Origin of the sequence: Curtobacterium sp. JUb34 (assembly GCF_003755065.1) — a bacterium.
GTDB lineage: Bacteria > Actinomycetota > Actinomycetes > Actinomycetales > Microbacteriaceae > Curtobacterium.
The window spans coordinates 61,430-118,216 of the sequence record NZ_RJVH01000001.1 but is presented as its reverse complement, the minus strand read 5'-3'; the positions used below and the strand labels follow the sequence as shown (position 1 = coordinate 118,216).

54 protein-coding genes (2 of these 54 only partly in view) are annotated in these 56,787 nt (G+C 72.0%); 30 read left to right on the top strand and 24 right to left on the bottom strand.

The annotated features are described in order from the left end of the window. The 3 genes in view from EDF63_RS00545 to EDF63_RS00535 are tightly spaced (at most 45 nt apart) and all read right to left on the bottom strand, a layout consistent with a single transcriptional unit that may run on beyond the window. A protein-coding gene (locus EDF63_RS00545; protein WP_123310252.1) for a PadR family transcriptional regulator crosses the window boundary here: on the bottom strand, nt 1-505 show its 5' portion. The gene continues 77 nt to the left of window position 1, outside the view; only the first 505 of its 582 coding nucleotides appear in the window; the start codon lies at nt 503-505; its stop codon lies beyond the left edge, outside the window. After that, nucleotides 502-1,476 carry a DUF4097 family beta strand repeat-containing protein gene (locus EDF63_RS00540; protein WP_123310250.1) on the bottom strand — a complete coding sequence of 325 codons (975 nt, stop codon included), beginning with the start codon at nt 1,474-1,476 and terminating at the stop codon, nt 502-504. The genes EDF63_RS00545 and EDF63_RS00540 overlap by 4 nt, the downstream gene beginning before the upstream one ends. A 45-nt stretch (nt 1,477-1,521) precedes the next feature. Next, on the bottom strand, nt 1,522-2,172 hold the full coding sequence (locus EDF63_RS00535) for a YitT family protein (protein ID WP_123310248.1): 651 nt from the start codon (nt 2,170-2,172) through the stop codon (nt 1,522-1,524). Between the two features lie 61 nt (nt 2,173-2,233). Between EDF63_RS00535 and EDF63_RS00530 the strand changes: the two genes are divergently transcribed. The 3 genes from EDF63_RS00530 (at nt 2,234) to EDF63_RS00520 (ending at nt 7,864) form a co-directional block, all read left to right on the top strand. Next, nucleotides 2,234-3,685 (top strand): PLP-dependent aminotransferase family protein, encoded by a 1,452-nt coding sequence (locus EDF63_RS00530; protein WP_123310246.1) that lies wholly within the window; start codon nt 2,234-2,236, stop codon nt 3,683-3,685. Between the two features lie 92 nt (nt 3,686-3,777). Next, nucleotides 3,778-4,461 carry a DUF6518 family protein gene (locus tag EDF63_RS00525; RefSeq protein ID WP_148061677.1) on the top strand — a complete coding sequence of 228 codons (684 nt, stop codon included), beginning with the start codon at nt 3,778-3,780 and terminating at the stop codon, nt 4,459-4,461. 52 nt (nt 4,462-4,513) lie between these two features. Next, complete coding sequence (locus EDF63_RS00520; RefSeq protein WP_260232904.1) at nt 4,514-7,864, top strand: efflux RND transporter permease subunit; 3,351 nt, start codon at nt 4,514-4,516, stop codon at nt 7,862-7,864. A gap of 12 nt (nt 7,865-7,876) precedes the next feature. Here the strand turns inward: EDF63_RS00520 and EDF63_RS00515 are convergent, their stop codons facing one another. Both EDF63_RS00515 and EDF63_RS00510 read right to left on the bottom strand, forming a co-directional pair. Continuing rightward, complete coding sequence (locus EDF63_RS00515) at nt 7,877-8,215, bottom strand: hypothetical protein (protein ID WP_123310242.1); 339 nt, start codon at nt 8,213-8,215, stop codon at nt 7,877-7,879. 275 nt (nt 8,216-8,490) lie between these two features. Then, entirely contained in the window at nt 8,491-9,501 is a 1,011-nt protein-coding gene (locus tag EDF63_RS00510) for an alpha/beta hydrolase (protein ID WP_123310240.1), read from the bottom strand. A 124-nt stretch (nt 9,502-9,625) separates the two neighbouring features. Between EDF63_RS00510 and EDF63_RS00505 the strand changes: the two genes are divergently transcribed. Together EDF63_RS00505 and EDF63_RS00500 are read left to right on the top strand one after the other, a co-directional pair. Next, nucleotides 9,626-10,480, top strand: coding sequence for a PPK2 family polyphosphate kinase (locus EDF63_RS00505; protein ID WP_258373280.1), 855 nt, complete (start codon nt 9,626-9,628; stop codon nt 10,478-10,480). A 268-nt stretch (nt 10,481-10,748) separates the two neighbouring features. Further along, nucleotides 10,749-12,692, top strand: a complete 1,944-nt coding sequence (locus EDF63_RS00500) for a DEAD/DEAH box helicase (protein WP_123310238.1) — start codon at nt 10,749-10,751, stop codon at nt 12,690-12,692. Nucleotides 12,693-12,843: 151 nt separating this feature from the next. On the opposite strand, the gene EDF63_RS00495 is transcribed toward EDF63_RS00500, so the two are convergent. Next, nucleotides 12,844-13,353, bottom strand: coding sequence for a mycothiol transferase (locus tag EDF63_RS00495; protein WP_123310236.1), 510 nt, complete (start codon nt 13,351-13,353; stop codon nt 12,844-12,846). A 48-nt stretch (nt 13,354-13,401) separates the two neighbouring features. Further along, nucleotides 13,402-13,944, bottom strand: coding sequence for a MarR family winged helix-turn-helix transcriptional regulator (locus EDF63_RS00490; RefSeq protein WP_123310234.1), 543 nt, complete (start codon nt 13,942-13,944; stop codon nt 13,402-13,404). 203 nt (nt 13,945-14,147) lie between these two features. Between EDF63_RS00490 and EDF63_RS00485 the strand changes: the two genes are divergently transcribed. The 4 genes from EDF63_RS00485 to EDF63_RS00470 all read left to right on the top strand — a co-directional run bounded on the left by EDF63_RS00485 (nt 14,148) and on the right by EDF63_RS00470 (nt 20,259). Continuing rightward, on the top strand, nt 14,148-14,753 hold the full coding sequence (locus EDF63_RS00485; RefSeq protein WP_123310232.1) for a hypothetical protein: 606 nt from the start codon (nt 14,148-14,150) through the stop codon (nt 14,751-14,753). 92 nt (nt 14,754-14,845) lie between these two features. Continuing rightward, complete coding sequence (locus tag EDF63_RS00480; protein ID WP_123310230.1) at nt 14,846-16,042, top strand: signal peptidase I; 1,197 nt, start codon at nt 14,846-14,848, stop codon at nt 16,040-16,042. Nucleotides 16,043-16,120: 78 nt separating this feature from the next. Continuing rightward, nucleotides 16,121-17,284, top strand: coding sequence for an exonuclease SbcCD subunit D C-terminal domain-containing protein (locus EDF63_RS00475; protein ID WP_123310228.1), 1,164 nt, complete (start codon nt 16,121-16,123; stop codon nt 17,282-17,284). Continuing rightward, on the top strand, nt 17,284-20,259 hold the full coding sequence (locus EDF63_RS00470) for an AAA family ATPase (protein ID WP_123310226.1): 2,976 nt from the start codon (nt 17,284-17,286) through the stop codon (nt 20,257-20,259). The genes EDF63_RS00475 and EDF63_RS00470 overlap by 1 nt, the downstream gene beginning before the upstream one ends. Nucleotides 20,260-20,290: 31 nt before the next feature. Here the strand turns inward: EDF63_RS00470 and EDF63_RS18510 are convergent, their stop codons facing one another. Both EDF63_RS18510 and EDF63_RS00465 read right to left on the bottom strand, forming a co-directional pair. Further along, entirely contained in the window at nt 20,291-20,467 is a 177-nt protein-coding gene (locus EDF63_RS18510) for a hypothetical protein (protein WP_185021323.1), read from the bottom strand. Next, nucleotides 20,464-21,276, bottom strand: coding sequence for a class E sortase (locus EDF63_RS00465; RefSeq protein ID WP_260232903.1), 813 nt, complete (start codon nt 21,274-21,276; stop codon nt 20,464-20,466). The genes EDF63_RS18510 and EDF63_RS00465 overlap by 4 nt, the downstream gene beginning before the upstream one ends. A gap of 92 nt (nt 21,277-21,368) precedes the next feature. Between EDF63_RS00465 and EDF63_RS00460 the strand changes: the two genes are divergently transcribed. Beyond that, a complete protein-coding gene (locus EDF63_RS00460) occupies nt 21,369-21,797 on the top strand; it encodes a GNAT family acetyltransferase (protein ID WP_123310224.1) in 429 nt (142 codons plus the stop codon). A gap of 9 nt (nt 21,798-21,806) precedes the next feature. On the opposite strand, the gene EDF63_RS00455 is transcribed toward EDF63_RS00460, so the two are convergent. Further along, entirely contained in the window at nt 21,807-22,736 is a 930-nt protein-coding gene (locus EDF63_RS00455; protein WP_185021220.1) for an EamA family transporter, read from the bottom strand. A gap of 36 nt (nt 22,737-22,772) precedes the next feature. Between EDF63_RS00455 and EDF63_RS00450 the strand changes: the two genes are divergently transcribed. The 6 genes from EDF63_RS00450 (at nt 22,773) to EDF63_RS00425 (ending at nt 28,890) form a co-directional block, all read left to right on the top strand. Further along, the gene (locus tag EDF63_RS00450; protein ID WP_123310220.1) at nt 22,773-23,894 is read left to right on the top strand and encodes a CPBP family intramembrane glutamic endopeptidase; all 1,122 of its coding nucleotides are present in this window, start codon (nt 22,773-22,775) and stop codon (nt 23,892-23,894) included. 9 nt (nt 23,895-23,903) lie between these two features. Continuing rightward, nucleotides 23,904-25,757: a DNA helicase RecQ gene (recQ, locus tag EDF63_RS00445; RefSeq protein WP_123310217.1), complete on the top strand. Its 1,854-nt coding sequence runs from the start codon at nt 23,904-23,906 to the stop codon at nt 25,755-25,757. Between the two features lie 91 nt (nt 25,758-25,848). Beyond that, complete coding sequence (locus EDF63_RS00440) at nt 25,849-26,595, top strand: 1-acyl-sn-glycerol-3-phosphate acyltransferase (protein WP_123310215.1); 747 nt, start codon at nt 25,849-25,851, stop codon at nt 26,593-26,595. Nucleotides 26,596-26,730: 135 nt separating this feature from the next. Further along, entirely contained in the window at nt 26,731-27,087 is a 357-nt protein-coding gene (locus EDF63_RS18340) for a hypothetical protein (protein WP_148061676.1), read from the top strand. Between the two features lie 20 nt (nt 27,088-27,107). Next, entirely contained in the window at nt 27,108-27,950 is an 843-nt protein-coding gene (locus EDF63_RS00430; protein WP_123310211.1) for a M23 family metallopeptidase, read from the top strand. A 91-nt stretch (nt 27,951-28,041) separates the two neighbouring features. Next, nucleotides 28,042-28,890, top strand: a complete 849-nt coding sequence (locus EDF63_RS00425) for an NAD(P)-dependent oxidoreductase (RefSeq protein ID WP_260232902.1) — start codon at nt 28,042-28,044, stop codon at nt 28,888-28,890. 7 nt (nt 28,891-28,897) lie between these two features. On the opposite strand, the gene EDF63_RS00420 is transcribed toward EDF63_RS00425, so the two are convergent. Both EDF63_RS00420 and EDF63_RS00415 read right to left on the bottom strand, forming a co-directional pair. Continuing rightward, nucleotides 28,898-29,101 (bottom strand): hypothetical protein, encoded by a 204-nt coding sequence (locus EDF63_RS00420; protein ID WP_123310207.1) that lies wholly within the window; start codon nt 29,099-29,101, stop codon nt 28,898-28,900. Between the two features lie 10 nt (nt 29,102-29,111). After that, nucleotides 29,112-29,636 (bottom strand): MarR family winged helix-turn-helix transcriptional regulator, encoded by a 525-nt coding sequence (locus EDF63_RS00415; protein ID WP_123310205.1) that lies wholly within the window; start codon nt 29,634-29,636, stop codon nt 29,112-29,114. A gap of 163 nt (nt 29,637-29,799) precedes the next feature. On the opposite strand from EDF63_RS00415, the gene EDF63_RS00410 reads away from it, so the two are divergent. Beyond that, a complete protein-coding gene (locus EDF63_RS00410; protein WP_185021219.1) occupies nt 29,800-30,693 on the top strand; it encodes an alpha-E domain-containing protein in 894 nt (297 codons plus the stop codon). A gap of 177 nt (nt 30,694-30,870) precedes the next feature. Here the strand turns inward: EDF63_RS00410 and EDF63_RS00405 are convergent, their stop codons facing one another. Continuing rightward, nucleotides 30,871-32,217, bottom strand: a complete 1,347-nt coding sequence (locus EDF63_RS00405) for an MFS transporter (protein WP_395871098.1) — start codon at nt 32,215-32,217, stop codon at nt 30,871-30,873. Next, on the bottom strand, nt 32,214-32,624 hold the full coding sequence (locus EDF63_RS00400; protein WP_111085532.1) for a MarR family winged helix-turn-helix transcriptional regulator: 411 nt from the start codon (nt 32,622-32,624) through the stop codon (nt 32,214-32,216). Before EDF63_RS00400 ends, EDF63_RS00405 begins: the two co-directional genes overlap by 4 nt. A 94-nt stretch (nt 32,625-32,718) precedes the next feature. Between EDF63_RS00400 and EDF63_RS00395 the strand changes: the two genes are divergently transcribed. Next, nucleotides 32,719-33,471, top strand: a complete 753-nt coding sequence (locus EDF63_RS00395; protein WP_123310199.1) for an SDR family NAD(P)-dependent oxidoreductase — start codon at nt 32,719-32,721, stop codon at nt 33,469-33,471. A gap of 102 nt (nt 33,472-33,573) precedes the next feature. On the opposite strand, the gene EDF63_RS00390 is transcribed toward EDF63_RS00395, so the two are convergent. Next, nucleotides 33,574-33,843, bottom strand: a complete 270-nt coding sequence (locus tag EDF63_RS00390; RefSeq protein ID WP_123310197.1) for a hypothetical protein — start codon at nt 33,841-33,843, stop codon at nt 33,574-33,576. Nucleotides 33,844-33,854: 11 nt separating this feature from the next. Further along, the gene (locus EDF63_RS00385; protein WP_123310195.1) at nt 33,855-35,015 is read right to left on the bottom strand and encodes an inorganic phosphate transporter; all 1,161 of its coding nucleotides are present in this window, start codon (nt 35,013-35,015) and stop codon (nt 33,855-33,857) included. Between the two features lie 87 nt (nt 35,016-35,102). On the opposite strand from EDF63_RS00385, the gene EDF63_RS00380 reads away from it, so the two are divergent. From EDF63_RS00380 to EDF63_RS00365, 4 genes are all read left to right on the top strand, one after another. Beyond that, nucleotides 35,103-35,975 carry an alpha/beta hydrolase gene (locus EDF63_RS00380; protein ID WP_123310193.1) on the top strand — a complete coding sequence of 291 codons (873 nt, stop codon included), beginning with the start codon at nt 35,103-35,105 and terminating at the stop codon, nt 35,973-35,975. Between the two features lie 123 nt (nt 35,976-36,098). After that, nucleotides 36,099-36,566 carry a GNAT family N-acetyltransferase gene (locus tag EDF63_RS00375; protein WP_123310191.1) on the top strand — a complete coding sequence of 156 codons (468 nt, stop codon included), beginning with the start codon at nt 36,099-36,101 and terminating at the stop codon, nt 36,564-36,566. A gap of 9 nt (nt 36,567-36,575) precedes the next feature. Beyond that, entirely contained in the window at nt 36,576-37,625 is a 1,050-nt protein-coding gene (locus EDF63_RS00370) for a biotin/lipoate A/B protein ligase family protein (RefSeq protein WP_123310189.1), read from the top strand. A 153-nt stretch (nt 37,626-37,778) separates the two neighbouring features. Next, complete coding sequence (locus EDF63_RS00365) at nt 37,779-38,108, top strand: hypothetical protein (protein ID WP_123310187.1); 330 nt, start codon at nt 37,779-37,781, stop codon at nt 38,106-38,108. Between the two features lie 3 nt (nt 38,109-38,111). On the opposite strand, the gene EDF63_RS00360 is transcribed toward EDF63_RS00365, so the two are convergent. Then, nucleotides 38,112-38,399: a GNAT family N-acetyltransferase gene (locus tag EDF63_RS00360; RefSeq protein WP_123310185.1), complete on the bottom strand. Its 288-nt coding sequence runs from the start codon at nt 38,397-38,399 to the stop codon at nt 38,112-38,114. A 90-nt stretch (nt 38,400-38,489) separates the two neighbouring features. Between EDF63_RS00360 and EDF63_RS00355 the strand changes: the two genes are divergently transcribed. From EDF63_RS00355 to EDF63_RS00345, 3 genes are all read left to right on the top strand, one after another. Then, nucleotides 38,490-39,344: a site-specific DNA-methyltransferase gene (locus EDF63_RS00355; protein ID WP_185021218.1), complete on the top strand. Its 855-nt coding sequence runs from the start codon at nt 38,490-38,492 to the stop codon at nt 39,342-39,344. A 103-nt stretch (nt 39,345-39,447) separates the two neighbouring features. Further along, a complete protein-coding gene (locus tag EDF63_RS00350) occupies nt 39,448-41,256 on the top strand; it encodes an alpha/beta hydrolase (protein WP_148061675.1) in 1,809 nt (602 codons plus the stop codon). 40 nt (nt 41,257-41,296) lie between these two features. After that, nucleotides 41,297-41,803: a hypothetical protein gene (locus EDF63_RS00345; RefSeq protein WP_148061674.1), complete on the top strand. Its 507-nt coding sequence runs from the start codon at nt 41,297-41,299 to the stop codon at nt 41,801-41,803. 109 nt (nt 41,804-41,912) lie between these two features. Here the strand turns inward: EDF63_RS00345 and EDF63_RS00340 are convergent, their stop codons facing one another. From EDF63_RS00340 to EDF63_RS00330, 3 genes are all read right to left on the bottom strand, one after another. Continuing rightward, nucleotides 41,913-44,327 (bottom strand): MDR family MFS transporter, encoded by a 2,415-nt coding sequence (locus tag EDF63_RS00340; protein ID WP_260232989.1) that lies wholly within the window; start codon nt 44,325-44,327, stop codon nt 41,913-41,915. 145 nt (nt 44,328-44,472) lie between these two features. Further along, entirely contained in the window at nt 44,473-45,717 is a 1,245-nt protein-coding gene (locus EDF63_RS00335; protein ID WP_123310175.1) for a cellulase family glycosylhydrolase, read from the bottom strand. Between the two features lie 13 nt (nt 45,718-45,730). After that, nucleotides 45,731-46,780: a LacI family DNA-binding transcriptional regulator gene (locus EDF63_RS00330; protein ID WP_123310173.1), complete on the bottom strand. Its 1,050-nt coding sequence runs from the start codon at nt 46,778-46,780 to the stop codon at nt 45,731-45,733. Nucleotides 46,781-46,902: 122 nt separating this feature from the next. On the opposite strand from EDF63_RS00330, the gene EDF63_RS00325 reads away from it, so the two are divergent. From EDF63_RS00325 to EDF63_RS00305, 5 genes are read left to right on the top strand one after another with little or no spacing between them, the layout of a single operon-like run. After that, nucleotides 46,903-48,192, top strand: coding sequence for an ABC transporter substrate-binding protein (locus tag EDF63_RS00325; protein WP_123310172.1), 1,290 nt, complete (start codon nt 46,903-46,905; stop codon nt 48,190-48,192). Nucleotides 48,193-48,222: 30 nt separating this feature from the next. Further along, nucleotides 48,223-49,161, top strand: coding sequence for a carbohydrate ABC transporter permease (locus EDF63_RS00320; protein WP_123310170.1), 939 nt, complete (start codon nt 48,223-48,225; stop codon nt 49,159-49,161). A 38-nt stretch (nt 49,162-49,199) separates the two neighbouring features. Beyond that, nucleotides 49,200-50,054 (top strand): carbohydrate ABC transporter permease, encoded by an 855-nt coding sequence (locus EDF63_RS00315; RefSeq protein ID WP_123293697.1) that lies wholly within the window; start codon nt 49,200-49,202, stop codon nt 50,052-50,054. Beyond that, nucleotides 50,051-52,351, top strand: coding sequence for a glycoside hydrolase family 3 protein (locus EDF63_RS00310; RefSeq protein ID WP_123310168.1), 2,301 nt, complete (start codon nt 50,051-50,053; stop codon nt 52,349-52,351). Before EDF63_RS00315 ends, EDF63_RS00310 begins: the two co-directional genes overlap by 4 nt. Beyond that, on the top strand, nt 52,339-53,622 hold the full coding sequence (locus tag EDF63_RS00305) for a glycoside hydrolase family 125 protein (RefSeq protein WP_123310166.1): 1,284 nt from the start codon (nt 52,339-52,341) through the stop codon (nt 53,620-53,622). Before EDF63_RS00310 ends, EDF63_RS00305 begins: the two co-directional genes overlap by 13 nt. A gap of 39 nt (nt 53,623-53,661) precedes the next feature. Here the strand turns inward: EDF63_RS00305 and pgm are convergent, their stop codons facing one another. The 4 genes from pgm to EDF63_RS00285 form a co-directional block, all read right to left on the bottom strand. Further along, a complete protein-coding gene (gene pgm / locus EDF63_RS00300) occupies nt 53,662-55,281 on the bottom strand; it encodes a phosphoglucomutase (alpha-D-glucose-1,6-bisphosphate-dependent) (protein ID WP_123310164.1) in 1,620 nt (539 codons plus the stop codon). A gap of 92 nt (nt 55,282-55,373) precedes the next feature. Further along, the gene (locus tag EDF63_RS00295) at nt 55,374-55,619 is read right to left on the bottom strand and encodes a hypothetical protein (protein ID WP_123310162.1); all 246 of its coding nucleotides are present in this window, start codon (nt 55,617-55,619) and stop codon (nt 55,374-55,376) included. 127 nt (nt 55,620-55,746) lie between these two features. Continuing rightward, a complete protein-coding gene (locus tag EDF63_RS00290; RefSeq protein WP_123310160.1) occupies nt 55,747-56,409 on the bottom strand; it encodes a class I SAM-dependent methyltransferase in 663 nt (220 codons plus the stop codon). Then, nucleotides 56,410-56,787 carry the 3' portion of a DUF2064 domain-containing protein gene (locus EDF63_RS00285; protein ID WP_123310158.1) on the bottom strand. 252 nt of this gene lie beyond the right edge of the window, so 378 of the gene's 630 nt are visible here — the last part of the coding sequence; its start codon lies beyond the right edge, outside the window; it ends in the stop codon at nt 56,410-56,412.

Below are 56,787 nucleotides of genomic sequence, written 5' to 3'. Positions count from 1 at the left end.
CGCGCCGACGCAGGTCCGCGCGGACCTGCTGCCGGAACGACGACAGCGCCATCTCGAGCTCGCGCAGGGCACGGGCGCTCTCGGAGGGGACCGAGACGGGGTCCTCGTGGGCGCCGGTGCCGGGGCTCTCCGCCGAGGCGGCGAGGTCGGCACGGAGCGAGCGCATCGCCTCGCCGACCGAGGCGCGGACGCCGTCGGCCAGGGACTTCACCGAGTCGGCGACCCCGGACTCGACCGCGGCGATCTCGTCGGCACGCGCCGCGAGTTCGGTGCGACCGGCCTCGGTGATCGCGTAGACGGTCTTGCGGCCGTCGGCGGTCTTCGAGACCAGGCCCTCTTCTTCGAGCTTCGCGAGGCGCGGGTACACGGTGCCGGCACTCGGCACGTAGGTGCCGCCGAACCGGTCGCCGAGGGCCTGGATGAGCTCGTAGCCGTGCATCGGGTGGTCCGCCAGCAGCACGAGCAGGTACAGGCGGAGGTGGCCGTGGGCGAAGACGGGACTCATGCGGGCACCTCGCCGTCGTTGGTCGGTGTGGTGTCGGCGGCGGGAGCAGTACCGGAAACCCCGCCGGGCACTTCGCCGTCGTTGGTCGGGGCGGCCGGGGTGGTCGGAGCAGTCGGCGGAGCCGGGGTGGTCGGTGCGGCCGGGGTCGTCGGGGCCGCGGTCGGTTCCGCTGCCGCCGGCGGGGCGTGCAGCACCGCGATGTCGCCGGACACCGAGTTCACCCGCAGGTCGAGCCAGTGGCCGGCCAGCTCGCCGCCCTGCTTGACGTAGGAGCCGCGAACACCGCGGATCTCGGAGTCGTCGAACTGCAGCTTGCCCGACGCCGTGCTGACGGTGCACTGGTAGGCGACGCCGTCCTCGAGCCGGACGCTCACGCCGCCGGAGACCGTGTTGACGCGCGCCGACTCGGGCACGCCGTGCAGGTCGAGCACGACGTCGGCCGACACACCGTCCGCCTGGAACCGCGGGATCTCACCCGTGGCCACGACGTCACCCGAGACCGTGTGGACCGTCAGGGCGCCGTCGAGCTCGCGGATGGTCGTCGCGCCGGAGACGGCGTTGACCGTGACGTCGCCGGCGACACCGTCGACGACGAGGTCGCCGGACACCGTGTTGAGCATCGCGCCGCGGTTCGTGCCGGACAGCAGGGCGCCCGCCGAGACGACGCCCAGGGTGACCGAGGCGTCGCGGGGGACCAGGATGCTGACGTCCGCGAGTGCCTTGCCGCGGAACGACTTCAGGAACCCGATGGGGTCGTCCCACCGGATCTGCGGGTGGTCGACGGTGAGCGTGTCGCCGTCGACCTCGATCTTCAGCTGCTTGCCGGACACGCTGTGGACCTCGACCCGTGCGGTGGGTTCGTCGTGTGCGACGACGTCCACCTGACCACCGACGAGTCCGACACGGAGTGTGCGGACGATACCGGTGTCGATGACCTTGGGCTCGTCGACGAGCCACTTCTCCTGCGCCATGGTGCTTCCTCCAACTCGCGATGTATCGCGTCTGTGGAGGTCACGTTATATCGCGACTCGCGACTCCGCAAGGGGTTCGCGGACGGCCCGCCGCTCGGGGCTCCACGGGAACCGCCGGAAGAACGGCATGAGCGGCTGCACCATCGGGCCGATCGCGAAGGCGGCGATGACGGTGCCGGCCCCGACGTTCCCGCCGAGGATCCACCCGACGATGACGACCGACACCTCCACCAGGGTGCGCGCGAGCCAGAGCGGCCAGCCGAGGCGCTCGTGCAGCCCGACCATCAGGCCGTCGCGGGCCCCGGTGCCGAACCCCGCGCCGATGTAGAACGCCGTCGCGATCGCGAGCAGCACCAGGCCCCCGGCGAACAGGGCGATCCGGGCGAGCAGGCCGGAGGGCTCCGGCACGAGCCAGAGCACCAGGTCGGCGCTCGGTCCGATCGCCAGGGCGTTCAGCAGGGTGCCGATGCCCGGCTTCTGCCGCAGGGGGATCCAGAGCAGCAGGATGACGCCGCTCGACACGACGGTGATGACGCCGAACGACCACGGCACCACGTTCTCGAGGCCCTGCGTCAGGACGGTCCACGACGAGACGCCGACGACCGCTCGGACCTGCAGCGCGGTGGAGGCGCCGTAGAGGAACAGGCCGACGAAGAGCTGGACGAAGCGGAACGTGAGGGCGGTGCTGCGGGGCATGGGTTCATCGTCCGCTCCGATTGGACTGCTGGTCGAGAGCCAATCGCGCTACCGTGGACCCATGACCCCCGTGTTGCTGAGTGCCCGTTCTGCTGCCCTGCTGCTCACCGACTGGCGTGACGGCACCGATGCACCGGCCTACGAGGCACTGTCCGACGCCATCCGGGTGCTCGTCATCGACGGCCGGGTCGCGCAGGGGGTGCGGCTCCCGGCGGAGCGCGGGCTCGCCGCCGCTCTCGGTGTCTCCCGCACCACCGTGGCGAACGCGTACGCCCGGCTGCGGACCGACGGGTTCGTCGTGTCGGTCCGCGGCTCCGGCAGCGTGGTCCACCTGCCGGCGTCGCTCATCGGTCGCCCGGACCCGGAACGGCTCGGCGGCGTGGTCGACGACGAACTGCTGGACCTGCGCAAGGCCGCGTTGCACTCGGCTCCCGGGATCGCCGAAGCGGTCGAGCGGGCGATGCGGCACGTGCCAGCGGCGCTCGCCGGCATCGGGTACGACACCGTGGGCGACCCCGGGCTCAGAGCCGCCATCGCCGACCGGTACACCGCGCGCGGGCTGCCGACCGACCCGTCCCAGGTGATCGTGACGATCGGCGCGCAGCACGCCATCGCCCTGCTCGCCCGGGTGCTCGTCCGCCGCGGTGACGCCGTGCTCGTCGAGTCGCCGACCTACCCGCACGCGCACGAGGCGTTCCGCGAGGCCGGCGGACGACTCGTCGGCGTCCCGGTCGACGCGCGGACCGGGTGGGACGCCGCCGCGCTCGAGACGACGTTGCGCCGGACCGCCCCGGCCGTCGCCTACGTCATGCCCGAGCTGCACAACCCGACCGGTGCGACCATGACCGCGTCGACCCGCCAGCTCCTGCTGTCGGTCGCGGCGTCGGTCGGCACGACGGTGATCGCCGACGAGACGATGGGCGAGCTCCGCATCGAGGGCTCGCCGTCGCTGCCGTTGGCAGCGGCGGACCCGTCGGGGGCGTCGGTCGTGATGATCGGGTCGGCCGACAAGGTCTTCTGGGGCGGCCTGCGGATCGGGTGGATCCGCGCTGCACCGGCGCTCCTGCAGCGGCTGCTCGCCGCCCGCCCGACGGGCGACCTCGGCACGCCCGTGCTCGACCAGTTGGTCGCGCGGGAGCTGGTCCCACGGACGGCGGCCGTCCTGGAGGCGCGGCGCGAGTCCCTCAGACAGGGTCGCGACGACGTCGTGGGCGCGCTCAGGGCACGGCTCCCGGAGTGGGACGTCCCGTCGCCGGCGGGCGGGTTGACGACGTGGGTGGGCCTCGGGCGGCCGGTGTCGAGTGCGCTCGTGCTCGCCGCGCGGTCCGAGGGCGTGGTGCTGGCCTCGGGCGGGGTGTTCGGCCCCGACGGTGGGTTCGAACGGTTCCTGCGGGTGCCGTTCACGATGGCGCCGGCGGACCGCGGGCGTCTGGTGGACGTGCTCGAACGGGCGTGGGCGCGGGTGGGCGGGGAGTCGACCGGGGTGCGGGGCTCGCTCGCCGCGGTGGTCTGACGCCGGCACGTCATCCTCTGGGGTGAAGATGCACCCGCCATGTCGCTCCCCGGGGTGATGTGGCCCGGGACGGCTGCGGCGATGCTGATGCCATGAACGCGACCCTGTCCGCCGGTGCTCCGGCCGCTGCTGCGTCTCCGACGTCGTCCTCGTCGGCACCCTGCCCCGCGGTACCCGCCGTGGTGCGCGTCACGATGGCCCTGAGCGGTGCGCTGCTCGCCGGCGTCCTCACCTCGTTCGGGCAGGCCGTGCCGGCACTGTCGTCCGTCGCGAACTCGGCCGGCCCCTGGTTCCTCGTCGCCGTGGCGCTCTGCATCGGCGCCGGGGTCCGTGCCGGGCGGTTCGCCCTGCTGCTCGCGATGGCCCTCGGCGTCGTGTTGCTCGAACTCATGCACGTCGGGTACTGGGCCACGACGAACCTGCGCGGGTACCCCGACTCCCTCTCGTTGACGAACCCGTGGGTCCTGCTCGGCATCCCCGCCGGGCTGCTCGCCGGCGCGGTCGCGGTGTTCGTCCGGTCCCGTGACGCCCGCTGGCGTGCCGGCGCGTTCGGGGTCACCGCCGCGATCCTGATCGGCGAGGGTGTCCGCGCGCTGCTGCAGGTGGTGGCCACGACCGGACCGGTCACCTGGGTGGTCGAGATCGTCGTCGGTGTCCTGCTCCTGGCCGTCGGGGTGGGCACCGCACGCTCGTCCGTCGGCCGTGTGGTCGGACTGGGCACGGGAGTCGTCGGCACCGTCGGCGTGCTCGGGGCGTACCTGCTGCTGGGCGGCTGATCCGAAGGCCTGATGCGGGCGCGCACGGGCTGTGGCTGCGAGGATCGATGACGTGCACCTCCTCTCGGTCTTCAGCCTCCGCAACCGGGCCCTCATCGCGCTCGTCACCGTCGTCGTCGCGATCTTCGGCGGCATCGCGCTGTCGAACCTCAAGCAGGAGCTGATCCCGAGCGTCGAGTTCCCGCAGGTCGCGATCGTCAGCGCGTACCCCGGTGCCACGCCCGAGGTCGTGTCGAACGACGTCTCGACGAAGATCGAGCAGGCGATCCAGGTCGTGCCGGACCTCGAGTCCACCAGCGCGACCTCGTCCACCGGACAGAGCGTGGTGTCGGCGTCGTTCCAGTACGGATCGAACCTGGCCAGCGCCGAGGACAAGATCCAGACCGCGGTCAACGCGCTGTCGCTGCCCGACTCGGTGCAGACGCAGATCGTCACCGGGTCCTTCGACGACCTGCCGGTGCTGCAGGTCGCGGTCTCGGCGTCCGGCAACCAGGAGCAGCTCGTCGACCGGCTGCAGGCCTCGGCGATCCCCGACCTCGAGAAGCTCGACGGCGTGCGGCAGGCGGACGTCTTCGGCAACCCGGGCCGTCGCGTCGTCATCACGCCCGACCAGGACGAGCTCGCCGCCCGGGGCCTCACCCAGACGGCGATCTCGGACGCGCTCGACGACAACGGCACCCTGATCCCCGGCGGCACGATCACCGAGGACGGCTCGACGCTGTCCGTGCAGACGGGCGAGCGGATCGCCTCGCTCAAGGACATCCGCGCCCTGCCGCTGACGAGCTCGTCGAGTTCGTCGAGCTCGTCGGGTTCGGACGGGTCCGGGTCGGGCGCCGCTGGCGCCGACGGGACCGCATCGTCCGGTGACGGCACGGCTGCGGGTGCCACCGGTACGGGTGCGACCGCTGCTGCTCCCACCGGCGACGCTGCGACGGACACGTCCACGACCGCGGCCACGCCGACCGACACCACGCTGGGCGACGTCGCGAAGGTCGCCATCACCGAGTCGCCGCGCACCTCCATCAGCCGCGTGGACGGGCAGCAGGCGCTGACGATCTCGATCACGAAGACGCAGGAAGCGAACACCGTCGACGTCTCGAACACGGTGCGCGACGCCCTGCCCGGCATCGAGGACAAGATCGAGGGCGACCCCAGCTTCACCGTCGTCTTCGACCAGGCCCCCTACATCCAGCAGTCCATCGACTCCCTGGCCGAAGAGGGCCTGCTCGGGCTCGCCTTCGCGGTGATCGTCATCCTGGTGTTCCTGCTGTCGTGGCGCTCCACGCTCGTCACCGCGATCTCCATCCCGACGTCGGTGCTGCTCGCCGCGATCGGCATGCGCGCCGCCGGGTACACGCTCAACATCATCACGCTGGCGGCCCTCACGATCGCGATCGGCCGCGTGGTCGACGACTCCATCGTCGTCATCGAGAACATCAAGCGGCACATGCAGCCGGGCGTCGACCGCGGCCAGGCCGTGCGGGACGCCGTGCGCGAGGTCGCCGGTGCGGTCACCGCCTCGACCCTGACCACCGTCGCCGTGTTCCTGCCGGTGGCCTTCGTCGCCGAACTCGTGGGGGAGTTGTTCCGGCCGTTCGCCGTGACGGTCACCCTGGCGCTCGTCGCGTCGCTGTTCGTCTCGCTCACCATCGTCCCGGTGCTGGCGTACTGGTGGCTGCGCCCGCCGAAGGCCAAGCCGGGCTCCGCGACGACGGCAGCGGAAGCGCACACGGACGCGGAAGCGGCACCGTCGGCGATCGATGCCGAGCGGGAGCACGAGGGCGTCCGCTCGGAGGGTGCGCTCGCCTCCGCGGCGGATCTGCACGACGCCGGCCGGGTGGACCGCCTGCGCCGCGTCTACCTGCCGGTGCTCCGGTGGGTCGTCCGGAAGCCGGTCGTCGTCATCCTCCTCGCCGTGATCGTGCTCGGCGGAACGGTCGCCACGCTGCCGTTCGTCACCACGAACTACCTCGGCGACTCGGGGCAGAACACGTTCACGGTCACGCAGGACCTGAAGGCCGGTTCGAGCCTCGCCGTCCAGTCCGAGTCCGCACGCAAGGTCGAGCGGGCACTGCAGGACGTCGACGGCGTCGAGACCGTGCAGACCACCATCGGCACGAGCGGCCAGTCGATCCAGGCGGCGTTCGGCGGGGGTGGCAGCGCCTCGGTGCAGTACGCCGTGACGACCGACGCCGAGGCCGACCAGCCGACGATCCAGGCCGACGCCCGGAAGTCGATCGGGACGATCGAGGACGTCGGCGAGGTCACCATCGCGTCCTCCGGCGGCGGGTTCGGTGGCAGCAGCGACATCGAGGTCGACGTCACCGCGCCGACCCAGTCGCAGCTCGAGACGGCGTCGCGCCAGGTGCTGAAGACCATGCAGTCGGTCCCGGACACCACGGGCGCCACGAGCAACCTGTCCGCCGCGGAACCGTTCCTCGCCGTCCGGGTCGACCGGCAGAAGGCCGCGTCGCTGGGCCTCACCGAGACCCAGGTGGGTGGCCTCGTCGCCGCCGCCGTCTCACCGCGGGACACCGGCAGCATCGAGATCGACGACGCGACGCTCGACGTCTACATCGCCGACCCCGAGCCGCCGACGACCATCGCCGCACTCCGTGCCCTCGACGTCCCGACGAGCACCGGCACCGTCCCGCTGTCCGACGTCGCCACGGTCGAGGAGTCCGAGGGGCCGACCACCGTTACCACGACGAACGCGGCCCGCACCGCCACGATCACCGTGACGCCCGACGCCACCAACCTCGGTGCCGCCGTGCAGTCCGTCACGACCGCCGTCGACGAGCTCGACCTGCCGAAGGGTGCGACCGCCTCCATCGGTGGCGTCGCCGCCAGTCAGTCGTCGGCGTTCTCGCAGCTCGGGCTCGCGGTGCTGGTCGCCGTGCTGATCGTCTACGTGATCATGGTCGCGACGTTCCGGAGCCTGCTCCAGCCGCTGCTGCTGCTCGTGTCGGTGCCGTTCGCGGCGACGGGCGCGATCCTGCTGCAGATCGCGTCCGGCGTCCCGATCGGCGTCGCGTCGCTGATCGGTCTGCTCATGCTCGTCGGCATCGTCGTGACCAACGCGATCGTGCTCATCGACCTCGTCAACCAGTACCGACGGCGCGGGTTGCGGGTGCGCGAGGCGTTGATCGAGGGCGCCACGCGACGCCTCCGTCCGATCCTGATGACGGCGATGGCGACGATCTTCGCGCTGCTGCCGATGGCGATCGGCCTGACCGGCAAGTCCGGGTTCATCTCGCAGCCGCTGGCACTGGTCGTGATCGGCGGCCTGGTGTCCTCGACACTGCTGACGCTCGTGGTGCTGCCGGCGCTGTACTTCGTGGTCGAGCGAGCCCGGGAACGGCGGGCCGACCGGCGTGCGGCTGCGGCGGCCGCGGCGGACTAGCGGCGGTCCGGGCTAGCGGCGGTACTCGGCGTCGACGGCCGCGATGGCGGCGGTCGTGAGCGGCACCGGGACCGTGGCCGGCACGACGGGCGCAGTGGCCCGGTGGTCAGCACGCTCCTCGCGCTCGACGGCCCGGAACCACGACACGAGCACGCAGGTGAGCGTGACCAGGAAGACGACCCCGGCCCCCTGCGCGAACACGGCCATCTGCCCGGTCGCGGCCGCGTACCCGCCGAAGGCCATGGTGGCGGCGAACGACAGCCCGAGCAGCAACTCCGCAGAGGTCTGCAGCGCGGAACGGTCCCAACGGGTCGCAGCGGCGCGGGCAGGGCGGGTCGAGGTGTCGGTCACCCCCGAAGTCTGCGGCGTGGCGCCGATCGGCAGTAGTCCCGACTCCGGGTGCCACCCACCCGGGGCACGCGGCGGTGTGCGTTGCAGCGAGCGCACCGGCGCCCCCTCCCGCCCGTGTCCCCGCGCCCGTTCCCGTTCCCGCGAAAGCGACATTTCCCCGCCGAACACCGGCGGCACAGAGACGCTTTCGCGGCACGGACGGCCGCTCGTCGGCGAGAAGTGTCGCTTCAGCGGCACACAGCCAGCCCGCGGTCGTACCTCCACCGGCCCGCGAGTCAGCCGAGCTGGGTCCGCAGGAACGTCGCGACGCGTCGGCTCATCGCCTCGTCGAGCTGGGCGATCGAGTGCGCCGTGCCCTCGACCTGCACGAACGTGACCGGCACGTCGTTCGACCGGAGCGTGGCCGCGAACTCCTGCGACTCCCACAGCGGGATGAACTCGTCCGTCGAGTGCCCGATGAAGAACGGTGCCGTGTCCGAGGTCACGTGGTACTCCGGCGACGCACGGGTGGCCGCCGGACACTTCGCGTACGTCCGGCAGCCGAGGTAGAGCAGCTGCTTCCGCTGGAAGGACGCCGACACCCCGTCGGCCCGGGTCGAGCGTGACGTCAGGTTCGTGGGGCCGCTCAGGTCGACGACCGCACGGATCCGGTCGCCCTCGGCGTACGCGGCGGACTCGTGGTCGGTCACCGCGAGCATCGCCGCGAGGTTGCCGCCGGCGCTGCCGCCGAACACGCCCACGCGCTGGGAGTCGACGTCGTAGGTCTCGAGCGTCGCGGGACGGAACACGTAGTCGAGCGCGCGGCGCACGTCGTCGAGGCCGGCCGGGAACGGGTCCGTCGGCGCCAGCCGGTAGTCCACGTTGAACGTCACGAAGCCCTCGGACGCCAGGTACTTGCACACCGACCGGTACGCCGCGGTCGCCTTGTCGCCGTGCGACCAGCTGCCACCGTGGATCATGAGCACCGCCGGCCGACCGGTGGCGGCCGCAGCTGCTGCCGGATCGGGCGTCGCGGTGGCGGACGGCGTCGCCGTCGGGGTCGCGGTCGTCTCCGGGGCGCTGTCGGCCGGCAAGCAGACGTCGAGTCGCTGCAACGGGGCCGTGCCGTACGGCACGTCGGCGACCACGTCGATGCCGTGGTACTCCAGCGACAGCGGGTAGATGACGCTGTCCGCGGTGACCGTCGCGTTCTCGTCGCCGACGGGGTCCGTGCTGCAGGACGCGACCGCGCCGAGCGCCACGACCGCGGCGACGAGCGCGAGCACTGTGCGGCGGCCGGACTTCATCGGTTCCACGGTAGCCGCACCCGGAGCCGCCCACGTCACCCCAGCGGAGGAACCCAGCGGAGGACCCACGACAGTGCCAGGATGAGAGCAGGGGGCATCCGCCGCCCGGACCGCAGGAGGACCCGTGAGCCGTCGCAAGGCCTGGAACGCCGATCCCGAACCACTGCTCCGCGTCGAACCGGGCTTCCGCCTGGACCAGGTCGACCCGGACGCGACGCCGGGCTTCCCCGGCCGCAAGATCGACGGGCTCGAAGCGCTCGCCGCGGGGGCCTCCCGTCTCGCCGCCCTGCAGGAGCGGCTGTACGCGGCGTCGACCGCCGGCGACCAGCGCCGGGTGCTGCTGGTCCTGCAGGCGATGGACACCGCCGGCAAGGGCGGCATCGTCTCGCACGTCGTCGGTGCGGTCGACCCGAACGGCGTGCGCTACGCGGGCTTCAAGGCCCCGACGGCCGAGGAGCGCGAGCACGACTTCCTCTGGCGCATCGAGCGGCAGCTCCCGAGCGCCGGGCAGCTCGGCGTGTTCGACCGCTCGCACTACGAGGACGTCCTCATCCAGCGCATCCGGGCGTTCGCGGCGCCGGACGAGATCGAGCGACGCTACGGCGCGATCACCGAGTTCGAGGACCGCCTCACCGCCGAGGGCACCACGATCGTCAAGGTGATGCTGCACATCTCGAAGGACGAACAGCGCGAACGCCTCGGCGAGCGACTCGACCGCCCCGACAAGCACTGGAAGTTCAACCCGGCCGACATCGACGAGCGCCTGCTGTGGGATCGCTACCAGGACGCGTACCAGATCGTGTTCGACCGGACCTCGACCCCGCAGGCGCCCTGGTACGTCGTGCCGGCGAACCGCAAGTGGTACGCCCGCCTGGCGGTGCAGCAGCTCCTGCTCCGGGCACTCGAGGACATGCAGCTCTCGTGGCCGAAGGCGGACTTCGACGTGGCCGAGCAACGACAGCGGCTCGCCGAGTCCTGACCGACGGGCAGGCCGGGAGGCCCGGGCCGGGTCCGGCTCGCGGCCGTCCGTCGACGACGGGGCTGGCATCAGAGCGCGGGGTCGCGTAGACTCGCTCGGTCGGCCTTCGACGCCGTGACATCGTGATCACGGGCTTTTTGTTGGGTGTGTGTTGCTCGAGGGCTGGAATCACGTCGAATCGCGACGGGATGAACCCCCTCTCCGCAAGCAGCCCCCGCCGATGTCGCTGTCGGGCGCTGCGGTTCGTTGCGCACCCGAGAAAGCAGACATGGCCCCGTACAACAAGGGCGCGGACAACCGCGCCTCCGACCGTCCCCGCCACCCGAACGGCACCCCCGCCGCACGCAGCAGCAAGCACCGCGGGTTCCGCGCTGCCGAGCCGACCGCGCCGCGCCAGAAGCAGCGCTGGGACGCCGAGGAGCGTCGCGGCCGCTCGGCGCAGGGCGAGCGCCCCGCCCGCCCGAACTGGGAGCCCCGCGACAGCGGTGGCCAGCGCCGCCCGGAGCGCGACGACCGCGGTGGACGCGGCTTCAACCGTGACGACCGTGCTCCCCGTCGCTTCGACCGCGACGACCGCGCCCCGCGCAGCTTCAACCGTGACGACCGTGCGCCCCGTCGTGACAACGACGACCGTCCCCGTCGCTTCGACCGCGATGAGCGAGCGCCCCGTCGTGACAACGACGACCGTCCCCGTCGCTTCGACCGTGACGACCGCGCCCCGCGCAGCTTCAACCGCGACGATCGTGCTCCCCGTCGTGACAACGACGACCGTCCCCGTCGCTTCGACCGTGACGACCGCGCCCCGCGCAGCTTCAACCGTGACGATCGTGCTCCCCGTCGTGACAACGACGACCGTCCCCGTCGCTTCGACCGCGATGACCGCGCTCCGCGCAAGTTCGACCGCGACGACCGCACGGACCGTGCCCCGCGCCGCTCGTTCGACGAGCCGGAGCGCGGCAAGTTCGTCCCCGCCGACGACGTCAAGCTCGCGAAGCTCCAGGCCGAGTCCACCGTCGCGTCCGACGTCGAGGGCGTGACCTTCGGCGACCTCGGCATCGGCGGCAACATCTCCCGTGCGCTGGCCGAGCTCGGCGCCAGCAGCCCGTTCCCGATCCAGGCGGCGACGATCCCCGACGTGATCGCCGGCAAGGACGTCCTCGGCCGTGGCCGCACGGGCTCCGGCAAGACCATCGCGTTCGGCGCCCCGCTCGTCGAGAAGCTCATGGAGCACGGCGGCGGCACGAAGCGCAAGATGGGCCGCGCCCCGCGTGCGCTCATCCTCGCGCCGACCCGCGAGCTCGCCCTGCAGATCGACCGCACGGTGCAGCCGATCGCCCGCTCGGTGGGGCTGTTCACCACGCAGATCTACGGCGGTGTCCCGTACGGCCGCCAGGAGGGTGCGCTCGAGCGCGGTGTCGACATCATCGTCGGCACCCCCGGTCGTGTGCAGGACCTCATGAACAAGGGGAAGCTCGACCTCAGCGAGGTCGTCATCTCCGTGCTCGACGAGGCCGACCACATGTGCGACCTCGGGTTCCTCGAGCCGGTGCAGGAGATCCTCTCCGCCACCGCCGAGGTCACCCCGCAGGGCAACCGCGCGCAGAAGCTGCTGTTCAGCGCGACGCTCGACACCCAGGTCGCGGCGCTCGTCGAGCAGTTCCTGCACGAGCCGAGCGTGCACGAGGTCGCGGGCGAGGACCAGGCGTCCTCGACCATCGACCACCGTGTCCTCGTGGTCGAGCAGCGCGAGAAGGACCGTGTCCTCGAGGAGCTCGTCGCCGGTGACGGCAAGACGATCGTCTTCGCCCGGACCCGCGCCTACGCCGAGCGTCTCGCCGACCAGTTCGAGGACGCCGGCATCCGTGCCACGTCGCTCCACGGCGACCTGAACCAGTCGCGCCGCACCCGCAACCTGCAGCTCCTGACGAGTGGCCGGGTGAACGTGCTCGTCGCCACCGACGTCGCCGCCCGTGGCATCCACGTCGACGACGTGTCGCTCGTCGTGCAGGCCGACGCCCCGGACGACTACAAGGCGTACATGCACCGTTCCGGCCGCACGGGTCGTGCCGGCAAGGAGGGCACCGTCGTTACCCTCGTCCCGCGTGGCCGCATCCGCAAGATCGAGGGCATCCTCGAGCGTGCCGAGATCGCGGCGGACCTGGTGCAGGCCGCCCCCGGTGACGGCATCGTGTCAGAGCTCGCCGCGCGGTAGACGCGACCCCGAGACGGACGGGAGGCCCGGTACCAGCTGGTACCGGGCCTCCCGTCCGTCACATGGTGAGCAGCAATGGTCGGGTCCCGGAGTCGGACCCGACCATTTCTGCTCACGAAGCGCGCCCGCGACCGCGCTCGCGCGACCGCGCTCAGCGGTTGAAGAACAGCAACCCGCGCACGAAGCCGGCCTGACCGGCGTGCTGCGTGCAGTCGTCGAGGATGCTCACGAGCCGGGCGCCGGCGGTGACGGGCGGGTCCCACGTGTCGTCGACCACGGGGTCGAGGTCGTCCGGACCGAGCGTGCCGAGGTACGCGACGGTGCGGTCGTGGACCGCGCGCAGGTACCCGGTGAGCAGCGCAGCAGAGGCGCGCACGCGACCGACGTCGTCGCGGGACATGCCGTAGCCCAGGGCCTCGGCCGGGAACGGCAGACCGAACCGCTCGTACCAGCCGTCCGCGGTCCACACCTGCGCGGTGCCCGCCAGGTCGGCGATCTGGACGTCCTGCCCGCGGGCGATGTGCCACGCGAGCCACGCCAGGGTGTTCGCCCCGGCGGCCGGACGCGCTGCGAGCTGGTCCTCGGACAGGCCGTCGACGGCGCGTTCGACGGTCTCGGGCACGCGGGAGAACGCTTCGATCAGGACTTCGGACGGTGTCATGCGCACCACGCTACGCGCGCGCTGCGACACAGGGGGTCACGCAGATCGTCAGGCGGAACGGGCCGCGGTCTCCGCACGCGAGTGGCGGTCGAGGGCGTCGCCGAGCCCGGTGAACGCTGCGGCGAGCCGGACCCGGTCGGCGGGGGCGACGACCTCGCGGAAGGCGTCCGAGTAGACGGCGCCGATCTGCCGGGCGACCTCGGCGCCCGAGGCGGTGAGGTGCAGCAGCACACTGCGACGGTCCTGCGGATTCGGGCGGCGTTCGAGGTGCCCGCGCTGCTCGAGGCGGTCGACGAGCGAGGTCATGGCGCCGGTGGTGAGCTCGAGGTACTCGCCGGCCTGCTTCGGGGTGACCCCGTCGCCGTCGGCCGCTGCGAGGAAGAACACGAACCGGGTGTCCGTGGCGTTCAGCCCGCGCACGACGCTCTCGTGGTGCAGGACGCGGGCGTGCTGCGTCTGGAGCATCCGGAAGGCCGTGAGGAGCTGCGCCAGGTCCGTGTCCGCGTCCACGATGTCGGGCAGCGAGACGGTCGGTGACACGGGAGCGGGCGGCAGGGTGTCGGGCAGGACGGGCTGGGTGGTGTCCGTCATCGGCAGCTCTTCTCGGCAGGGGGTGGGATGACTCAGTCAACAAGTATCTCACTCGTCAAGACACCCCCAGCACGGGGGTAGTGCCTTCCCTTGTGAGTTGCTCGGCGGAAAAGTAGCTTGATCGTCGTAACAACCACCCCGGCTCCGACGCGACCAACCACCGCGACCACGGCGCCACCGTTTCCGGATCAGGAGCCCTCGCAATGTCTCGTGTCACCCCTCGCGCCGCCCGTCTCGCGGCCTGGATCGCCATCCCCGCCGCCCTCGTCGCCTCGGGTGTCGTCGTCTCGACCGCGTCCTACTCGGCGTTCTCGGCGACCACCGTCAACCCGACGAGCAACTGGACCGCCGGCAGCGTCGCGCTCTCCGACGACGACAACAACACCGCACTCTTCACCGCGACCGCCCTGAAGCCCGGTTCGACCGGCGCGAACTGCATCACGGTCACCTCGACGGGCTCGCTGCCCTCGACCGTCAAGCTGTACGGCACCGCCGCCGCCACGACGAAGGACCTCGCGGCGAACATCAGCCTGACCGTCGAGCAGGGCACCGGCGGCGGCTTCGGCTCCTGCACCGGCTTCACGCCGCTCGCCACCGGCGGCACGATCACGGCTGCGAACACCACGCTGGCGTCCTTCGGGACAGCGGCGACGAACTTCGCCACCGGCGTCGGCTCGTGGGCCCCGACCGGCACCGCGTCCGAGTCGCGCGTCTACCGCTTCTCCTACAAGGTCTCGGACACCGCCCCGAACACGGTCCAGGGCGGCACCGCGGCGCTCGGCTTCACCTGGGAAGCCCAGAACAGCTGACCCGGGGAGCACTCCCCACCCGGTGACCGGGGCTGAGCCCGAGCCAGCCCCGGCCGCCACCCCCGAGAACGCGCCCCCGGTCGAAGGCAGTCATGAGCAGCATCGCAGTGCACGGTGGTCCCACACCGCACGCCGTGCTCCGTGACGTCGTCGACTGGGTGCGCGTCGTCGTCGGCACCGTCGCACGCGGTGTGGTCGCCACCCTCCTCGGCCTCGCCCTCTGGGCGGCCGCGCCCGCGGTGATCGGTTGGCAGCCCACCACGGTGATGACCGGGTCCATGGAGCCGCGGCTCACGTCCGGTGACGTGGTCGTCTCGCGACCGGTCGCGTCCGGCGAGGTCCGGACGGGCAAGATCCTGCTCGCCGACGACCCCGACCAGTCCGGCCACCTGCGCATGCACCGGTACGTCGAGGACGGCCCGGGCGGCACCCTCGTCACGAAGGGCGACGCGAACCCGCAGCAGGACTCGACGCCGCTCGAGCGCTCGGCCGTGCACGGGGTCGCGTTCCTGCGCATCCCGTTCGTCGGGGCGCCGGTCCTGTGGCTCCGACAGGGGGAGTGGACGAAGGTCGTCGTGCTCGCGCTCGGCCTGACGGCGCTGCTCGCGCTCTGCACGGTCGACGGGTCGCTCCGCCGCCTCACGGTGGTCGACGACGAGCGCGACGACGACGGCGACGGCTCGGACGGGGGCGACGACGCCCACGGGTCGGGCGGCGGCCCGTCGGACGGTGCCGACACCGGCCGGGAGGCGCGGGACGACGCCGCCACGCGCCTGGCGTCCGGCGCGACGACCGTCGTCACCCGTCGCTCACTGCGGGTGCACGAGCGTCGCGTCCAGCGGCTGCGCCGCTTCGGCGGCGCCGCGGCGGTCCTCGCCATCGCGGGCAGCGTCGGGGTGCTCGTGCCGGCGCAGGCGGTGGCCGTGCCGTGGTCGCGGACGACGGTGAACCCGGGTTCGACCTTCACGGCGGGCACGGCGACCGGTGTGCCCACGCTGACCTGCACCGCAGCGTCGTCGAACACCGTGACGATCGCCTGGACGTACACGGACCCGACGGTGCCGAACTCCTTCGACCTGGTGAACGGGACGACCCAGCTCGCCACCGCCACGACCGCCGGACAACGTTCGCTCGTCTACGGCGGTGCCGGCCTGCTCGACCTCGGCACGACGTACACGTTGAACCTCCGCACGAACCTCGGCAACGGGTGGACCGCCACCAGCACGCCGACCGTCAAGGTCAAGGTCGTGTCGGTCCTCGGTCTGGCCTCGGCGAGCTGCGTGCCCTGAGTTCTCCCCAGGCGGCGGTTCTCCCCAGGCGGCGCGCGGCCGTCCGGCGATGTCCCCGGCCGGCGTTACCGTGTCCGCATGCGCATCCTGCACACCGGCGACTGGCACCTCGGCCGCACGCTGCTCGGTGCCGACCTCCTCGAGCACCAGGCGGCGTTCCTCGACTGGCTCGTCGACCTCGTGCAGGACCGCTCCGTCGACCTCGTCGTGATCGCCGGTGACGTGTACGACCGGGCGATCCCACCGATCGACGCCGTCCGCATGCTGTCCCGGGTGCTCGAACGCCTGGCGCAGACGGCGACCGTGGTGCTCACGCCGGGCAACCACGACTCCGCCGCACGCCTGGGGTTCGGCGCCGGTGTGATGGACCGCCGGGTGCGCATCCTCGCCGAACCCGCCCGGATCGCCGACCCGGTGCTCGTCGACGACGCCGACGGCCCGGTGGCGGTCTACGGCATCCCCTACCTGCACCCGGACCTGACCCGGTACGCACTGGCCGACGTGCCGGACGAACCGCTCGCACGGTCGCACCACGCGGTCGTGCACGCCGCCACCGAACGGATCCGTTCCGACCTCTCACTGCGGGGGAGCACCCGCAGCGTCGTCGTCGCGCACGCCTTCGTCGGCGGGGCCGATCCGAGCGACAGCGAACAGGACATCCGCGTCGGCGGTGTCGACCGGGTGGCCGAGTCGGTCTTCGACGGCTTCGACTACGTCGCCCTCGGGCACCTGCACGGTCCGCAGCGGGTCGGCGACGGCGGCCGGATCCGGTACGCCGGCTCACCGCTGGCGTTCTCGTTCGGCGAGCGGCACCAGCAGAAGTCGGTGACCCTGGTCGAACTCGACGCCGGCGGCGCCGTCAGCACCGAGCTCGTGCCGGCCCCGGTGCCGCGGCGCCTGGTCGACGTCCGCGGCAGCATCGACGACGTCGAGTCCGGGGTCTTCCGAGCCGACGCCGATGCGTGGGTCCGGGTGGTCGTGACCGACACGGTGCACCCCGAGCGCATGTACGCCCGGGTCAAGGACCACTTCCCGCACGCGTTGGCGATCACGCACGAGCCCGCCGACCGTGGCCCGGCGACCGCCGCCCGCGCGGTCACGGCGACGTCCGACCCGGTCGAGGTCGCAGCCGACTTCGTGACCTTCGCCACCGGTGCCGCGCCCGACGACGACGAGCACGCCGTCCTGACCGAGGCGTACGAGGCCGCGGTGCTGGCGCTGCAGCGCGAGGGGGACCGCTGATGTACCTGCACCGACTCGAGCTCCGTGCCATCGGGCCCTACCCCGACCTGGTGTCCATCGACTTCGCAGCGCTCGCGGCCTCCGGTGTGTTCCTGCTCGAGGGGCCGACGGGTTCCGGCAAGTCGACCATCATCGATGCCGTCGTGTTCGCCCTGTACGGCGGGCTCGCCGGCTCCGACGCCAGCTCCGACCGCCTGCACAGCCAGCACGCCGACCCCGCCGTGGAGCCCTTCGTCGAGCTCGTCTTCGAGACCGGTGCCGGGACCTACCGGGTCCGCCGCACCCCGCAGTACGACCGACCGAAGCAACGGGGGACCGGCACCGTCAAACAGCAGGCGTCCGTGCAGCTGTTCCGCCTGGCGAACCCGTCCGACGTCGCCGGTGAACCCATGTCGTCGCGCATCCCCGAGGTCGGCGTCGAGATCGGCCGCATCATCGGGCTGGACCGCGCGCAGTTCCTGCAGACCGTGGTGCTGCCGCAGGGCGAGTTCGCACGGTTCCTGCGGTCCCCGGGTGAAGACCGCCGCAAGCTCCTGCAGTCGCTGTTCGGCACGCAGGTCTACGACCGCACCGCCGACGAACTCGCCGCGCGACGCCGCGCCGTGCAGGCCGAGGTCGACGGCGCCGACGACCGCGTCCGCGACGCCCTGAACCGCTTCGCCCAGGCCGCCGGTCTCGACGGCGCCGACGAGTCCGCCGTGCCGTCGACCGTCGCGTCGATCCGCGCGGCAGCCGACGCCGCTGCGGCCGTCCGTGCTGCGGCAGCCTCGGCAGCGACGACGGCAGCCGAGCACGAACAGGTGGTCACGGCGCGTGCGACCGCCCTCGGACGACGTGCGGGGCTCCTCGCGCGGCAGACCGCGCTCGACGTCGACGCCCCCGCCGTCGACGACGCCCGGGCGACCGTGGCCCTCGGCGAACGCGCCGCACGGGTCGCCGCCGTGGCCGACGGACTCGACGCCGAGGTCCTGCGGGCGGAGGAGACCACCGCGGCGGCCCGGGCGGTGCGCGATCGCCACGGGGTCACCGAGGCCCCCGACGTCGTCGTGGGCCGGCGCGATGCCCTGGCCGACGACCTGTCCGCGGTGCGCCACCTCGTCGCGGTCGAGGACGGCTCCGCTGCTCGACGGTCCGCCATCGCCGAGGCCGTCGCGACCGCCGAGCAGCTCGCCGTGCAGCTGGTCGCGCTCGACGCCGCGCTCGACGCCCGACCGGCCGAACGGGCCCGCATCGTCGAGGCCGCACGCACCGCGGCCCGGACCGCAGCCGACGCGGACGCCGCAGCGCACGAGGTCACCCGCGTCCGGTCCCTCCGGGCCGAGCTGGTGGCGCGCGACCACGCGGCGCAGCGCGTCACCGCCGCCGAGCAGACCGTCACCGCGGCACGACGATCGGCGACCGAGGCCCTCGCCGCCGAGCGCGCGCTCCGTGAACGCCGGATCGCCGGCCTCGCCGGAGAACTCGGCGCAGCGCTCACCACCGGGGACCCCTGTCCGGTCTGCGGGTCGACGGAACACCCGTCGGTGGCCACCCCGCAGGACGACCACCCGACCACCGAAGCCGTCGACGCCGCGGGCGACGCCACCCGGCGTGCGGACCAACGCCTCGCCGAGGCCGCGTCGGACCTGGCGGTCGAACGCGCCGAGCACCAGCGGCTGGTCGACGTCGTCGGCACGGTCGACGCCGCAGCGCTCGATGCACTGACCGAGGCCGCCGACGCCCGGGTCCGGGCCGCGCACGCCGCCGCCGCCCTCGTCCTGCAGCACGAGCGGCACCGGGCGGAGCACGACACCGAGACCGGTCGGCTCCAGCGTGAGCGGAACGACCTCGACGCTCGTCGCACCGTCCTCACCTCGACCGCGCAGGTCGACGCCGAGCGACTCGACACCGACCTCGGCACCGTGGCCGCGGCACGCGAACGGCTCGGCGCGCTCCTCGACGACCACCCCACGACGCTCCGGGCGGCCGTCGAGCTGCTCGACGAGCGACTCGAGGCGTACCGCGCGGTCGTGCAGGCCGACGAACGGGTGGCCGCCGCGACCCGTGCCCGCGACGACCGTCGTGCCGAGGTCGCCCGGGTCCTCGACGACCAGGGCTTCGCCGACGTCGCCGCAGCGCGGGCCGGACGGCTCGACCCCGGCGACACCGAACGGCTGCGGGCGCGGATCAGCGCAGCCGAGGCCGAGCGTGCCGTCGTGGTGGCCGGTCTCGCCGAGCCGTCCGTGGTGGCCGCGGCGGACGACTCCGCGGAACGTCTCGACCTCGACGGCGCCCGCGTCGCTCGCGAGCGCACCGCCGCCGAACTCGACCGGGCCACCGGGGCGGCTGCCTCCGCCGCCGACCGGGCCGACGCGGTCGACCGGTGCGCGACCGAGGTGACCCGTGCGACCCGCGCCCGTGACGAGACGTCGGCGCGCAGCCGCGCCGTGGTCCGGCTCGCCGACATCGCGAACGGCGTCACCGCGGCGAACCCGACCGGCATCACCCTGGGTACCTACGTGCTCATGCGTCGGTTCGAGGACGTCGTCGCCGCGGCCAACGACCGACTCCGGGGGATGCTCGCGGGCCGGTTCACGCTCGAGACCTCGGACGAACGCGAGTCGGGATCACGGGCACGCCGGACCGGACTGGCACTCGCCGTGCACGACCACACCACCGACACCGTGCGGGACCCCCGCAGCCTGTCCGGCGGCGAGACGTTCACGGTCTCGCTGTGCCTGGCGCTCGGCCTGGCCGACGTCGTGCAGGCCGAGGCCGGAGGGGTCTCGCTCGGCACGCTCTTCGTCGACGAGGGGTTCGGCACGCTCGACCCGGAGACCCTCGACGACGTCATCGGGCAGTTGTCCCGGTTGACCGCGGGCGGACGGCAGGTCGGCATCGTCAGCCACGTCGAGGAACTCAAGCAGCGGATCCCGGAGCGGATCGCCGTGCGGCGCACCGCTGCCGGCGGCTCGCACGTGACGACGACCGTCTGAGGCCGTCGGCCGTCACCGCCGTGGCGGACCGCTACGGGGTCGGCGTGGACTCCACGGTGCCGTCGGGCGGCGGCAGGATGTCCGCGGCGATCCACGGGAACACCCACTGGAACAGCACGAACACGATCGCCGCGAGCAGCACGAGCAGCTCGAGCACCTTCAGGACGGTGGGTCCGGGCAGCAGCCGCCAGACCAGGGGGAAGATCACTTGGCCGTCTCCGAGAGTTCCTTCGGGGTGCCCTCGGACGCGGGCATCCAGTAGTCGAGCTTCGCGTGCGTGACGAACCGTTCGGCCGCCGACCACATCGGGTGGCACGCGGTGAGGGTCAGCCAGCGGTCCGACGGCGAGGGGTCGACTCCGGGCTTGTTCGGCACCGGCGCGATCGTCTCGATGTGGTCCGGTGTGACGATCTGGCTGTCGGTGACCTTGTAGACGTACCAGACGTCGAACTTCGTCTTCGCGTCGGTGACCCGCACGACGACGGAGTCGCCCTTCTTGAGTTCGGCGATCTGGTTGAGCGGCTTGCCGTAGGTCACGCGGTGGCCGGCGACGGCGAAGTTGCCGGGGGCTCCGGGCATCGCGGTGTCCTGGTAGTGCCCGAGGCCGATCGTGTTCAGGACCTTCTCGCGGTCCGTGCCCTCGCCGATCGGACGGTTGTAGTCCTTGCCGAAGCGGGGGATCTGCATCGTGCCGAAGACGTCGGAGAGATCCGGCGGCTCCGCCAGCACGGGTGCGGTCCCACGGTGCTCGGTGCCGGCCTTGTCCGGGGTCTTCAGCTGGTCGAGCCCCTCGACGAGCTTCGACTGCTCGTTGACCGCCACGACGTCGGTCCACCATGCCGTCCACACCACGTACAGGCCGGTGCCGGCGCCCGCGATGATGAGCAGTTCGGCGATGAGCGAGACGATGGCCCCACCGACCGTCTGGCGCCTCCGGGGGGAGCGCCGCCCGGATCGTCTGCCGCTGTCCTCGTCCCGCGCGCTGCGGCGCGACGGGATGGTGTCGTGTGCGGTCACGGGGCTCCTGATCGGGTGGTCGGTCGGACAGGTCTATCAGATCACGACGACCGCCCGGTGACGACGTTCTCCACACCCCGTAACGTGGGGGGATGGAGTACCGGATCCGCCCGTTCCGCGCCGACGACACCGATGCGGTCGTCGCCCTCTGGGAATCGTGCGGTCTCGTCCGCCCGTGGAACGACCCGCGCCGCGACATCGCGCGCAAGGCCACGGTCCAGCCCGAGCTCTTCCTGGTGGCGGAGGGTGGGACCGGCGGGGTCGTCGCTGCGGGGATGGCCGGCTTCGACGGACACCGCGGCTGGGTGAACTACCTCGCCGTGCAGCCGGACCTGCAGGGCTCGGGCCTCGGCCGGACGCTGATGGCGGAGTTCGAGCGGCTCCTCACCGACCTCGGCTGCCCGAAGGTGAACCTGCAGATCCGGGCCGGAAACGAGCGGGTGCTCGGCTTCTACGAGTCCCTCGGCTACTCCGACGACCGCACGGTGTCGCTCGGCAAGCGGCTCATCCCCGACGTCTGAGCCGTCCCGTCACGCCAGGGTCAGCCCCACCGACGCGACGAACGCGAGCGCGATGCCGACCCACTGCGGCGAGGTCAGCCGCTCGCGCAGCACCACGCCGGCCAGCACGACCGTGCCGATCGGGTAGAGCGCGTTGAGCACGCTCACGACGGGCAGTGTGCCCGGGTCGTCGCTCGCGTGCAGCGCCGCCTGGATGCACACGTTCGCCAGGGCGTCGAAGACGCCGCACCCCGCGACCGTCAGCAGCAGACGCGGCGGCCACCAGCGTCCTGGAGGCACGGCAGACCCCGCGACGTCGACCGACGCAGCGGGGTCTGCCGCGCCTCCAGACCGCGCCCCGCGCCCGGCACGCACCGTCACCACGAGCGCCGCTGCGCCCAGCAGCACCGTCTGCAGCACCCGCGCGACCACGAGTGGGTGGATGCCCGCGCCCGGCGGGGTCGCGTCGTACGCGAGCACGATGCCGCCGAACCCGCACCCGGCCACCGCTGCGGCGACGACCCCGCGCACGGTGGGGCGTGCACCCGAGGTGTCCCGCACCGCGGCCACCAGCACCACCGCGACGACGGCCACGACCACCGCGGCGATCGCCAGCGGTGACAGGACGGTCCCGCGGGCGACGGCCACCACGACCGGGACGACGGCCGCGAACACGGCGGTCAGGGGTGACAGCACGCTCATCGGGCCGATCGCCAGCGCGGCGTAGAGGAGCAGGACCCCGACCGCGCCGGACAGCCCCGCGACGGCGCCCCAGAGGGTGCTCGTCCACGACGGTGACCCCCCGAGCACGGCCAGACCGATCAGCAGCGGCACGATCCCGATCGCCGCGGCCACGGCGGCGACCGTCACCGGACGGACGCGCCGTGACGCGAGCCCGCCGAGGAAGTCGGCGAAGCCGTAGACGACGGCTCCGGACAGGCCGAACAGCACGGTGAGCACGGGTCCCATCCTGCCCGGCCCGGTAGCCTGCGTGGCGTGAGCGTTCCCTACCACCGCCTGCCCCGTGTCGACGCACGATGGAGGTGGTGGCGCCCGCTGGTCGCCCTCGCGTTCCTGGCGGGCTGGTACCTCGCGTCCCAGGTGCTCATCACCGTCGCCTACTTCATCCCGGTCGCTGCGGTCGGGGGCGAGTCCGGCCTCTACGACCTGCTCGAGGACCTGCAGCGCGGCGCGCTCGACCCGACGGATCCGCTCGTCCTGTCGCTGACCCTGGTGTCGCTGGTCATCCTGCTGCCCGGCGTGCTGCTGGCGGTCAGGGTCGCACGCCTCGGGCCCGGCGCGATCCTGACGTCGACGCGCTTCCGGGTGCGGTGGGCGTGGACGGCGTGGTGCGTGCTGCCGACCCTGGTCATCGCGGCGGTCATGTTCGTGGTGCAGACCGGCCTCTTCTGGGACGGCGGGATGATCACGACCGACGGCGGCTTCGCGTGGAACCACGCCGCGATCGGTCAGTCGACGGTCTCCCTCGGCACCCTCACGCTCACGATCGTCCTCGTCGTGCTGCTCGTGCCGTTCCAGGGCGCGGCCGAGGAGTTCATCTTCCGCGGCTTCCTGATGCAGACGATCGCCTCGTGGATCCCGTGGCGGATCTTCGGCACGGTCATCGCCGTCGCGGTGTCGACCGTCGTCTTCGCCGTGCTGCACATCCCGAACGGCTACAACGTCTGGGGCATCCTCGACGTCGGTTCGTTCGGCCTGATCGCTGCGATCATCGTGCTCCGGACCGGGGGGCTCGAGGCCACCGTCCTGCAGCACGCCTTCAACAACATCATGATCTTCGTGCTGCAGGCTCCGGGCTGGTCGGGGATCGACCTGGCCTCCTCGGACGCCAACGGCACGCTCGGCGGCTGGCTCGTCACCCTCGGCACGTCGCTCGCGTTCTGGGGCATGGTCGAACTCCTGGCGTGGTGGCGGAAGCTCGACCGCACGTTCGCCGGACACCAGGCGCCGCGGTTCCGTGGCACGCCACCGGACTGGGCGGGTGGCAAGCGCTGGTTCGGTCCGGCGGGCACGGGTTGGGCCGTCGCGCCGACCCGCGCCGGCACTGTGGACACAGCCGCTGTGGACAGTGCCGTGGGTGTCGCCGGTCGCCCGTAGGCTCGTGGCATGAGCACCACGCCCGCGCCCGCCGCCGTGTCTGCTTCGCGAGCCGCAGCGCTCGACGTCCTGCACCGCGTGTGGGGCTACGACGACTTCCGTGGCGAGCAGGCGGCGATCATCGACCAGGTGGTCGCCGGCGGCGACGCCCTCGTGCTCATGCCCACCGGCGGCGGCAAGTCGCTCTGCTACCAGGTGCCCGCGCTGGTGCGCGACGGCGTCGGGGTCGTGGTGTCGCCGCTCATCGCCCTCATGCAGGACCAGGTCGACGCCCTCGCGGCGAACGGGGTCCGTGCCGCCTTCCTCAACTCCACGCAGGGGCCCGACGAACGGTCCCGGGTCGAGCGCGCGGTCGTCCAGGGCGAGGTCGACATGCTCTACCTCGCACCCGAGCGGCTCCGGCTCGAGTCCACCCGTGCGCTCCTCGACCGGGCGAGGGTCTCGCTGTTCGCCATCGACGAGGCGCACTGCGTCGCCCAGTGGGGCCACGACTTCCGGCCGGACTACCTCGAGCTGAGCGTCCTGCACGAGCGTTGGCCGACCGTGCCCCGGATCGCCCTGACCGCCACGGCGACCCCGCAGACCCACCGCGAGATCTCGGCGCGGCTCGGCCTCGACGACGCCGCGCACTTCGTCGCCGACTTCGACCGCCCGAACATCCAGTACCGCATCGAACCGAAGACCGGTGCGCTGCAGCAGCTCCTCACCTTCATCCGCACCGAGCACAGCGGCGACTCGGGCATCGTCTACTGCCTGTCGCGCAAGTCGGTCGAGCGGACCGCCACCGCCCTGGCCGAGCAGGGCATCCAGGCGCTGCCGTACCATGCGGGCCTCGACGCCCGGGTGCGTGCGCGCAACCAGTCGACCTTCCTGCGCGAGGACGGCATCGTCATGGTCGCGACGATCGCCTTCGGCATGGGCATCGACAAGCCCGACGTCCGCTTCGTGGCGCACCTCGACCTGCCGAAGTCGGTCGAGGGGTACTACCAGGAGACCGGTCGTGCCGGGCGCGACGGACTGCCCTCGACCGCGTGGCTGGCGTACGGCCTGAACGACGTCGTGCAGCAACGACGGATGATCGACCAGTCCGAGGGCGACGCCGCACACCGTCGGCAGCTCAGCGCCCACCTCGACGCCATGCTGAGCCTGTGCGAGACGATCGAGTGCCGGCGAGTGCGACTGCTCGCGTACTTCGGGCAGGAGTCCACGGCCTGCGGCAACTGCGACACGTGCATCGCCCCGCCCGAGTCGTGGGACGGCACCGTTCCCGCGCAGAAGCTGTTGTCCACGGTCGTCCGCCTCGAGCGTGAGCGCGGCCAGCGGTACGGTGTCGCCCACCTCGTCGACATCCTGGTCGGCAAGCAGTCGCCCCGCGTCCAGGAGCTGCAGCACGAGTCGTTGGCGACCTTCGGCATCGGCTCCGACCTGTCCGACGGCGAGTGGCGCGCGGTGGCCCGACAGCTGCTCGCGCAGGGCTACGCCGCGGTGTCCGGCGACGGCTTCGGCACGGTCGTCCTCAGCCCGACGAGCGCCGAGGTCCTGACCGGCAAGGTCCAGGTCCGGATGCGTCGTGACCCGGTGAAGGCACCGCGGGCGAGCCGGTCGTCCCGCCGGACCGTGGTCACCGACATGCCCCAGCAGGCGGTCGGACTGTTCGAGGCCCTCCGGGTCTGGCGTGCCGCCCAGGCGCGCGAGCAGGGCGTTCCGGCGTACGTCGTGTTCAACGACGCGACGCTCCGGGGCATCGCGGCGGTGCGTCCGGCCGACGTCGACCAGCTCGCCGAGATCTCCGGGGTCGGTGCCGCGAAGCTCGAGCGGTACGGCCGCGCGGTGCTCGACGTCGTTGCGTCCGAGGCCGTCTGACGCCACCGCCGAGCGTGCATGCCGCAGCGGGCATGGAGCGCCGGCCGGCGTGATTACACTCGGGAGTCCGCCGTCACGACGAGGAGGCCCGGTGCCCGGTTCGACCAAGTTCGCCACCGTGCTGAGCCGCGCAGTGGTGACCCCGCTCGCGCGGATGCTCTGGCGACCGAAGATCATCGGACGCCGCAACGTGCCGAAGCGCGGACCGGTCATCCTCGCGAGCAACCACCGCTCCTTCATCGACTCCCCGGCGATCACGCTGATGGCCCCGCGCAAGGTCGCCTTCCTCGCGAAGCAGGAGTACTTCACCGGGACGGGGTTCCGCGGCGCGGTGTCCCGGGCGTTCTTCGGCGGCATCGGTGCGATCGGCGTCGAGCGCGGAGCCGGAGCGGCGGCGCAGCAAGCACTGGACCTCGGGCTCGCGCGCCTGGACGAGGGCGAGGCCTTCGCGATCTACCCGGAGGGCACCCGGTCCCTGGACGGCCGGATCTACAAGGGCCGCACGGGCGTGGCCTGGCTGGCCCTGACGAGCGGCGCCCCCGTGGTGCCCGTGGCGCTCACGGGTACGCAGGACGTGCAGCCCGTCGGCTCGAAGCTGCCGAAGCTCGCGAAGGTGACGATCGAGTTCGGCAAGCCGATCGACCTGTCGTCCTTCGGTGAGGCGTCGTCCGGACGCGCACGCCGGCACGCGACCGATGCGGTGATGGCGGCGATCCAGGAGCTCAGCGGGCAGGAGCCGGCGAACACCTACAACAACCCGCCCGCAACGATCGTCGAACGGGTCCGGCGTGTGCTCCAGCCGGACGACCCGACCGCGGCGGCCGTCGACCCCGACTGAGCCGGATCCATCCGGTCACTATTGCACATCTGAAATATCGATGGTTGAATGAGGGACGTGCCGCACGGCACGGTTCCCCGACGGGTCGCCCGACAACGGCCCGCGCCCCTCGATCCAGATCGGACGGTCAGCAGCATGTCCTCCACCCCGCTCTTCGACTCCATCGCCCAGCGGCACGACCAGCCCGAGTCGCCCGCCCCTGCCCAGACCCCGACTCCGGCTGCGGCACGAGCAGCTGCGGCCCCTGCGCCGACCTCGCCGATGACCGCGCCCGTCCGCGCCGGTGACTCGACCCTCGTGCCAGCGGCCCTCGTCGCCGCGATCGACGACATCACCGTCCGCGTCACCCCGTCCGTGGTCACCGAACTCCGCGTGCACCCCGAGCAGCTCGTCCTGGTCGAGACGGTCGCCGATGCCATCACCCGAGCGGTCGTCGACGCCGTCGCGACCGAGCTCGACCGGATCGCCCGCGACGGCGTCGTCCGCGTCTGAGCCCGGGCGGTCCCCGAGCGATGACGACGTCCCCCGACGGCCTCCCGCTGCGCCCGCGCGGTGCCGACCGGCGGGCCGCGAACCGCTCCACCACCCGCCGATCCGAACCGGCCGTGCGCCGCCGTGCTCGACACGACACGCGCCCGGACGCCCCCAGAGCCGCCGGGGTGACGGTGTCCCCTCCCGTCACCCCGGCTTCCACCTCCTTCTTCCGCAGGTCCGTCCGGCGTGCCCTGCCCGCGACCGCGACCGCCGCGGTGACGTGTCTCTTCGTCGCCGTGGCCGTCGGCTCGCCGCAGACCGCGATGGCCTCGACCCCCTCGCCACGCGGTCCCGCGCTCGACGTGCAGCAGTTCGTCGCCGACGGGTCCGCTCGGCCCGTCGTCGGCCGCGACGGCTTCACGGTCGGCCGTGTCGCCGCAGCCCGGGCGCGCACCGTCGTCGTCGGGTCGTCCGCCGCCGCGGCCCGCCCCACCGCCGGCACCGTGCCGGCCGCCGGCGGCTTCGGCGCACGGTGGGTGACCGGCTGCTCCGCCTGCTCGACGAACCACCAGGGCATCGACTTCGCCGCCCCGATCGGCACCGCCGTCGTCGCTGCGATGCCCGGCCGTGTCGTCTCGGCCGGCGTCCTGGGCGGGTACGGCAACCAGGTGCTGCTGCAGCACGCCGACGGCACCCAGACCCGGTACGGCCACCTGTCGACGATGGGGGTCCGATCCGGTCAGGTCCTGTCGGCCGGCCAGCGCATCGGCGCCGTCGGCAACACGGGCGTCTCCACCGGTGCGCACCTGCACTTCGAGGTCATCGTCGACGGCGTCCCCGTCGATCCCGCCGCCTGGCTGCAGGCCCGCGGGCTCCTCTGACGAGGCCGACGCGGGGCACCAACGGGGCACCGCCGGGGCGCGTACCGTCGAGACGGCCGGGGCAGCGCGCCGCGGCAGGACGGAGACGCACGTGCGAGTGACGGTGTTGGGGACCGGGGCGATGGGTGCCGGCGTGGCGGGGTCGCTGCTGCGCGAGGGTCACCAGGTCACGGTCTGGAACCGGAGTGTCGACAAGGCCGCTCCGCTCGGTGAACGTGGTGCGACGGTCGCCACGGATCCGATCGCTGCCGTTGAGCACGCCGAGGTCGTCCTCTTGACGCTCTTCGACACCGACGCCGTGGTCGACGTGCTCGAACAGGCCGCCGGTGACGCGCCGACCGACGCCGTGTGGGTGCAGGCGTCCACGATCGGTGTCGACGGCACCGAGACCGTCGTGCAGCTGGCAGCGAAGTACGGCATCACCCTGGTCGAGGCGATGATGCTCGGCACCAAGGCACCGGCGGAGCAGGGGAAGCTCACGATGCTGGCGGCGGGCCCCGCTGCCGACGTCGACCGCGTCGTCCCCGTGCTCGACGCGATGGGTGCGAAGACCGTCCGTGCCGGCGAGCGGGTCGGCGACGGCACCGCGCTCAAGCTCGCGGCCAACGCCTGGATCGCGTCGATCACCGCGGCCACGGGGCAGTCGCTCGCCCTCGCAGCGGCGCTCGGGCTCGACCCGCAGCTGTTCCTCGACGCGATCGACGGCAGCGCGAGCGACTCGGCCTACGCGCACACCAAGGGTGCGTCGATCATCGCGGGGGAGTTCCCGGCGCAGTTCGCACTCGACGGTCTGCGGAAGGACATCGGGCTCATCGCCGATGCCGCGCGGGCGAACGGGGTGTCCACGACGCTCCTCGACGCCCTGGGGCGCGTCTACGCCGATGCCAGTGCGGCCGGCCACGGCGGCGACGACATCGCGGCGGTCGGCACCGCCTTCTGACGCGGCGTCAGTCGCGGCGGAAGAGCCGGCGGAGCCGCTTCGTGAGCCGGCCGACGGCCTCGTCGTTCATGGTGTTCGCCAGGTCGAACGCCTCACGCGTCGGATCGGCCCCGCTCTGGATGCGCCGGAGTGCCGCGTCGGCGCGGGCCCGGGAGTCGAGTTCGGCGAACGGCATGTCGTCCTCGGGGTCGTGCGTGCCGCGAGGGTCCATGTGCAGCAGGCTACGCGCGACGAGCCGTGCGGCCCCCGGCGTCGATGTCGACGTCGTCGACCACGCGGACCATCTCGTCGAGGAAGTCCACCACCACCGCCATCTCGTCGGTCGGCAGGTGCTCGGTCACCTCGAGCGCACGGGCGTCGAGCTCCTCGATGACCCGCAGGGCGTGGCGCATCGAGGTTCCCGTCGCGGTGAGGATCACGCCGCGGCGGTCGATCGGGTCCTGGTGCCGCTCGACGTGGCCGCTCCGGACGAGTCGGTCGACGAGTGCCGAGGTCGATGCCGCCGTGATCTCGAGCCGTTCGGCCAGGTCCTTGGCGTTGACGGTCCGGCCGTCCTGCTCGGCGTCGATGAGGACCCGCAGCGCGAGCAGTGCGTTCTCGCCGATGCCCAGGGCCTCGCGGGCACGACGCTGCGCGGCGCTCTCGGCGGTGCGGTACCGGCGCAGGGCGTTCAGGACGTCGACGGCGGTGACCGGGGAGTCCTCGTACCAGAACCCCGCAGTGCTGGTCAGGACCTCGGACGTCATCCTGCAATGCTAGACGCTCTAGTTAGATTGTCTAGCGAGAGCCCCTGATCGCAGCCGAGACACCGGTGCGGGCGCGGACATCGGACACCGCAACACCCGTGACGCGGTTCCGAAACACTCCCGCAACGCCCGCTCGTTAGGTTCTGGGGATGCAGGAGCAGCCGTGCTGAGCCGACTCGCGGGGAACGTCTTCCACGTGGGGAGCGCGGTCGAGCGCACCGACGTGGTCGCCCGCCTGCTCGACGTCTACGTCGCCCGCCGCGAACCCGGCACCGTCGAGGACGACCGGGCCGTCGCCGCCGAGCTCCGTGCGGTCGTGGGTACCGCCGGACCGGCGAACGACACCGACCGGTCCGCGACGATCGACGCACTCGCTCTGGACCGGCACGAGCCGGCGTCCATCGCCGCCGCGGTCGCCGTCGCGCGTGACCACGCCCGTCGGGCTCGCGAGGTCGTCTCGAGCGAGCTCTGGGACTGCCTCGACGTGACCCGTTCGCGCATGCCGCGCAAGATCGCTCCGGGCCGGGCGCACGAGTTCCTCGGTTGGGCACGAGAACGCAGCGCCCTCGCCATCGGCGTGGTCGAGGGGGACGCCAGTCGCGACGAGGTCTGGGAGTTCTTCACCCTCGGCCGCTCCCTGACCCGGGTCGCCTCGACCGCCAGGCTGCTCGCGTCGGGGCTGCTCGAACCGGACTCGGTCACCTCGTGGACGGCGGCGCTCCGGGCGTGCGGCGCGGGCGAGGCCTTCCTGCGTGGCCGTGACCACCACCCGGTACCGGACGACGCCGCGGCGTTCCTGCTGCTCGACGAGCACAGTCCGCGGTCGCTCCGCTTCACGGTCCGGCGAGCCGCAGAGTGCCTGGCCGACGTGGCACCGTCCTGCGTGGCCGACGAGGTCGCGGCCTTCTCCGCCGCGCGCGACCGGCTCGAGGCCGTCCCCGCGGACTCGGTCCTCGGCATCGTGGGCGACGCCGGCCACCGACTCGCGGCTGCCGCGGACCGCGTCGCGGCGGCGCTCGACGAGCGCGTCTTCGCGGCGACCCAACCCGCGCACTGATCGCGGCCATGGGCGGCACCGGCGACGGACGGGAGGCCCGTGGCGGCGTCGACCCGTGCCTCCCGTCCGCCCCGCGAGAGCGTCAGGAACCCGCGAACAGTTCGCGGAGATCTGTCGCTTTCGCGGACTGGATGCCGTCGCGTCGCGGAGATCTGTCGCTTTCGCGAAGTGGACGCGTCAGACGGCGCTGGAGCGGTCCGCGACCGCTTCTTCGCGCTCGAGCTCCTGGCGGAGCGCCGCGCGCGAGGCGCGCGTGCCCACCACCGGGATCGCGTGCGTGACCGCGAGGTGCAGGCGGGTGTCCGCGTCGTACCGGAGCCGCAGGCGCTGGAACCGGACGAGCCAGACGATCGCGATGGCGAGTGCGACGAAGCCGGACACCGCGCCGACCGCGATGGCCCAGCGAGGACCCCACGCATCGGCGATGGCGCCGACGATCGGCGCGCCGATCGGGGTGCCGCCGGCGAAGATCGCCATGTAGAGCGCCATCACACGGCCGCGCATCGCGGGTGTCGTGGTGGTCTGGACCAGGGCGTTCGCGGTGGTCATGAAGGTCAGTGCCGCGAGTCCGACGAACACCAGGACGAACGCGAAGGTCCAGTACGTGGGTGCGAGGGCGGCGGCGGTGCAGGCGAGGCCGAAACCGCCGGCGGCGAGGACCAGGGTGCGCATCCGCGGTCGGTCACGGCGCGCGGACATCAGGGCGCCGAACACCGACCCGATCGCCATCACCGAGTTGAGCAGGCCGAACTCGCCCGCGCCCTGGTGGAACTCGACGCGGGCCATCGTCGAGGTGAAGATCGGGAAGTTCACGCCGAACGTGCCGACCACGAAGATCATGCAGAGCACGACGATGATGTCCGGCCGGGTCCGCACGTACCGGAAGCCGGCGACGATCTGCCCCTTGCCGCGGCCGGCGTGCACGCGCTCGGCGAGCTGTGCGGGGTCGACGAACCGCAGGGCGATGAGGACCGCCAGGAACGATCCGGCGTTGATGACGAACACCCACCCCGACCCGATGGCGGCGATGAGCACACCGGCGACCGCGGGACCGATCAGGCGCGCGGCGTTGAACGAGGCGGAGTTGAGCGCCACGGCGTTGGCGACGTTCTCGCCCTGCACCACGTCGGAGACGAACGCCTGCCGGATCGGGGTGTCGAACGCGGCGACGATGCCGAGCGCGAGCGCGAAGCCGTACAACGCGAGCAGCGTCGCGGTGTGCGTGAGGACCATGACACCGAGTCCGAGCCCCAACAGGCCCATCAGCGCCTGCGTGAGCATGAGCATCCTGCGGCGGTCGAAGCGGTCGGCGGCGAGGCCGGTCAGGGGGAGGAGCAGCAACTGCGGGCCGAACTGCAACGCCATCGTGATGCCCACCGCGACGGCGTCGTTGTCGGAGAGCTGGGTCAGGACGATCCAGTCCTGGGCGGTGCGCTGCATCCAGGTGCCGACGTTCGACACCAGGGCACCGGCGAACCAGATGCGGTAGTTGCGTCCGGCGAGGGAGCGGAACATGGCGGTCACTGCTGGGCCAGCCTCCTCATGATCTCGGTGGCGTCGGCGAGGGTGGCGCGCTCGACGGGGGTGAGTGCGGCCAGTCGCGGGGTGAGCCAGCCGTCCCGGCGCCGACGGGTCTCCTCGACGAACGCGGCTCCGGCGGGGGTGGCGCAGAGGACGACCTTGCGGCGGTCGTCGTCGTGGCCGCCCTTCGAGACGAGGCCGCGCTCGACCAGGACCGCGATGGTCTTCGTCATCGAGGGCGGGGTGACGCCGTCCTGGCGGCTCAGGTCGGCCAGGGTCATCGCGCCGTCCCGGTGCAGGCGCGCGAGGGCGGCGAACTGGGCGTCGGTGACGGTCGTGTCGGCCTTCTGCGCGCGGAGCGTCCGGGACAGCCGGTTCACGGCGATGCGGAGGTCGGTGGCGTCGGTCACGGGTCGTTAGCCTAGCTCATTAGTTCAGTGAACGAACTGGTTTGCGGGTGTACCGTGGTTCTGGACAACAGGTGTTGTTCAGAGAGAAGGAATCATGTCCGAGTTCGAGGGCAAGGTCGCCATCGTCACCGGTGGTGGCAGCGGCATCGGCGAGTCCGTCGCGAAGGAGCTCGCCGCGGCGGGTGCCACGGTCGTCGTCACCGACATCAAACTCGACGCTGCCCAGCGGGTCGCGTCCGAGATCACGGAGGCCGGCGGCACCGCCAGCGCGTTCGAGGCCAACTCCGCCGTCGCCGCCGACAACGAGCGCATGGTCCAGTACGCCGTCGACACGTACGGCGCGCTGCACCTCGCCGTGAACAACGCCGGCATCGGCGCCGCCCCGCAGAAGATCGGCGAGTACGACATCGCCGCCTGGGACCGCGTCCGTGCGGTCGACCTCGACGGTGTCTTCTACGGCCTCCGCTACGAGCTGCCCGCGATGGTCGCCGCCGGCGGTGGCTCGATCGTGAACATGGCGTCGGTGCTCGGCACGGTCGGCATCGCGCAGAACGCCGCGTACGTCGCGTCGAAGCACGCGCTCGCCGGCCTCACCAAGGTCGCCGCGCTCGAGTACTCGGCGCAGGGCGTCCGCACCAACGCCGTCGGCCCGGGCTTCATCGACACCCCGCTGCTCCGCAACGCCATGACGCCCGAGGCCATCTCGGCGCTGGAAGAGGAGCACGCCACGAAGCGCCTCGGCACCGACAAGGAGGTCGCCGCGCTCGTGCTGTTCCTGCTGAGCGACAAGGCCTCGTTCATCACGGGCAGCTACCACCTGGTCGACGGCGGGTACTCCGCGCACTGACGTCGTTCGAGTACCTGGTCGAAACGGGCGTACCTGGTCGGAAGTTTCGACCAGGTACGCCCGTTTCCGTTTCCCACCGCGGGCGCGATGGGAAGGAACGCGCTAGTGGAACTGGGGGATCGTGAGCCAGATGCCGGCGAGCACGGCGGCGACGCAGACCGCGAAGCACAGCACGGCACCCGCCAGTGCTGCCGGCGGCGTGTGCCCGGAGCGCGGGGTCTCCTCGGCGTACTGCGTGCGCTCGCCGCCGGTGTCGAGGGGCTGCCCCGTGCCGAGCAGCCGCAGGCCGAGGGTGTAGACCAGCACGATGCCCACCGCGGCGACGAACCCGACGCCCGCGACCGTGCCGATGCTGGCGAAGTCGATCTCCATGGTCGTTCCCCTCAGTTCTGCGCGCCGGCCGGCTGCGGCTCGGCCTGGTCGGTGGGTTCGGTCGATCCGGCGGCGACGTCGTCGTGCGAGATCGGCTTGCGCTTGGCGAGGACGGTGAAGGTCAGCCCGCCGGCCAGGGCGAGCACCGCCACCAGCACGAGGCCGATCACCGAGGTCGAGGCGAGCCAGGTCGCCAACCCGCCGACCACCGCGGCCGCCGGCAGCGTGATCACCCACGCGACGACGATGCGGCCGACGACCGACCAGTGCACGTCGGCGAGCTTCTTGCCGAGCCCGGACCCGATCACCGAACCGCTGGTGACGTGCGTCGTCGACAGGGCGAAACCGAGGTGCGACGAGATGAGGATCGTCGCCGCCGAGCTCGTCTCGGCGGCGAAGCCCTGCGGCGACTGCACGTCGGAGATCTTCTTGCCGACCGTCTGCATGATGCGCCAGCCACCCATGTAGGTCCCGAGGCCGATCGCGAGTCCGCAGGCGAGGATCACCCAGAGCGCCGGGCCGGTGCCACCGTCCTGGTAGTTCGCGGCGATGAGCGTCAGCGTGATCACACCCATCGTCTTCTGCGCATCGTTCGTGCCGTGCGCCAGCGACACCAGCGACGCCGAGACGGTCTGCCCGTGCCGGAACCCGGTCGCCGCACCGTGCGTCGTCGCGTTCTTGGTGAGCGTGTACGCCAGGTACGTCGCCACCAGCGCGATCACACCGGCGATCACGGGGGAGACCAGTGCCGGCAGCACGACCTTCGACACCACCGTCGCCCAGTCGACCGAGTTCAACCCGGCGCCGATGATCGATGCGCCGATCAGCCCGCCGAACAGCGCGTGCGTCGACGACGACGGCAACCCGAGGTACCAGGTGGCGAGGTTCCAGAGGACCGCGCCCACCAGCCCGGCGAAGATCATCGTGGGGGAGATGTGGACGCCGTCCTGGCCCTCGCGGATGATGCCCTGCGAGACGGTCTTGGCGACCTCGGTGGAGAGGAACGCGCCGACCACGTTGAGGACGGCGGAGATGAGCACGGCGGTCCGGGGCTTGAGCGCCCCCGTGGCGACCGACGTGGCCATGGCGTTGGCGGTGTCGTGGAACCCGTTCGTGAAGTCGAACACGAGGGCCACCACGATCACGAGCACGACGATGACGAGGACGTCCATGCCGGGGACGGTAGGCCCGCCCCGAAGCCCCTGCGTGAACGCCGGATGAACAGGTCCGCGGGGGTGCCTGTCTGCGAGGATATTCACGTGCCCACCTTCTCCGCAGCGCGAGGCGACGCCTCGTTCACCGACGCCCACGGCGTCGAGATCGTCTACTCGACCTGGCGAGCGGCACGCCCCAAGGGCATCGTGCAGATCGCGCACGGCGTCGGCGAGCACGGGCTGCGGTACGAGCCGTTGGCACAGGACCTCGTCCGCGCCGGGTACACCGTGCACGCGAACGACCACCGCGGGCACGGGCGCACCGGCCTCGGCCAGTGGGACGGCGACCACGCCAAGCTCGGACGGCTCGGACCAGGCGGCCTGCGCGCCGCGATCGCTGCCGTCGAGCAGATGGGGGAGGTCGCCCGTGCCGACACCCCCGGCGTGCCGTTGGTGCTGCTCGGGCACTCGTGGGGCTCCCTCATGGCGCAGCGGATCGTGAACACCGCGTCGGAGTCGTACGACGGCGTCGTGCTCTCCGCCACCGCGTACCGGCTGCCCGGGTGGATGAACAGCGGCGACCTCAACGCGCGGCACGCGGGCTCCGGGCCGACCAAGTACGAGTGGCTCACCCGCGACCGGAAGATCATCGATGCGATGTCGGTGGACCCGCTCGCCGTCGAGGCCGACGTCATCGGGCTGTTCGGCCTGTCCGACACCCTCCGGCTGCTCGGGGTGCCGCGTCGGGGGATCCCGCACGACCTGCCCATGCTGCTGCAGGTCGGGTCCGACGACGCCCTCGGCGGGCCGCGATCGGTCGAGCGGTTGGCGCAGGCCTACCGGCGTCGCGGGCGGCTGTCCGACGTCACGGTGCAGGTGTACGAGGGCGCGCGGCACGAGGTCTACAACGAGACGAACCGCGACGAGGTCGTGGCCGACCTGGTCGCATGGCTGGACCGGGTGACGGCGCGTCGTTGAGGCGACGACGAGAGCACTGACGGGGCGCGGTGTGGGCGGGCGACGGTACGGACGGGAGGCCCGTGGCGGGCCCGCCACGGGCCTCCCGTCCGGCACGCGGATGCGGATGACGACCGGAGTGACGTGGACGAGGTGACCGTCGCGGTCCTCGACCTGGCGTCGGTCGAGGCGGTCGAGCGGCGCGAGCCCGCGGGCAGGCAGTACGTGCGCCCCGCGTTCGCGGCCCAGACGCGCGGCGAGCAGACCGTCCTGGTCGCGTGGATCGACGGGGTGCCAGTCGGCTCGGGCGAGGTGACCGCTGATGCCCGGCCCGAGCTCCGGAACCTCCGCGTCGACGCGGACCGGAGAGGTCAGGGCGTCGGGACGCGGCTCATCGCGGCGGCCGAGGCGCTGGCCACCGACCGGGGCGTGCTGCGGATCGGAGTCGCGCTCGACAACCCCGACGCACGGCGGCTCTACCAACGGCAGGGGTACGCCCCCACTAGCGAGATCGAGGAGTACGAGTACACGTACGTCGACGACGACGACCAGCGGGTGACGGTCCGCGAGGCGTCCGAGTACCTCGAGAAGGACCTGCCCGCGCGGGCGTAGGCTCGACGCGTGCACGGTGAGTACAAGGTCCCAGGTGGAAAGCTCGTCGTCGTCGACCTCGAGGTCGTCGACGGGAACATCCGGGAGTTCCGGCTCGCCGGCGACTTCTTCCTCGAGCCGGACGACGCGCTGCCGCTCATCGACACGGCGGTCAACGGGCTGCCCGCGACGACCGACGCCGCCGGCATCGCTGCGGCCGTCCGTGCCGCGCTCCCCGCCGACGCGGTGCTGCTCGGCTTCACCCCCGAGTCCGTCGGGGTCGCCGTCCGCCGCGCGCTGTCCCGTGCGTCGTCGTGGCAGGACTACGACTGGCAGATCATCCACGAGGGCCCGATCAGCCCGAACGAGCACCTCGCGCTCGACCAGGTGCTGACCGAAGAGGTCGGCGCCGGACGCCGCGGTCCGACCCTGCGCATCTGGGAGTGGGACCAGCCCGCGGTCGTCATCGGGTCGTTCCAGTCGCTGAAGAACGAGGTCGACCCGGCCGGTGCCGAGAAGTACGGCGTCGAGGTCGTCCGGCGGATCTCCGGCGGTGGCGCGATGTTCATGGACGCCGGCGCGATCATCTCGTACTCGCTCTACGTCCCCGCCGACCTGGTGCAGGGCATGACGTTCGCGGACTCCTACGCCTACCTGGACGAGTGGGTGATCGAGGCGCTGAAGTCCCTCGGCATCGACGCGTACTACCAGCCGCTCAACGACATCACCTCGGCCAAGGGCAAGATCGGCGGCGCCGCGCAGAAGCGACTCGGCACCGGATCCCTGCTCCACCACGCCACCATGAGCTACGACATGGACGGCGAGAAGATGGTCCAGGTCCTGCGGATCGGGCGCGAGAAGATGAGCGACAAGGGGACGACGTCGGCCGCGAAGCGGGTGGACCCGCTGCGCTCGCAGACCGGGCTGTCCCGCGCCGAGATCATCGACCGGCTGGTCGGCACGTTCACGAAGCTGTACGGGGCGACTCCCGGCGCGGTGACCGAAGCCGAGCGCGAGAAGGCGCAGGAGCTGATGCGGACGAAGTTCGCGACGAAGGAGTGGCTCGAGCGGGTGCCCTGAGCGAGCTCGTGGTGGGCGGCCGGAGCAGAGGGGGGACGCTCCGGCCGCCGCTCGACCAGTGTGACGACCGACTCCATGAACCACACGTGCGGATCATGAGAATCCCCCGCGCGGCTGATGTCGTGGCCGGATCGTCCACGTAGCGTCGCTCGCGTGAACTGGTTGATCTTCCTGGGGGCGGTGGCCGCCGTGGCCGTCGTGGTGTGGATCGCCGATCGCGTGGGGTGGATCGACCTGTCGAACAAGTCCACGCGCAGCGGCGGATCCGGAGGCATCGGCGGGATGCTGGACGAGGCGTTCGCGCCGACCCGCCACGAGACGCAAGCCGAGTACGAACGGCAGTCGCGCCTCCCGAAGGAGGCACCGTCACCGGCGGACGACGACCACGACCTGCTCAGCGGCAGCGTGCTCATCAAGGTGCCGACGGTGCGGAGCGCCGGCCGGCACGAAGCCCGCGTCGGGACGCACGACCGGTCGTACTGAGGCTCAGCGGGTGGTGAGCTCCTGGTAGTCCGGGTGCCGCTCGATCCACGCGTGCACGTAGCTGCACTGCGCGACGACCCGTCGTGACGAGCTCGCGCGCACGTCGTCGAGCGCGTGCTGCACGAGGATCGACGCGTGCCCGCCACCACGGTGCTCGGGATCGACCTCGGTGTGCACGAAGCGGATCTCGTCGCCGTCGATCTCGTACGCGGCGAGGCCGATGACCTCGCCGTCCTCGACCAGGGAGTACTGCTGCTTGTCGGTGTCGTTGCGGACCTCGGGTGCTGCCATGCGCCGAGGCTACGCCGCGAGGCCGAGTCGCCGCTGGCTGTGGCGCCGCCCGCGAGCCCGAGTCGCCGCTGGCTGCGCCACAATGGGTCCGTGCGCAGGGGAGACGACCGAGGCCCGGACCGCGTCGTCCTCGGCGACGCCCTCGACGTGACCCCGGCGCTCGCCGACGGGTCGTTCACCGTCGTGTACCTCGACCCGCCGTTCAACACGGGGCGGTACCAGCGGCGGCATGCTTCGTCCGCGGTGCCGAGCGCCGACGGGCCGGTGATGGGGTTCCACGGACGGACCTACGAGCGGGTCCGCGGCGACCTGATGCGGTTCGACGACCGGTTCGAGGACTACTGGACGTTCCTCGAGCCACGGCTGCTCGAGGCCTGGCGACTCCTCACCACCGACGGCACCCTGTACCTGCACCTCGACTACCGCGAGTCGCACTACGCGAAGGTCCTGCTCGACGCGCTGTTCGGCCGCGAGTCGTTCCTCAACGAGATCGTCTGGGCCTACGACTACGGCGCCAAGTCCAAGTCGCGGTGGCCGACCAAGCACGACACGATCCTGGTCTACGTGAAGGACCCGTCGCAGTACTGGTTCGACTCGTCGGCGGTCGACCGCGAGCCCTACATGGCACCCGGGCTCGTCACGCCCGAGAAGCGGGAGCGCGGCAAGCTCCCCACCGACGTCTGGTGGCACACGATCGTGTCGCCGACCGGCAAGGAGAAGACGGGCTACCCGACGCAGAAGCCCGAGGGCGTGCTGCGGCGGATCGTGCAGGCGTCGTCGCGCGAGGGGGACTGGGTGCTCGACTTCTTCGCCGGCAGCGGGACGACCGGCGCAGTGGCGTCGGCGCTCGGGCGGCGGTACGTTCTGGTGGACGACAACCCGGCGGCGATCGACGTGATGCGGAAGCGCTTGCCGGGGGCGTCGTTCGAGGTCGCGACGGGCTGAGGCCGACGGCGGGTTCCGGAACCGGAACGTCCACCCCTCGTCGTCGGTGGGTATGGTGGGGAGCCTCGGCCGTCGACGGACGGACGCGAGCATCACGGGGGCGATGTTGGGGACCATACCGTTCGACGAAGGCGCGGCGAACAGCCTGATCACGGCGGCGACGGCAGCGGACATCACGTTGCTGTTCGCGGCGTCCGCCCGTCGATCAGCCGCCGAGGACGCCGCAGCCGACTTCTCCGGCGCCTACGCGGACCGCTTCGCCGAAGCCGCGGTGGCCGAAGCCGGAGACCGTGTCCGCCTCGCCGGGGCACTCGGTCGACTCGCCGACGCGGTGCAGGTGGTCATCGGTGAGGCCCAGCGAGAGCGCGAACGGCTGGCGGACGTCGACGCCTGGCAGGGACGCGAGACCGCGCGCCAGCAGGCCGACGACGAACCGCTGGGGATCTTCGAGGTCGAACCGACACCGATGTTCGACCCGAAGCCCTCGGACGTCCCGATCCGGCCCACACCGATCTCGGCGTCGTTCTCCGCGTCGGACCGCCCGCGAACTGCCGGCGGGTCGAGCATGGGCCGGAGTTCGGCGGACCCGGAGCGGCTCCGGACCTTCGTGGCGTCGGCGCGCGCCTCGGATCGCGGGTTCTCGGAGCGTGCGGAGCAGCTGCGGACGGCGTGGTCCGGCTTCACGACCGACTGTTCCTGGGCGGAGGTGTCCAGTTCGACGCTCCTCACGGGGTTCGACCGGTACCTGCAGGAGAACGCTTCCGATGCCGATTGGATCGAACGGATCGCGTCCGCGTTCGAACGCGCCGGCGGGAGCAACGGTCTCTCGAACACCGTCCTCGACTTCGCCGCGGCCGCGACGATCCCCCCGTCGTTCCGGACCCTGCTCACACCAGGGGCCACGCCGGCCGAGGTCGCGGCGACCTGGGCGGGTCTCGGCCTGACGAAGGGGGACGAGGCGGACCTCCAGGCGTTGCCGCTCGAGGTGCTCGCAATGCTCGGGAACCTCGAGGGGATCCCGTACTGGGCGCGGGACACCGCGAACCACGAGGTCCTCGACGACCGACTCGCACGGAAGAACCTCGATCCCGACGAGCGCGAAGCGCTGAAGAGCATCCGGGCCAGCTTGGGGGAGAACCGGTTCCTCATCTCCCTGACGGGAGACGTCCCGCCCCTGGCCGCCGTCTCGATCGGCGACCTGGACACCGCGACCAACGTCACCTGGGCCGTTCCCGGGATGGCATCCAGTACCAAGACGATGACGGGGTGGGTCCAGGCCGCGCAGAACGTCGCGGACGAGCAGTTCAAGGTGGACGGCCCGGGAAACCGCGCGGTGATCGCCTGGATGGGCTACGACGCACCGCCAGCACCGCCCGACCTCGGCGTCTTCAACGAGGACGCGGCCGAGAGCGGCGGGGCGAAGCTCGCGGCATCGATCCGTGGGCTCGACGCCGCTCGTGCGGGCGACATGCCCCGGACCAACGTCCTGGCGCACTCGTACGGCACCACGACGGCGTCGATCGGGCTCACGGCACCTGGCGTCCACGTCGACTCGTTCACGTCGATCGCTTCCGCCGGCATCCCGCAGACCATCCCGACGGCGGAGGACATCCAGGCCGACCACGTCTACGCGGGACAGGCGCAGGACACGATGGTCGGCATCCCCGGGCTGGGCGACCAGTACGCGTACATCGGCAGGGGCTTCAGCGTGCCCTACCGACTCGACCCGACGAGTTCCAGCTTCGGCGCGGAGACCTTCGGCGCGGACGGCACCGACGGCTTCGAGCCGGTGAAGGACCACGGCGTGCACACGGAGAGCGGCAACGGCTACCTCGACCCGGGAACCGAGTCGCTGCGGAACGTGGCGAAGACGACGACCGGGCACGGCGACCGAGTGACACCGGCAGGGTGACATGCTGGACACCCGACGACCGGACGGAGAACCGACACCGATGACCGCTCTGAAGCAGTGGATCGCAGTCACCGTGACCACGATCGCGATCGTCGGCGCAACCGCCGGCTGTTCTGGAGGACAGATGCAGGACCAACCGACCCAGGAGCCGGCGGATGCGAAGCGCAGCATCCAGCAGCTCGTCGACGACACGACCGACGCGCTCGGCGGGACGTGGCAGGTCGAGGAAGGGCCGCGGCTCGGCACGTGCGAGGACGAGCGCGGCGTCGGCGAGGGCGTGAACTACACGTACATCAAGTCCCGTGCAGACCGCGGCGACGTCGACCAGGGGATCCGAACGGTCGAGAAGCTGTGGGGCGAGCGCGGACTCGACACGAAGCGGTTCTCCGACGCCGACGGGTCCTACAGCGGTGTCGACGGCAAGGGGGACGGCGTGGCGAACATCGGTTTCCAGTCCTCCGACCTCGGCGGGGGCGACACGGTCAGCGGTACCTCGGCGTGCGCTGCCGGTGACTACGTCGAGATGCGCGAGCGAGAGCGCTCCTAGCGTCCGCTCCGTTCACGACGTTCCACGGGTCGTTCGACGCGTGGAACGTCGGAACGGGCGCGCATCACGAGCGCTGGCAGCCGGGCGGGCAAACCAGCCCGCCCGCGCACTACTCCGCCGAGTGCCGCCCGTGCGGGTGCTCCGCGTCGGCGTCCGGGTCCACTGCCGCATGGGCGGCCCTGGTCCGGATCGCACCGGTCGTCGTCGGGGGCTCGTCGACCGGCGCAGCCGCCGAGTGCGCGCCGTGCGTCGTGGCGTCGGGCAGCGGAGCACGGGTGTCATCCGTGGCGACGTCGTTCGGCAGCACCGACACGTCGGACGAACCGGCAGCGCGAGCCGACCGGGGCTGGGCGGGAACGTCGGGCGAGGTCGGCACCGAGTCCGACGAGCCGACCGCGGCCGAACCCGATCCGGCACCGGCACCGGCACCGGCTGCCGCAGCGTCCGCGTCAGCGGTCCGTGCGGCGTCCGCCTGCTCCTGCAGCGCCGACGTCTTGCGCAGCGGCGGGACCCGGAAGAACCAGGTCAGCACGAACGCGAGCAGGATCACCGCGAGCCCGACGTAGTACACGCGGACGGCCGAGTCGCTGAACCCGACCAGGAACGGACGGGTGAGCCGCTTGTCCGCGCCGTTCAGGAACGAGGTGTCGCTCGTCGCCGCGGAACCGGACGAGCTCGCGCTCGAGTCGCCGCTCTTCAGCTGCTTGATGAGCGTCGGCGCGACCTCGTCGACGACGTTCTCGCGCTGGGCCTTATCGGAGTAGTCGACTTGCAGCGTGCCGTCGACGACGGTGGCGTTCGCCTTGGCCGCGGCCGTCTCGAGGGCCTGCTGCTCGGCGGCCGGCTTGGCGTCGTCGACCTGCTGGGCGATGACGGTGTCGGCTGCGGCGGCGGGGAGCTTGCCCGCGGTGACCTGCTGCTGCACGGCGGCCGTGACCTGCTTCGTGACGGCGGCGTCGGCGGCTTCCTTCGCCTGCACGGCCCCCTTGTTCAGGCCGTCCTGCACGTTCTTCTGCACGGGATCGACGATCTTCGTCCAGATCTGGTCCATCACGCCCTTGTTCTCGGACGCGTTCGCCACCGACGGCGTGAGCGCGGCGTTCAACGCGCTCTTCAGGTCGGTCTCGTTCTGCATCGCCGCGGTGATGTTCGTCGGCATCAGGGTGAACAGGACCGACAGCAGCACGGCGGTGCCCATGGTGCCGCCGATCTGCCGGAAGAACGTCGCGGCGCTGGTCGCGACGCCGATGTCCCGCGGGGACACCGAGTTCTGCGCCGCCAGGGTCAGCGTCTGCATGAGCTGCCCGAGCCCGAGGCCGATGCCGAACATGCCGAGCATCAGGAACCAGAGGGGACGGTCGGCGGTCAGGAAGGTCAGGACCGTGAAGCCGAGCGCGGTGAAGGCCGTGCCGGTGATCGGGAAGACCTGGTAGTTGCCGGTCCGCGAGATGATCTGACCCGAGGCGATCGACGAGATCATCAGGCCGAGCACCATCGGGAGCATCGCGAACCCGGACTCGGTCGGGGTGACGCCCTTCACGATCTGCAGGTACAGCGGGATCGTCAGCATCGCGCCGAACATCCCGAAGCCGACGAGCACGGACAGGATCGCGGACATCGAGAACACCCGCGAACCGAACAGCTTCATCGGGAGGATCGCGTCGCTGCCCATCGCCCGTTCGACGATGATGAACGCGATCAGCCCGGCAGCGCCGATGCCGTAGCAGGCGAAGGCACCGGGGGAGCTCCAGCCCCACTCACGGCCCTGCTCGGCGATGAGCAGCAGCGGTACGAGGGTGACGATGACGAGCGTGGCGCCCCACCAGTCGATGCGGGGCTTGCCGCGGTCGCCGAACTTGGGCAGGTGCAGGAACGTCAGCACCATGAACAGCGCGATGACGCCGATCGGCACGTTGATCAGGAACACCCAGCGCCAACCGGAGATGAACAGCAGCTCGCTCGCGCCGGCGAAGACACCGCCGACGAGCGGGCCGATCACCGACGAGATGCCGAAGACGGCCAGGAAGTAGCCCTGGTACTTCGCTCGCTCGCGGGGCGCGAGCATGTCGCCCATGATCGCCAGCGGCAGGGACATCAGACCACCGGCGCCGAGCCCCTGCAGCGCGCGGAACCCGGCGAGCATGAGCATCGAGGTCGAGAACGACGCCGCGAACGAGCCGAGGATGAAGATGCCGATCGCCGTGATGAACAGCGGCCGCCGACCGAAGATGTCGGAGAGCTTGCCGTAGATCGGCGTCGTCACGGTCGAGGCGATCAGGTACCCGGTGGTGACCCAGGCCTGCTGGTCGAGGCCGTGCAGGTCGTCGCCGATGGTGCGGATCGCGGTGCCGACGATCGTCTGGTCGAGGGCTCCGAGGAACATGCCGGCCATCAGGCCGTAGATCACCAACAGGATCTGTCGGTGGTTCATCACGACGTTGGACGCCGTGGTGGGGGCCGCGGGTGCGGTCGCCGTCTGGGTCATGAGCAGGGTCTCCCGGTACCGATGCGCTGGCGAAACGATTTTTGCGCTGCCTGCAAAGTTACATCTGCCGCAAGTGGTCGGTCGCTCAGGAGCGGCTTCCTGTGTGGATCGGCAGTCACGGTACGCCCGGATCGCGGGCTCGGTGACGAACGCGGTCAGGGCCGGGAGGCCCGGCTCGGCCCCGTCAGACCGCTGCGGTCTCCACGACCCGGGTCACACCCCGTGCCGCCAGCGCCGCGGGCTCGGCTGCGGTCCGGCTCGTCACGACGGTCACGGCCTCGCCGGCGGCGCGCAGTCGGTGCCAGTGCTCGAACACCGGGCCGCCCGGCGCCAGGTCCGTCCGACGGAGCGGCAGGTCGGCCTCGTCGACGTCGACCACGACGGCACTCGTCCGCGGGGTCGGGGCCGGAGCGGAGCGCCGGGCATCGGCGACGACCTCGGCGTAGCGACGACCGAGCGGCTTCACGCGGTTGTCGACGTCGAGCAGGCCGAGCGAGTACTCCAGGTCCTTGAAGTCGCCGAGGTCGCGGGAGACGTCGTGTGAGCACCACCACGTGACCGCGTGCAGGCGCTCGGTGGTCAGGGCCGCGGCGACGGTGCGCTCGAGGAACTCCGGCATCTCGGATTCGGCGAGGTGCAGGTCGGGGGCCCCGACCTCCTGCAGCCAGACCGGTCGGTCGAGGTCGGTGGCGAAGGCGCGGGCCAGCTCGATCATCCACTCGGCGTGCCGAACGGACTCGTCGGAGAGTGCGCCGTACCGACCGGCCACGCCGTTGAAGATCCAGGAGTGCACCGTCGTGACGTCTCCGAGTCGGCTGGCGTGCGCCGGCACGAACGGGTGGCCGTCGCGGTACCAGAGGTGGTCGTTCTCGGAGTGCGTGACGACGTGCCGCGGGTCCTTGTCGCGGGGCGCTCCGAGCAGGGACTCGAGCCAGTGCGTCACCTGCGCGGTGTCGGCCGGCATCGCGGCGGGGTTCGGCGGCTGGAACTGGTTGAGCTCGTTGCCCAGGGTCAGGCCGGTGAAGTTCGGGCGGTCGCGCACGGCGTCGTACACGGCGGCGACCAGGGCGGCCTGCGCGTCGATCGCCGGCCGGTCGGTGAACATGTTGCCGTCGTGCCAGTTCACGAGCCACGCCGGGATGAAGTCGAACCCGGACATGTGCCCCTGGACGACGTCGACGCTGGCGTCCAGCCCGAACTCGGCGGCGATGTCGACCACCAGTGCCACGTCGTCGAGGGCCCGTCGTCGGATCAGCGTGCGGTTCGGCTGCAGCGTCGGCCACAGCGGGAACAGCCGGACGTGGTCGAGGCCGAGGGTGGCGATCGCCTCGAGGTCACGGCGGATCGCGGACTCCTCCACCGACTGCCACTGGAACATCCAGTCGGTCGAGGGCACGTAGTTCACGCCGAAGCGCGTGGCGGTGGTCATCGGTCTCCTTCGGTCAGGGAGCGGTGGCGGCGGTGGTGGGCGCGGGGCCGGTCGAGCCGCGGACGTGCAGGGCGCGCCCGCCGACCTCGGCATCGTCGACCTCGTCGCCACGGACGAGGCGTTCGACCAGGGCCACCGCGGTGCGGGCGGACTCCTCGACGGGGGCGTCGAGGGCGGTCAGCGACGGACGCACGATCGACGAGACCCACGAGTCCTCCCACGCGACGACGGACAGGTCCTCGGGCACGCGGACGCCGAGCTCGGGGGCGTGTGCGATCACCTCTGCCGCGATCGCCTCGCCGTCCAGGACGATCGCGGTGGCGCGGTCGAGGCGGGCGAGCAGGTCCGCCACCGGGTCCTCGGCGTCGGCGCGCCACCCGAGCACGAGCGCGTCCACGCCCCGACGCGCGGCCGCGGCGGTGAAGCGGGCATCGCGGGCGCCGGTGTGCGCGAGCGCCGGGCCGTCCCCGACGCGGGCGATCCGGCGGTGCCCGAGCGAACCGAGGTGGTCGAGCAGGGACTCGGTCGCGTCGGCGTCGCCCACGGTGACCGCCGGGACGGCGCTGCCGGGGATCGGCGCGCCGAGCATGACGGCCGGGGCCGCCAGGTGCTGCAGCATCGGGATGCGGGGGTCGTCGGTGCGGACGTCGACGAGCAGGAAGCCGTCGACCCGCTGCTCGGTCCACCACTGGCGGTAGACGGCGGCTTCGTCGTCGGCCTGCACGAGAGTGACGGACAGTGACCACCCGATCGCGGCGAGGGGCTCGGTCAGGCCGGCGATCAGCCGCATCGTGAACGGGTCGCGCTGGAAGGTGTCGCGCGAGCGGGCGAGGACCAGCCCGAGGCTGTGCCCCGCGTTGCCGGAGAGCTTGCGGCTCGCCAGGTTCGGCCGCCAGTTCAGGTCGTCGGCGGCCTTGCGGATGCGGGCCGCGGTGGCGGCGGAGACGTTCGGCCGGCCGTTGAACACGTGCGAGACCGCCGAGGTCGAGACGCCGGCGCGCTTGGCGACCTGCGCGATGGTCACGCGGCGGCGGTCGACGGCTCCGGCGGTGGTGTCGCTCATGCCGTCGAGCGTAGAGGCTTGACCACCTCGTGTAAAGCGGTATACGTTGCTCGTCACCTGAAGTACACCGCTGTACCAAAACGCATCGCGACCGCTCCACCATCCACTGCCAGGGAGGCACCGTGACGGACGGCATCAGTAGGCGCACCCTCATCGGAGCCGGGCTCGGCGCCGGCATCCTCGCGCCGATCCTGGCCGGGTGCAGCGCGCTCACCCCGGCCTCGAGCGGCCCGGGCACGCTGAGCGTGCACACCCAGCTCAGCGGCGCGGTCGCCGGCGCGCAGACGTTCACGGACGTCGTCGCCGCCTACCGTCGTCGCACGGACCGCAAGGTCGCCCTGCTCTCGAACGGGTCCGATCTGCCGATCGTCTTCGAGACGAGCTCGCTCGCCGGCAAGGAAGCGGACGTCGCGATCGTGAACATGGTCGGACGCACGTTGTCCTGGACGGGCGAGGACGCCACGATCGACGTCTCCCGGTACCTCGACGAGTGGGACCTGCGCGACAAGATCATCCCCGAGGCGCTCGAGGAGTGGACCGACGACCAGGGGCGACTCCGGGCGTTCCCGTTCACCCGGACGAACTGGCCGGTGTCGTACAACACGGCACTGCTCGAGGAAGCCGGCGTGAGCGAGATCCCGACGACCTCGGACGCGCTCATCGCCGCCGCCGACCGCCTGCGCTCCGCGGGCATCGGGCCGGTCACCGTCGGCGGGTCGGACTGGAGCGGACAGAAGCTCCTCATGCAGGTCATCCAGGGGTTCGTGTCGCAGGACGAAGCGGCGGAGGTCTTCTCCACGGGCAGGATCTCGGAGAGCGCCGGTGCCGTCCGCGGCGTCGAGCACTTCGTCGAGCTCCGCGACGCCGGGGTCTTCGTCGACTCGGTGCAGGGCTTCACCTCGGACTCCGAACTGACGCAGTTCACCACCCGCAAGGCCGCCATCGTCCCCGCGATGTCCTCCGCCCTCGCGCTGGTGTCGAAGGAGCGCGCGAAGGAGGTCACCGTCGGTGGGTGGCCGGTGCCGTCGAAGGACGCCGCCATCGCGCACCCGAGCGTCATCAAGAGCTACAACGGCCACGGCATCTGGATCAGCGAGAACGGCCGGGCGAAGCTCGACCTCGTCAAGCCGTTCGTGCAGTACCTGTACTCGTCGGCGGTGACGAGCGAGTTCATCCTCGACTCCGGCCGGGACATGAGCCGGATCACCGACACCGTCAGCCGCGACTTCCCGCTCGTCGCCCAGGCGTCGAAGCTCACCGACGACCAGGTCACCCCGGTGATGCTGCCCGACCTGCTCGTGCCCGACTCGGCCTACGAGCCGATGATCCGCGCGACCAGCCTGGCCTACGGCTCGGGCACCTCGGCCGAGCGCATCATCGACCTCTTCGAGCGCGCCTACACGGCCGCCTGACCCACCCGACCCTGCGAGAAGGAGCTCCCCATGGCAGTGCTCGTCGAGGAACCACCCGTCCGGTCGGCGTCGAACCCGCCCGGGCCCGTCCGCCGCGGATCCCGCGCCGTCGGCACCGGTCGCGGCAGCTTCCCGACCTTCGCGATCCCGGCGCTCGTCTGGTACGGCCTGTTCATGATCGGGCCCGTCGTGGCCATGATCGTGATCGCCTTCCTGAGCTGGCCCGGCATGCTCGTCTCGCCGACCTTCGCGGGGCTCGACAACTTCCGGGTGCTCTTCTCCGACGAGACCTTCTGGGCCGCGGTCCGGAACAGCACGGTCCAGATCGTCGTCGGCCTGCCGATCATGATCGTGCTGGCGTTCCTGCTCGCCTTCCACGTCGTGCAGAAGCCCCGCGGTCACAAGGTGCTGCGCTACCTGCTCTTCATCCCGGCACTCATCTCGGCACCGGCCACGGCGATGATGTTCTACGCGATGCTGAACCCCGACGGCCTGGCCAACGGTGTGCTCGCGACCCTCGGCATCGGCGGCAAGGCCTGGCTGGCCGACCCCGCGACCGCCCTCGGAGCGCTCATCGTCGTCGACCTGTGGGCCGGCATCGGCTACTCGGCGGTGCTCATCGCGAGCCGGCTCGACGGCGTCGACACCGAGGTCGTGCAGGCCGCCCGCATGGACGGCGCGGGGTCGTGGCGGCTGGCGTGGGGCGTGTACTGGCCGATCGCGCGGGACTTCATCGGGGTCGTCGCGATGCTGCAGTTCCTGTCGATGCTCTTCAGCTCGGCGCAGAACGTGCTCCTGCTGACCCAGGGCGGCCCGGGCACCGCGACCACGACGCTGTCGTACCTCGTGTACCAGAAGGCCTTCGTCGACACCGACCTCGGCTACAGCCAGGCGGTCGGCGTCGTCCTGTTCGCGCTCGGACTCGCGGGGATGTTCGTGATCCGCCGCGTCCTGCGCAAGACCCACTGACCTCGACGTCCCTGACCGACAGACCCCGGGAGACCACCATGGCGAAGCCCACCGCCGGCATCCGGCTGCGAGACCGGATCGGCTCCATCACGAGCGGCACCGTGGCGTGGATCTACGCCGCCCTGCTGATCCTGCCCTTCTACTACTTCGTGGTGTCGTCGTTCAAGGACAACGACGGCATCTTCGAGTCCCCACTGGCGCTGCCGGCGTCGTGGGACCTGTCGAACTTCACCGAGGCGATCCGCCAGGCCTCACTCGGACCGGCGATCGCGAACTCGGCGATCACGACGGTGGCGGCCCTGGTGCTGACGCTCGTGCTCGCACTGCCGGCGTCGTTCGCCCTCGCCCGGGCCACCGGTCGCGCGGGACGGATCGTCGAGGGGCTGTTCTCGCTCGGGTTCCTCATCCCGTCGTTCGCGGCGCTGTTCCCGACGTTCCTCCTCGCCGCGGGCATGGGGCTGTTCCACACCCGGACGTTCCTCGTGCTCCTGCTGCCGGCGACCGCGATGCCCCTGGCCGTCGTGATCCTGACCCAGTTCATGCGGACGATCCCGCGCGAGCTGGAGGAGGCCGCGTCGATGGACGGCGCCTCGGCGTGGCAGGTGATGCGCCAGGTGTACCTGCCGATCTGCATCCCGGGCATCGCCACCGTGCTGCTGCTGAACTTCCTGTCGTTCTGGAACGAGTACCTGTACGCCCTGGTGCTCATCGGGCCGGACACCGCGCAGCGGACGATCCAGGTGGCGCTCCCGACGCTGAAGGTCGACGCCGGCACCGACTACGGGATGCTCATGGCCGGCACGCTGTTCACGCTGCTGCCGGTGTACCTCGTCTACTCGATCCTGCAGCGCCAGATGCAGCGCGCCCTGGTGTCCGGAGCGATCAAGGGATGACCGCGCACCCGACCGCGAGCAGCCTCGACGTCCGCGCCCGCATCGGCCAGCTCAACCAGCGTCTGAAGGGCTGGGAGGCCGTCCGCTGGGTCGACGGCCGGCCGCGGATCACCGACGTCCTGCGCGCCGAGGTCGACCGGTGGGGTGGCATCGGCGCGGTCTACGGCGTGCTCCGTGCCGACCCCTGGTCCGGCGTGCACTGGGGCAACGGCATCCCGCCCGAACGCTCCGCCGAGGCCTACGCCGCCGTGCAGGACCACGTCGTCGCGCACAGCGACGGTGGTGTCCCCACGCTCTTCGTCGAGGAGGTCCCGCACGGGCTGCAGGCCCTCGGCGGCACGACGGTGCCGGTGAACCTCGCGCTCGGCGCCGCCATGGACGAGCAGCTCGTCGAGGAGCTGGCCGCCGCGGTCGCCGCCGAGGTCCGGGCCCGCGGCACCCACGTCGCCCTCGTCTCCGGGCTCGACGTCCTGCGCGACCCCCGGTGGGGCCGGAGCGAGGAGTGCTGGTCGGAGGACGCCGCGCTCGCCGCGATCATGGTCGCCGCCACCGTGCGCGGCATGCAGGGTGGTGGCCCCGGCCCCATCGACGACCGACACGTCGCGGTCGTCGCGAAGCACCTGGCGGGGCAGGGCGCCGGCATCGGCGGTCGCAACGGCTCCGGCGCGCCGATCGGTCGTCGCGAACTCGCCGAGGTGCACCTGCCGCCGGCGCTCGCCGCCGCACGCGAACACGTCGCCGGGTTCATGGCGGCCTACAACGACGTCGACGGGGTGCCGTGCTGCGGCAACCGCGACCTGCTCACGACCACGATCCGCGACGCGTGGGGCTGGGACGGGCTCGTCATGGCCGACGGGACCGCCGTCGACCGGCTGCGCGACGTCACCCCCGACCCGGCCTCGGCGGCTGCGCTCGCCCTGCGTGCCGGGGTCGACCTGAGCCTGTGGGACGAGGCGTACACGCACCTCGACACGGCGCTGGGCCGCGGCTCGGTCAGCACCGAGGACCTCGACCGTGCGGTCGACCGCGTGCTCGCCCTCAAGCGCCGCGTCGGCCTGCTCGGCACACCTGAACCGGCACCGGCACACGTCCCGACACCGGGACCCGTGCCGCCCGCCGAGGCACTCGAGCGCACGACCATCGCGCTCGCCGAGCGTGCCGCCGGCCGCGCCGTGGTCGCCCTGGGCGGAGCGCTGCCCGCGATCGCGCCCGACGCCGTCGTCGCCGTGGTCGGCCCGAACGCCGACGACGTCGACGCGCTCCTCGGCGACTACGCACCGCCGAGGCCGCCCGTCGACCCGGGCGCGGCCACCGTCCGCTCCGCCCTGGAGGCCCGGCTCGGCCCCGCCCGGATCCGCACCACCCGGGGCAGCGGGCTCCGACACCCCCTGCCGGGCCCCGACGGACTCCTCGCGGTCCGCACCGCGCTCCTCGGCGCCGACGTGGCGGTGGTCGTGCTCGGCGGCTCGAGCCGGCGTGCCTACGACGACGGCTTCGAGGACAACGGTGCCGTCAGCGGTCCGGCACCGGACACCACGAACGGCGAGGGGGTCGACCTGGCCTCGATCGCCGTGCCCGAGGCGCAGCTCGACGTGCTCCGCGCCGCCCGCGAGAGCGGTCTGCCGGTCGTCGCGGTCGTCGTCGACGGTCGCCCGCGGGTCCTGACCGAGGTGCTCGCGCTGGCAGACGGTGTGCTGGTCGTGCCGTTCCCGGGGCCTTCCGGCGGTCGTGCCGTCGCGGACGTGCTGTTCGGCGCCCCGGCCGAGGGGCGGCTCCCCGCGACCTGGCCCGGCGCCGACGGCGTCCTGCCGGTGGCGCACGACGAGCGGCTCGAGACGGCGCGCGGCTACGTCGACGTGACCAGCCGTTCGACCGTGACCGGTGCACCCGGGCCGGGCGACGGGGTGGACGTCCGTCTGGCGGAGGGGAGCAACGCGGTGACTGCCGTGCGCCTCCTGGCCGGGGGGACGGTGACGGTCCCGGTGACGGTGCGCAACAGGTCGGACGCGCCCCGTCGGGTGTCGGTGCCCCTGTGGGGGCGGCGGCGGGAACCCGGTGTCCGACCGCGGCGACGGCGACTGCTCGCCCTGGTGACGGTCGACGTGCCCGCTGGCGGGACCGTCGACACCGCGTACGCGCTCGGACTCGATGCGCTCGGCACGTGGGACGCTGGTCTCCGGCTCGGTGCACGGCCGCTCGAACTCGACTGCTGGACGGACGACGTGCTCGATCCACCCGGGTCGACGCGGACCGTCCGCGTCACCGACGGACAGGAGTCAGTGCGATGGGTGTCGTGACGCGGACGCAGCTCGAGGAGATCACGCCGACGCTGGTGGCGGCCGCCGACCGGGTCCGCGCCGCGGTCGGCACCGAGGTCGGGGACCGGGTGGAACGCGCGCTCGTCCGGACGCTGCGGGACACGATCTCGCTCGACGACGACGGCGCCTTCGTCATCACGGGGGACATCCCGGCGATGTGGCTCCGCGACTCGACGACGCAGATGACGCCGTACCTGCGGTTCGCGGCGGACGACCCGGCGCTCGCGGACCTGCTCTGGGCGGTCGTGCGGCGGCAGTTCCGGCTGATCGAGCACGACCCGTACGCGAACTCGTTCAACCGCGAGCCTCACGGCGCGCACTACGACCCGGACGACCTGAACGCCGACCCGCTGGTGTGGGAGCAGAAGTACGAGGTGGACAGCCTGGCCTACCCGGTGACGTTCGCGCACGCGCTGTGGCGGGCGACCGGCTCCACGGCGGTGCTCGACGAGCGGGCGCACCGGGTGTTCCGCACGATCGTGGCGCAGTGGCGCGCCGAGCAGGACCACGACGCCTCGGCGTACCGGTTCGTGCGCGACGGGGCGATCCCGACCGAGACCCTGGCGAGCGACGGCCGCGGTACCCCGGTCGCCGTGACGGGCATGACGTGGTGCGGGTTCCGTCCGTCGGACGACGCCTGCACGTACGGCTTCAACGTGCCCGCGAACCTGTTCGCCGCCGAGGCGTTGCTCGCCGTCGCTGCGATCGCCCGCGAGGTCTGGTCCGACACGGGGCTGGCGGACGACGCCGACGTGCTGCGCGCGAGCATCCTGGACGGCGTCCGGCAGCACGGCATCGTGGCCGGGCCGGCGGGTGCGGACGTCTACGCCTACGAGGTCGACGGCCTGGGCGGCGTGCTGCTCATGGACGACGCGAACACGCCGTCGCTGCTGTCGCTGCCCCTGTCCGCGCCGTCGGTGCTCGACGACGCGGTGTGGGCGGCGACGCGGGACTTCGTGCTGTCACCGGCGAACCCGTACTGGTTCAGCGGCACCGCGGCCTCCGGGGTCGGCAGCCCGCACACGTTGCCGCAGCGGGTGTGGCCGATCGCCCTGGCGGTCGAGGGCCTCGTGTCCGGGTCGCCGGCGCGCCGTCGGGAGCTGCTCGACGTGCTCGTGGCGACCGACGGCGGGACCGGCGACATGCACGAGTCGTTCGACGTCGAGGACCCGACGCGGTTCTCGCGCCCGTGGTTCTCGTGGGCGGACGCGATGTTCTGCGAACTGGCACTGGCGGCGGCCGAGGACTGATCCTCGGCCGCCGCCAGTGCGGGTCGCGCGGGTGGTCGGCTAGGCGCCGAGCGCGGCGTCCACGATCTCCTTGGCCTCGCGCTGCACCTGCTCCAGGTGCTCCTGCCCGACGAAGCTCTCGGCGTAGATCTTGTAGACGTCCTCGGTGCCGGACGGCCGTGCGGCGAACCACGCCTTGTCCGTCACGACCTTGACGCCGCCGACGGCAGCGTCGTTGCCGGGGGCCTTCGACAGCTTGGCCGTGATCGGGTCGCCGGCCAGGGTCTCCGCCGTGATGGCCTCGCCGTCGAGCTTCGACAGGCGAGCCTTCTGCTCCTTCGTGGCGGCGGCGTCGACGCGCTGGTAGACCGGGTCGCCGAAGCGCTCGGTCAGTTCGGTGTACAGCTGCGAGGGGGTCTTGCCGGTGACGGCGACGATCTCGGACGCCAGGAGCGCCAGGATGATGCCGTCCTTGTCGGTCGTCCACGCGGTGCCGTCGGTGCGCAGGAACGACGCCCCCGCGGACTCCTCGCCACCGAAGGCGACGGAACCGTCGATCAGGCCGGGCACGAACCACTTGAAGCCGACCGGGACCTCCCACAGGCGGCGGCCGAGCGACTCCGCGACGCGGTCGATGATGCTCGACGACACCAGGGTCTTGCCGATGGCAGCGTCGTCGCGCCAGGCCGGACGGTGTGCGTAGAGGTACTCGATCGCGACGGCGAGGTAGTGGTTCGGGTTCATCAGGCCGCCGTCGGGCGTGACGATGCCGTGCCGGTCGGAGTCGGCGTCGTTGCCGGTCAGGACGTCGAACTCGTCCTTGTGCGCCAGGACCGAGGCCATCGCCGACGGGCTCGACGGGTCCATCCGGATCTTGCCGTCCCAGTCGAGCGTCATGAACGACCAGGTCGGGTCGACGTCCGGGTTCACGACGGTCAGGTCGAGGCCGTAGTGGTCGCGGATGAGGTTCCAGTAGGGGAGCGAGGCGCCACCGAGCGGGTCGGCGCCGATCTTCACCCCGGCGCGCTTGATCGCGGCGATGTCGATGATGTTCTCGAGGTCGGCGACGTAGGTGTGCAGGAAGTCGTAGCGGTCGGGGGTGGCGTGCTCGGTGCGCTGCACCTCGGCGTTGCCGCCCTCGATGATCGCGTTCGCCCGGTTCGCGATCCAGCTCGTGGCGTCGCTGTCGGCCGGTCCGCCGTGCGGCGGGTTGTACTTGAAGCCGCCGTCGCGGGGCGGGTTGTGGCTCGGCGTGATGACGATGCCGTCCGCGGTGTCGGGGTTGCCGGCACGGTTGTAGCGGATGATCGCGTGGCTCAGCGCGGGGGTCGGCACGTAGCCGTTGTCGCTGTCGGCCAGCACGTGCACGCCGTTGGCGGCGAGGACCTCGAGTGCGGTGCGCTCGGCGGGGCCGGACAACGCGTGGGTGTCGCGCCCGATGAAGAGCGGGCCGTCGGTGCCCTGCGACTGCCGGTACTCGACGATCGCCTGCGTGATCGCGGCGATGTGGGTGTCGTTGAAGGCGGAGTCGAGCGAGGAGCCGCGGTGTCCGGAGGTCCCGAACACGACCTGCTGCTCGGCGACGGAGACATTGGGCACACGGTCGTAGTAGGCGGCGACGAGCGCGTCGATGTCGACGAGGTCGTCTGCGGTCGCGGGGGTGCCGGCGCGGTCGTTCATGGGTCCATCCTGGCATCGCGCACCCGGAGACGTCCGGCCGGCGCACAGCCCGGGCCGCAGAGCGCGGACCGGGCCGTGTCCGCCAGTGGGGGTCAGGCGGTGCGGAACGAGCCCGTCGCCGTCCGGAACGAGCCCGTGGCGGTGCGGGTCGACGCGGTCCAGGTGCCGGGACGCGACCGCTGCGTGTCGGTGAAGCGCCCGAGGCGCCCGGTGATCGGCGCGCCCGTGTAGGTGCCGACCGAGTCGGTGGCGCGGGTGCCCGTGAAGGTCCCGCGCTCGTCACGTCCGCCGAGCCCGGACACGAAGGTGCCGCCGAACGGGAAGGTGCTGTTCGTCATGGTGGTCTCCTCGATGTGGTGGCGGCATCGAGGATCGCCGGTCCGACGACCCTGACGCCGTCGGCTGGAGACACCACCGTACGTGACTGTCTTGCATCATGCAAAACAAGTGCACGAACGTGCGCGATCAGGCCAAGAGCTCGCAGAAGCTCCGGCCCGCGACCGTCCAGCTCTGCCGCGCCACGAGGCCCGCGTCCGCCGCGTGCCGGTGCAGCGCGTCGAGCCCGACCTCGGCCCAGGGGAACCCGGCGCTCTCGTGGCCGTCGGTGTCCACCACGCGGGCGGTGTACACGCGGTCGGCGAGGGGGTCGGGGTTCGTCTCGACGATGACCCGGCCGCCGGTGCGGACGATCTCGCCGCAGCGCTCCAGCAGCGCGGCGGGGTCGCCGCCGATGCCGATGTTGCCGTCGATGACCAGGGCGGTGTCCCAGTGCCCCTCGTCGGGGACGGCGTCGAACACCGACCCCTGGATCGCGGTGCCGCCGGATCGCTGGGCGATCGCCACGGCCTCGGCGGAGACGTCCACGCCGAGTGCGGGGATGCCCCGGTTGCGCGCGGCCACGAGCATCCGACCGGGGCCGCAGCCGATGTCGATCACGGGGCCGTCGGCGTCGTCGAGCAGCGAACGGTCGACGCGGTCGGCCGCGGCGCTCCAGCGGCTGACGTCCATCGTCGTCACGACGTCGGGGCGGTCCGGGTCGGTCAGCCGGAGCCGTCCGTCCGAGCGCAGGGCCCTGGCGTACGGCTCGCCGCCGCCGGCGCCGAAGGAGACGGGTGCGTGCATGGTCATCTACAGACTCCCCACGGTCTCGGCACGGAGTGCCTGGGTGAAGCCGGACTCCGGCGCGATCTCGGCGACCCGCTCCGCGTCGGGCACGGTGTCCACGTCGAGTAGTTCGCCGAGGATGCCGACGTCGAGGCCAGCGTCGGTGAGGCGTGCGAGCTGGACCGCACCGGTGTCGTCCTGGGACATCGGGACGCCGCGCAGCAGGTCACCGGTCGGGTCGTGCAGGTAGAGCGACCAGAAGCCGCCGTCCTCGGCGGGGCCGAACCAGGCGCCGCGTTCCGGCTGGTCGAACACCGGGGCCAGGTCGTCGGCCGACACCTGCGGGGTGTCCATGCCGACGAGCAGCAACGGTCCGTCGATCGCGTCGAACAGGAAGCCGAG

Bases quoted from the DNA above. Each gene is read 5' to 3' on its own strand.
- EDF63_RS00540 (WP_123310250.1), bottom strand. From the start codon at position 1,476: ATGGCGCAGGAGAAGTGGCTCGTCGACGAGCCCAAGGTCATCGACACC.
- EDF63_RS00535 (WP_123310248.1), bottom strand. From the start codon at position 2,172: ATGCCCCGCAGCACCGCCCTCACGTTCCGCTTCGTCCAGCTCTTCGTC.
- EDF63_RS00530 (WP_123310246.1), top strand. From the start codon at position 2,234: ATGACCCCCGTGTTGCTGAGTGCCCGTTCTGCTGCCCTGCTGCTCACC.
- EDF63_RS00525 (WP_148061677.1), top strand. From the start codon at position 3,778: ATGAACGCGACCCTGTCCGCCGGTGCTCCGGCCGCTGCTGCGTCTCCG.
- EDF63_RS00510 (WP_123310240.1), bottom strand. From the start codon at position 9,501: ATGAAGTCCGGCCGCCGCACAGTGCTCGCGCTCGTCGCCGCGGTCGTG.
- EDF63_RS00500 (WP_123310238.1), top strand. From the start codon at position 10,749: ATGGCCCCGTACAACAAGGGCGCGGACAACCGCGCCTCCGACCGTCCC.
- EDF63_RS00495 (WP_123310236.1), bottom strand. From the start codon at position 13,353: ATGACACCGTCCGAAGTCCTGATCGAAGCGTTCTCCCGCGTGCCCGAG.
- EDF63_RS00490 (WP_123310234.1), bottom strand. From the start codon at position 13,944: ATGACGGACACCACCCAGCCCGTCCTGCCCGACACCCTGCCGCCCGCT.
- EDF63_RS00485 (WP_123310232.1), top strand. From the start codon at position 14,148: ATGTCTCGTGTCACCCCTCGCGCCGCCCGTCTCGCGGCCTGGATCGCC.
- EDF63_RS00480 (WP_123310230.1), top strand. From the start codon at position 14,846: ATGAGCAGCATCGCAGTGCACGGTGGTCCCACACCGCACGCCGTGCTC.
- EDF63_RS00475 (WP_123310228.1), top strand. From the start codon at position 16,121: ATGCGCATCCTGCACACCGGCGACTGGCACCTCGGCCGCACGCTGCTC.
- EDF63_RS00470 (WP_123310226.1), top strand. From the start codon at position 17,284: ATGTACCTGCACCGACTCGAGCTCCGTGCCATCGGGCCCTACCCCGAC.
- EDF63_RS00460 (WP_123310224.1), top strand. From the start codon at position 21,369: ATGGAGTACCGGATCCGCCCGTTCCGCGCCGACGACACCGATGCGGTC.
- recQ (WP_123310217.1), top strand. From the start codon at position 23,904: ATGAGCACCACGCCCGCGCCCGCCGCCGTGTCTGCTTCGCGAGCCGCA.
- EDF63_RS18340 (WP_148061676.1), top strand. From the start codon at position 26,731: ATGTCCTCCACCCCGCTCTTCGACTCCATCGCCCAGCGGCACGACCAG.
- EDF63_RS00430 (WP_123310211.1), top strand. From the start codon at position 27,108: ATGACGACGTCCCCCGACGGCCTCCCGCTGCGCCCGCGCGGTGCCGAC.
- EDF63_RS00420 (WP_123310207.1), bottom strand. From the start codon at position 29,101: ATGGACCCTCGCGGCACGCACGACCCCGAGGACGACATGCCGTTCGCC.
- EDF63_RS00415 (WP_123310205.1), bottom strand. From the start codon at position 29,636: ATGACGTCCGAGGTCCTGACCAGCACTGCGGGGTTCTGGTACGAGGAC.
- EDF63_RS00395 (WP_123310199.1), top strand. From the start codon at position 32,719: ATGTCCGAGTTCGAGGGCAAGGTCGCCATCGTCACCGGTGGTGGCAGC.
- EDF63_RS00390 (WP_123310197.1), bottom strand. From the start codon at position 33,843: ATGGAGATCGACTTCGCCAGCATCGGCACGGTCGCGGGCGTCGGGTTC.
- EDF63_RS00385 (WP_123310195.1), bottom strand. From the start codon at position 35,015: ATGGACGTCCTCGTCATCGTCGTGCTCGTGATCGTGGTGGCCCTCGTG.
- EDF63_RS00360 (WP_123310185.1), bottom strand. From the start codon at position 38,399: ATGGCAGCACCCGAGGTCCGCAACGACACCGACAAGCAGCAGTACTCC.
- EDF63_RS00350 (WP_148061675.1), top strand. From the start codon at position 39,448: ATGTTGGGGACCATACCGTTCGACGAAGGCGCGGCGAACAGCCTGATC.
- EDF63_RS00345 (WP_148061674.1), top strand. From the start codon at position 41,297: ATGACCGCTCTGAAGCAGTGGATCGCAGTCACCGTGACCACGATCGCG.
- EDF63_RS00335 (WP_123310175.1), bottom strand. From the start codon at position 45,717: ATGACCACCGCCACGCGCTTCGGCGTGAACTACGTGCCCTCGACCGAC.
- EDF63_RS00330 (WP_123310173.1), bottom strand. From the start codon at position 46,780: ATGAGCGACACCACCGCCGGAGCCGTCGACCGCCGCCGCGTGACCATC.
- EDF63_RS00320 (WP_123310170.1), top strand. From the start codon at position 48,223: ATGGCAGTGCTCGTCGAGGAACCACCCGTCCGGTCGGCGTCGAACCCG.
- EDF63_RS00315 (WP_123293697.1), top strand. From the start codon at position 49,200: ATGGCGAAGCCCACCGCCGGCATCCGGCTGCGAGACCGGATCGGCTCC.
- EDF63_RS00310 (WP_123310168.1), top strand. From the start codon at position 50,051: ATGACCGCGCACCCGACCGCGAGCAGCCTCGACGTCCGCGCCCGCATC.
- EDF63_RS00305 (WP_123310166.1), top strand. From the start codon at position 52,339: ATGGGTGTCGTGACGCGGACGCAGCTCGAGGAGATCACGCCGACGCTG.
- pgm (WP_123310164.1), bottom strand. From the start codon at position 55,281: ATGAACGACCGCGCCGGCACCCCCGCGACCGCAGACGACCTCGTCGAC.
- EDF63_RS00295 (WP_123310162.1), bottom strand. From the start codon at position 55,619: ATGACGAACAGCACCTTCCCGTTCGGCGGCACCTTCGTGTCCGGGCTC.
- EDF63_RS00290 (WP_123310160.1), bottom strand. From the start codon at position 56,409: ATGACCATGCACGCACCCGTCTCCTTCGGCGCCGGCGGCGGCGAGCCG.